The 57,045-nt window shown below is 71.8% G+C and carries 49 protein-coding genes (1 of these 49 only partly in view); 25 read left to right on the forward strand and 24 right to left on the reverse strand.

What is annotated here, in order from left to right; translation table 11 throughout:
* The 3 genes from ACWEEU_RS15965 to glgB all read left to right on the forward strand — a co-directional run.
* A partial coding sequence (locus tag ACWEEU_RS15965) for an alpha-glucosidase C-terminal domain-containing protein (RefSeq protein WP_451732747.1) occupies nt 1-300 on the forward strand: 300 nt, incomplete at its 5' end.
* Nucleotides 301-395: 95 nt separating this feature from the next.
* Nucleotides 396-1,814, forward strand: a complete 1,419-nt coding sequence (locus ACWEEU_RS15970) for a maltokinase N-terminal cap-like domain-containing protein (RefSeq protein WP_451732750.1) — start codon at nt 396-398, stop codon at nt 1,812-1,814.
* Between the two features lie 42 nt (nt 1,815-1,856).
* A complete protein-coding gene (gene glgB / locus ACWEEU_RS15975; RefSeq protein ID WP_385747220.1) occupies nt 1,857-4,274 on the forward strand; it encodes a 1,4-alpha-glucan branching enzyme in 2,418 nt (805 codons plus the stop codon).
* A gap of 64 nt (nt 4,275-4,338) precedes the next feature.
* On the opposite strand, the gene ACWEEU_RS15980 is transcribed toward glgB, so the two are convergent.
* The 3 genes from ACWEEU_RS15980 to ACWEEU_RS15990 form a co-directional block, all read right to left on the reverse strand.
* Nucleotides 4,339-6,621, reverse strand: a complete 2,283-nt coding sequence (locus tag ACWEEU_RS15980) for a HelD family protein (RefSeq protein ID WP_451732753.1) — start codon at nt 6,619-6,621, stop codon at nt 4,339-4,341.
* 141 nt (nt 6,622-6,762) lie between these two features.
* Nucleotides 6,763-7,095 (reverse strand): thioredoxin family protein, encoded by a 333-nt coding sequence (locus ACWEEU_RS15985; protein WP_385747224.1) that lies wholly within the window; start codon nt 7,093-7,095, stop codon nt 6,763-6,765.
* Nucleotides 7,092-7,517 carry a MerR family transcriptional regulator gene (locus ACWEEU_RS15990; protein ID WP_385747226.1) on the reverse strand — a complete coding sequence of 142 codons (426 nt, stop codon included), beginning with the start codon at nt 7,515-7,517 and terminating at the stop codon, nt 7,092-7,094. Before ACWEEU_RS15990 ends, ACWEEU_RS15985 begins: the two co-directional genes overlap by 4 nt.
* Nucleotides 7,518-7,735: 218 nt before the next feature.
* On the opposite strand from ACWEEU_RS15990, the gene ACWEEU_RS15995 reads away from it, so the two are divergent.
* Both ACWEEU_RS15995 and ACWEEU_RS16000 read left to right on the forward strand, forming a co-directional pair.
* Nucleotides 7,736-10,327, forward strand: a complete 2,592-nt coding sequence (locus tag ACWEEU_RS15995; protein ID WP_451732757.1) for a hypothetical protein — start codon at nt 7,736-7,738, stop codon at nt 10,325-10,327.
* An 8-nt stretch (nt 10,328-10,335) separates the two neighbouring features.
* Nucleotides 10,336-11,250 (forward strand): phosphotransferase family protein, encoded by a 915-nt coding sequence (locus tag ACWEEU_RS16000; RefSeq protein ID WP_451732760.1) that lies wholly within the window; start codon nt 10,336-10,338, stop codon nt 11,248-11,250.
* A gap of 15 nt (nt 11,251-11,265) precedes the next feature.
* Here the strand turns inward: ACWEEU_RS16000 and ACWEEU_RS16005 are convergent, their stop codons facing one another.
* Nucleotides 11,266-12,024 carry a DUF2127 domain-containing protein gene (locus ACWEEU_RS16005; protein WP_451732763.1) on the reverse strand — a complete coding sequence of 253 codons (759 nt, stop codon included), beginning with the start codon at nt 12,022-12,024 and terminating at the stop codon, nt 11,266-11,268.
* Between the two features lie 103 nt (nt 12,025-12,127).
* On the reverse strand, nt 12,128-13,936 hold the full coding sequence (locus ACWEEU_RS16010) for an MFS transporter (RefSeq protein WP_451732766.1): 1,809 nt from the start codon (nt 13,934-13,936) through the stop codon (nt 12,128-12,130).
* A gap of 147 nt (nt 13,937-14,083) precedes the next feature.
* On the opposite strand from ACWEEU_RS16010, the gene ACWEEU_RS16015 reads away from it, so the two are divergent.
* Nucleotides 14,084-14,698, forward strand: coding sequence for a TetR/AcrR family transcriptional regulator (locus ACWEEU_RS16015; protein ID WP_451732769.1), 615 nt, complete (start codon nt 14,084-14,086; stop codon nt 14,696-14,698).
* 203 nt (nt 14,699-14,901) lie between these two features.
* Here ACWEEU_RS16015 and ACWEEU_RS16020 read toward each other — a convergent pair whose 3' ends face one another.
* Nucleotides 14,902-16,293, reverse strand: a complete 1,392-nt coding sequence (locus ACWEEU_RS16020; protein WP_385747238.1) for a cation:dicarboxylate symporter family transporter — start codon at nt 16,291-16,293, stop codon at nt 14,902-14,904.
* Nucleotides 16,294-16,445: 152 nt separating this feature from the next.
* Here ACWEEU_RS16020 and ACWEEU_RS16025 point away from each other — a divergent pair, with 152 nt between their 5' ends.
* A complete protein-coding gene (locus tag ACWEEU_RS16025; protein WP_451732772.1) occupies nt 16,446-18,077 on the forward strand; it encodes a sensor histidine kinase in 1,632 nt (543 codons plus the stop codon).
* Nucleotides 18,074-18,772: a response regulator gene (locus tag ACWEEU_RS16030; RefSeq protein ID WP_451732775.1), complete on the forward strand. Its 699-nt coding sequence runs from the start codon at nt 18,074-18,076 to the stop codon at nt 18,770-18,772. The genes ACWEEU_RS16025 and ACWEEU_RS16030 overlap by 4 nt, the downstream gene beginning before the upstream one ends.
* 42 nt (nt 18,773-18,814) lie before the next feature.
* On the opposite strand, the gene ACWEEU_RS16035 is transcribed toward ACWEEU_RS16030, so the two are convergent.
* The gene (locus ACWEEU_RS16035) at nt 18,815-19,840 is read right to left on the reverse strand and encodes an ATP-dependent 6-phosphofructokinase (protein WP_385747244.1); all 1,026 of its coding nucleotides are present in this window, start codon (nt 19,838-19,840) and stop codon (nt 18,815-18,817) included.
* Between the two features lie 288 nt (nt 19,841-20,128).
* Here ACWEEU_RS16035 and pta point away from each other — a divergent pair, with 288 nt between their 5' ends.
* The 3 genes from pta to pyk all read left to right on the forward strand — a co-directional run bounded on the left by pta (nt 20,129) and on the right by pyk (nt 24,957).
* On the forward strand, nt 20,129-22,225 hold the full coding sequence (gene pta / locus ACWEEU_RS16040) for a phosphate acetyltransferase (RefSeq protein ID WP_451732778.1): 2,097 nt from the start codon (nt 20,129-20,131) through the stop codon (nt 22,223-22,225).
* Entirely contained in the window at nt 22,222-23,430 is a 1,209-nt protein-coding gene (locus tag ACWEEU_RS16045; RefSeq protein ID WP_451732781.1) for an acetate kinase, read from the forward strand. Before pta ends, ACWEEU_RS16045 begins: the two co-directional genes overlap by 4 nt.
* A 99-nt stretch (nt 23,431-23,529) precedes the next feature.
* Nucleotides 23,530-24,957 (forward strand): pyruvate kinase, encoded by a 1,428-nt coding sequence (pyk, locus tag ACWEEU_RS16050; protein WP_385747250.1) that lies wholly within the window; start codon nt 23,530-23,532, stop codon nt 24,955-24,957.
* Between the two features lie 91 nt (nt 24,958-25,048).
* On the opposite strand, the gene ACWEEU_RS16055 is transcribed toward pyk, so the two are convergent.
* The 4 genes from ACWEEU_RS16055 to ACWEEU_RS16070 form a co-directional block, all read right to left on the reverse strand.
* Nucleotides 25,049-26,407: a hypothetical protein gene (locus ACWEEU_RS16055; RefSeq protein ID WP_451732784.1), complete on the reverse strand. Its 1,359-nt coding sequence runs from the start codon at nt 26,405-26,407 to the stop codon at nt 25,049-25,051.
* Nucleotides 26,397-26,984 (reverse strand): DUF6114 domain-containing protein, encoded by a 588-nt coding sequence (locus ACWEEU_RS16060; protein ID WP_451732787.1) that lies wholly within the window; start codon nt 26,982-26,984, stop codon nt 26,397-26,399. The genes ACWEEU_RS16055 and ACWEEU_RS16060 overlap by 11 nt, the downstream gene beginning before the upstream one ends.
* Before the next feature lie 116 nt (nt 26,985-27,100).
* Entirely contained in the window at nt 27,101-27,733 is a 633-nt protein-coding gene (locus tag ACWEEU_RS16065; RefSeq protein WP_385747256.1) for a DUF6230 family protein, read from the reverse strand.
* 610 nt (nt 27,734-28,343) lie between these two features.
* On the reverse strand, nt 28,344-29,312 hold the full coding sequence (locus ACWEEU_RS16070) for a tetratricopeptide repeat protein (protein WP_451732790.1): 969 nt from the start codon (nt 29,310-29,312) through the stop codon (nt 28,344-28,346).
* A 213-nt stretch (nt 29,313-29,525) separates the two neighbouring features.
* On the opposite strand from ACWEEU_RS16070, the gene ACWEEU_RS16075 reads away from it, so the two are divergent.
* Nucleotides 29,526-30,146, forward strand: coding sequence for a TetR/AcrR family transcriptional regulator (locus ACWEEU_RS16075; RefSeq protein WP_385747260.1), 621 nt, complete (start codon nt 29,526-29,528; stop codon nt 30,144-30,146).
* Between the two features lie 191 nt (nt 30,147-30,337).
* Complete coding sequence (locus ACWEEU_RS16080; RefSeq protein ID WP_451732793.1) at nt 30,338-31,507, forward strand: DUF3103 family protein; 1,170 nt, start codon at nt 30,338-30,340, stop codon at nt 31,505-31,507.
* Nucleotides 31,508-31,599: 92 nt separating this feature from the next.
* On the opposite strand, the gene ACWEEU_RS16085 is transcribed toward ACWEEU_RS16080, so the two are convergent.
* The 4 genes from ACWEEU_RS16085 to ACWEEU_RS16100 all read right to left on the reverse strand — a co-directional run bounded on the left by ACWEEU_RS16085 (nt 31,600) and on the right by ACWEEU_RS16100 (nt 35,583).
* A complete protein-coding gene (locus ACWEEU_RS16085; RefSeq protein WP_385747827.1) occupies nt 31,600-33,300 on the reverse strand; it encodes an acyl-CoA mutase large subunit family protein in 1,701 nt (566 codons plus the stop codon).
* Nucleotides 33,301-33,375: 75 nt separating this feature from the next.
* Nucleotides 33,376-33,714, reverse strand: coding sequence for a DUF3817 domain-containing protein (locus tag ACWEEU_RS16090; protein WP_451732796.1), 339 nt, complete (start codon nt 33,712-33,714; stop codon nt 33,376-33,378).
* Between the two features lie 88 nt (nt 33,715-33,802).
* Nucleotides 33,803-34,312, reverse strand: coding sequence for a MarR family winged helix-turn-helix transcriptional regulator (locus ACWEEU_RS16095; RefSeq protein WP_018544555.1), 510 nt, complete (start codon nt 34,310-34,312; stop codon nt 33,803-33,805).
* 11 nt (nt 34,313-34,323) lie between these two features.
* A complete protein-coding gene (locus ACWEEU_RS16100) occupies nt 34,324-35,583 on the reverse strand; it encodes an MFS transporter (RefSeq protein WP_451732799.1) in 1,260 nt (419 codons plus the stop codon).
* Nucleotides 35,584-35,683: 100 nt separating this feature from the next.
* On the opposite strand from ACWEEU_RS16100, the gene ACWEEU_RS16105 reads away from it, so the two are divergent.
* Nucleotides 35,684-36,664, forward strand: coding sequence for a DUF5937 family protein (locus tag ACWEEU_RS16105; protein WP_451732802.1), 981 nt, complete (start codon nt 35,684-35,686; stop codon nt 36,662-36,664).
* Nucleotide 36,665: 1 nt separating this feature from the next.
* Here ACWEEU_RS16105 and ACWEEU_RS16110 read toward each other — a convergent pair whose 3' ends face one another.
* From ACWEEU_RS16110 to ACWEEU_RS16120, 3 genes are all read right to left on the reverse strand, one after another.
* The gene (locus tag ACWEEU_RS16110; protein WP_385747835.1) at nt 36,666-37,427 is read right to left on the reverse strand and encodes a hypothetical protein; all 762 of its coding nucleotides are present in this window, start codon (nt 37,425-37,427) and stop codon (nt 36,666-36,668) included.
* Nucleotides 37,428-37,579: 152 nt separating this feature from the next.
* Nucleotides 37,580-37,873 (reverse strand): MTH1187 family thiamine-binding protein, encoded by a 294-nt coding sequence (locus ACWEEU_RS16115; RefSeq protein WP_385747837.1) that lies wholly within the window; start codon nt 37,871-37,873, stop codon nt 37,580-37,582.
* The gene (locus ACWEEU_RS16120; protein WP_451732806.1) at nt 37,870-38,214 is read right to left on the reverse strand and encodes a DUF3817 domain-containing protein; all 345 of its coding nucleotides are present in this window, start codon (nt 38,212-38,214) and stop codon (nt 37,870-37,872) included. The genes ACWEEU_RS16115 and ACWEEU_RS16120 overlap by 4 nt, the downstream gene beginning before the upstream one ends.
* A gap of 189 nt (nt 38,215-38,403) precedes the next feature.
* Here ACWEEU_RS16120 and ACWEEU_RS16125 point away from each other — a divergent pair, with 189 nt between their 5' ends.
* The 4 genes from ACWEEU_RS16125 (at nt 38,404) to ACWEEU_RS16140 (ending at nt 41,066) form a co-directional block, all read left to right on the forward strand.
* The gene (locus ACWEEU_RS16125) at nt 38,404-39,042 is read left to right on the forward strand and encodes an AIM24 family protein (protein WP_385747841.1); all 639 of its coding nucleotides are present in this window, start codon (nt 38,404-38,406) and stop codon (nt 39,040-39,042) included.
* A gap of 1 nt (nt 39,043) precedes the next feature.
* Nucleotides 39,044-39,694, forward strand: a complete 651-nt coding sequence (locus tag ACWEEU_RS16130) for an AIM24 family protein (RefSeq protein ID WP_385747843.1) — start codon at nt 39,044-39,046, stop codon at nt 39,692-39,694.
* Nucleotides 39,691-40,497 carry an AIM24 family protein gene (locus ACWEEU_RS16135; protein ID WP_385747845.1) on the forward strand — a complete coding sequence of 269 codons (807 nt, stop codon included), beginning with the start codon at nt 39,691-39,693 and terminating at the stop codon, nt 40,495-40,497. The genes ACWEEU_RS16130 and ACWEEU_RS16135 overlap by 4 nt, the downstream gene beginning before the upstream one ends.
* Before the next feature lie 92 nt (nt 40,498-40,589).
* Entirely contained in the window at nt 40,590-41,066 is a 477-nt protein-coding gene (locus tag ACWEEU_RS16140; protein ID WP_385747847.1) for a MarR family winged helix-turn-helix transcriptional regulator, read from the forward strand.
* Nucleotides 41,067-41,138: 72 nt separating this feature from the next.
* Here the strand turns inward: ACWEEU_RS16140 and ACWEEU_RS16145 are convergent, their stop codons facing one another.
* From ACWEEU_RS16145 to ACWEEU_RS16155, 3 genes are all read right to left on the reverse strand, one after another.
* The gene (locus ACWEEU_RS16145) at nt 41,139-42,422 is read right to left on the reverse strand and encodes an MFS transporter (protein WP_385747849.1); all 1,284 of its coding nucleotides are present in this window, start codon (nt 42,420-42,422) and stop codon (nt 41,139-41,141) included.
* A gap of 233 nt (nt 42,423-42,655) precedes the next feature.
* Complete coding sequence (gene meaB, locus ACWEEU_RS16150) at nt 42,656-43,624, reverse strand: methylmalonyl Co-A mutase-associated GTPase MeaB (RefSeq protein WP_385747851.1); 969 nt, start codon at nt 43,622-43,624, stop codon at nt 42,656-42,658.
* A gap of 56 nt (nt 43,625-43,680) precedes the next feature.
* Nucleotides 43,681-44,880 carry an acetyl-CoA C-acetyltransferase gene (locus ACWEEU_RS16155; RefSeq protein ID WP_451732812.1) on the reverse strand — a complete coding sequence of 400 codons (1,200 nt, stop codon included), beginning with the start codon at nt 44,878-44,880 and terminating at the stop codon, nt 43,681-43,683.
* Nucleotides 44,881-45,029: 149 nt separating this feature from the next.
* Here ACWEEU_RS16155 and mce point away from each other — a divergent pair, with 149 nt between their 5' ends.
* The 5 genes from mce to ACWEEU_RS16180 all read left to right on the forward strand — a co-directional run bounded on the left by mce (nt 45,030) and on the right by ACWEEU_RS16180 (nt 53,024).
* The gene (mce, locus tag ACWEEU_RS16160) at nt 45,030-45,470 is read left to right on the forward strand and encodes a methylmalonyl-CoA epimerase (protein ID WP_018544542.1); all 441 of its coding nucleotides are present in this window, start codon (nt 45,030-45,032) and stop codon (nt 45,468-45,470) included.
* A gap of 205 nt (nt 45,471-45,675) precedes the next feature.
* The gene (scy, locus tag ACWEEU_RS16165; RefSeq protein ID WP_451732815.1) at nt 45,676-49,521 is read left to right on the forward strand and encodes a polarized growth protein Scy; all 3,846 of its coding nucleotides are present in this window, start codon (nt 45,676-45,678) and stop codon (nt 49,519-49,521) included.
* Nucleotides 49,522-49,704: 183 nt separating this feature from the next.
* Nucleotides 49,705-50,640 (forward strand): coiled-coil domain-containing protein, encoded by a 936-nt coding sequence (locus ACWEEU_RS16170; protein WP_199587303.1) that lies wholly within the window; start codon nt 49,705-49,707, stop codon nt 50,638-50,640.
* Between the two features lie 255 nt (nt 50,641-50,895).
* Nucleotides 50,896-52,164 carry an ABC transporter ATP-binding protein gene (locus ACWEEU_RS16175; RefSeq protein ID WP_451732819.1) on the forward strand — a complete coding sequence of 423 codons (1,269 nt, stop codon included), beginning with the start codon at nt 50,896-50,898 and terminating at the stop codon, nt 52,162-52,164.
* Nucleotides 52,161-53,024 (forward strand): ABC transporter permease subunit, encoded by an 864-nt coding sequence (locus tag ACWEEU_RS16180; RefSeq protein WP_385747860.1) that lies wholly within the window; start codon nt 52,161-52,163, stop codon nt 53,022-53,024. The genes ACWEEU_RS16175 and ACWEEU_RS16180 overlap by 4 nt, the downstream gene beginning before the upstream one ends.
* A 34-nt stretch (nt 53,025-53,058) precedes the next feature.
* Here ACWEEU_RS16180 and ACWEEU_RS16185 read toward each other — a convergent pair whose 3' ends face one another.
* Entirely contained in the window at nt 53,059-53,391 is a 333-nt protein-coding gene (locus ACWEEU_RS16185; RefSeq protein ID WP_385747862.1) for an ATP/GTP-binding protein, read from the reverse strand.
* Between the two features lie 244 nt (nt 53,392-53,635).
* Between ACWEEU_RS16185 and ACWEEU_RS16190 the strand changes: the two genes are divergently transcribed.
* The gene (locus ACWEEU_RS16190; RefSeq protein ID WP_451732823.1) at nt 53,636-54,664 is read left to right on the forward strand and encodes an LLM class flavin-dependent oxidoreductase; all 1,029 of its coding nucleotides are present in this window, start codon (nt 53,636-53,638) and stop codon (nt 54,662-54,664) included.
* 85 nt (nt 54,665-54,749) lie between these two features.
* On the opposite strand, the gene ACWEEU_RS16195 is transcribed toward ACWEEU_RS16190, so the two are convergent.
* Nucleotides 54,750-55,142, reverse strand: coding sequence for an SCO5389 family protein (locus ACWEEU_RS16195; protein WP_199587308.1), 393 nt, complete (start codon nt 55,140-55,142; stop codon nt 54,750-54,752).
* 297 nt (nt 55,143-55,439) lie between these two features.
* On the opposite strand from ACWEEU_RS16195, the gene nucS reads away from it, so the two are divergent.
* Entirely contained in the window at nt 55,440-56,111 is a 672-nt protein-coding gene (gene nucS, locus ACWEEU_RS16200; protein ID WP_018544534.1) for an endonuclease NucS, read from the forward strand.
* 30 nt (nt 56,112-56,141) lie between these two features.
* Here nucS and ACWEEU_RS16205 read toward each other — a convergent pair whose 3' ends face one another.
* A protein-coding gene (locus ACWEEU_RS16205; protein ID WP_451732827.1) for an ATP-binding protein crosses the window boundary here: on the reverse strand, nt 56,142-57,045 show its final stretch. 1,583 nt of this gene lie beyond the right edge of the window; only the last 904 of its 2,487 coding nucleotides appear in the window; the start codon falls outside the window, past its right edge; its stop codon occupies nt 56,142-56,144.

The raw sequence follows: 57,045 nt of genomic DNA on the forward strand, positions 1-57,045 counted from the left end.
ATGATCGAGATCCGCAAGCAGAACCCCGCCTTCGGACTCGGCACCTACACCGAACTGCAGTCCTCCAACCCTGCGGTCCTCGCCTTCCTGCGGGAGTACGAGGACGACATCGTGGTCTGCGTGCACAACTTCTCGCGGTTCGCGCAGCCCACGGAGCTGGATCTGCGCCGGTTCACCGGGCGGCATCCGGTCGAGCTGTTCGGCGGGGTGCGCTTCCCGGCCGTGGGCGAACTGCCGTATCTGCTCACGCTGGCGGGCCACGGCTTCTACTGGTTCCGGCTCCGCGAGGACGCCGCGTAGTCCGGCCGGAGTGGGGCGGCGGGCGGTTTCCGCCGCCCCACCCGGGGCACGGTTGAGTAACACCCCCGACGATCCGGGGAAAGGACGTGACGCCCATGGCGGAAACGGTCACCCCCTCCGGCACCACCCCGTCCGGCACCACCACCCCCACCGGCACCACAGCTCCACTCCTCGCCTCCCTCGACCCCCTGCTGCGCGAATGGCTGCCCCGGCAGCGCTGGTTCGCCGGGAAGGGGCGCGCGGTCACCGGGTTCACTCTTGTCGCCTCGACCGAACTGCTGCCTCCCGAAGGCAGGTTGGGGCTCTATCACCTGCTGCTGCGCGTGCATCAGCCCGCCGCGCCCGGCGCCCCGCCGCAGCCCGACGACTGCTACCAGCTCCTGATAGGCGTGCGCGAGGCGCTGCCGCCCCGGCTGGCGCCCGCGCTGATCGGCCACGTGCCCTCGGGTCCGCTCGCCGGGCGCACGGTGTACGAGGCACTGCACGACCCCCGGCCCGCCGAAGTGCTCCTGGAGGCCCTGCGCACCCGGGCCCGTATCGGCGGCCTCGCGTTCGAGCGCGCGGAGGGGCAGGAGATCCGGGACGGTCTGGTGGCCCGGCTGCTGACCTCCGAGCAGTCCAACTCCTCGGTGGTGTACGGCGATACGTTCATCCTGAAGCTGCTGCGCCGGGTCACCCCGGGGGTCAACCCCGATCTGGAACTCCCCCTCGCCCTGGCCCGCGAGGGCTGCGCCCGGGTACCCGCGCCGGTGGCCTGGCTGCACACCGAGCTGGACGCCGAGCCGTACGTCCTGGCCGTCCTCCAGCCGTACGTCAGCGGCGCGGCCGACGGCTGGGAGCTGGCGCTGCGCGAGCTGGCCAAGGGCGAGGACTTCGCCGCCGAGGCGCGGGCGCTGGGCCGGGCCACCGCCGAGGTGCACACCGCGCTCGCCCGCGCGCTGCCCACGGTCACCCTCGGCCAGGCGCAGCTCAGGCAGCTGGTGGACGGCATGACCGAGCGGCTGACGGCGGCCGTACGGGCGGTGCCCGCGCTGCGTCCGTACGAGCCGGGGCTGCGCGCGGCCTACGCGGCGCTGGCCGACCTGGCCGCCGAGGGCCGTACCTGGACCGCGCAGCGGGTGCACGGCGATCTGCATCTGGGCCAGTGCCTGCGCTCGCCGTCCGGCGCCTGGTCGCTGATCGACTTCGAGGGCGAGCCGTCCCGGCCGCTGGCCGAGCGGCGGCTGCCGCAGCCCGTGGTGCGCGATGTCGCCGGGATGCTGCGCTCCTTCGACTACGCCGCCCACTCGGCGGGCCCGCCCGCGCCCGAGTGGGCGCACACCTGCCGGTCCGCCTACTGCTCCGGCTACGCCGAGGTCGCGGGCCGTGATCCGCGCACCGATCCGGTGCTGCTGCGCGCCTACGAGACCGACAAGGCGGTCTACGAGGTCGTCTACGAGGCCCGGCACCGCCCCGAGTGGCTGCCGGTCCCGCTCTCGGCCGTACGCCGCCTGGCCACCCCCGACCCGGCTTGACCCCGACCTCCCCCTCACCCGACCCGCCCGGGAGAACCGTCCGTGACGCCCAAGAAGCGAGCCACGTCGAAGAACAAGTCCGCCAAGAACCAGACCGGCGGGGCGGCGAAGGCCGCCAAGCCGGCCAAGCCGAAGCCCTTGAGGACCCCGCAGGTCCCGGAGGTCGCGGAGGCCGCCAAGGGCCCGGCGATCCCCCAGGCCCGCGCGCCGCGGGACGCCCCGCGGCTGCCCTCCCCGCGCACCGAGTCCGCTCCGCCGACCGCCCCGCCCGCCGTCTCCCCCGCCCTCGACGCGGACGACCGCGCGCGGCTGCTGCTCGGCACCCACCACGACCCGCACGCCGTCCTCGGCGCCCACGCGGTCCCGGGCGGCGTCGCCTTCCGTGTCTTCCGCCCGTACGCCCAGGCGGTCACCGTGGCCATCGGGGAGGTCCGGGCGCCGCTGCACGACGACGGCGACGGCTTCTTCTCCGGCCTGCTGCCCCTGACCGACGCGCCGGTCTACCACCTGCTGGTCACCTACGACGGCACCGTGCACGAGACCGAGGACCCCTACCGCTTCTGGCCCACCCTCGGCGATCTGGACCTGCATCTGATCGGGGAGGGCCGCCACGAGGAGCTGTGGAAGGCGCTCGGCGCGCGGGTCATGACCCACCAGGGCGTGATGGGCACCCGCTTCTCGGTGTGGGCGCCGAACGCGCGGGGCGTGCGGGTCGCGGGCGGCTTCGACTTCTGGGACGCGACCGGGTATCCGATGCGCTCGCTGGGCTCCAGCGGGGTGTGGGAGCTCTTCGTGCCCGGGGTCGGGGAGGGCGAGCTGTACAAGTTCGAGATCACCCGGCCGGACGGCTCGCACACCCTGCGCGCCGACCCGATGGCCCGGCGCACCGAGGTCCCGCCCGCGACCTCCTCGGTGGTGGAGGTCTCCCGTCACGAGTGGGACGACGCGGAGTGGATGGCGCGACGCGGCGAACAGGCGGTGCACGAAGCGCCGTTCTCGGTGTACGAGGTCCATCTGCCGTCCTGGCGTCCCGGGTTGACCTATCGGCAACTGGCCGACCAGCTCACCGCGTACGTGAAGGACCTCGGCTTCACCCATGTGGAGCTGATGCCGGTCGCGGAGCATCCCTTCGGCGGTTCCTGGGGCTATCAGGTCACCGGTTTCTACGCCCCCACGGCGCGTCTTGGCACCCCGGACGACTTCAAGTACCTGGTGGACCGGCTGCATCAGGCGGGCATCGGGGTGCTGATGGACTGGGTGCCCGCGCACTTCCCGCGCGACGAGTGGGCGCTGGCGGAGTTCGACGGGCGCCCGCTGTACGAGCACCACGATCCGCTGCGGGCGGCTCATCCCGACTGGGGCACGCTGGAGTTCGACTTCGGGCGCCGTGAGGTGCGCAACTTCCTCGTGGCGAACGCGGTGTACTGGTGCGAGGAGTTCCACATCGACGGGCTGCGCGTGGACGCGGTCGCCTCGATGCTCTACCTCGACTACTCGCGCGAGCCCGGCCAGTGGACGCCGAACGAGCGGGGCGGCCGGGAGAACCTGGACGCGGTGGCGTTCCTCCAGGAGATGAACGCCACGGTCTACCGGCGCTGCCCGGGCGTGGTCACCATCGCCGAGGAGTCCACCGCCTGGGACGGCGTGACCCGCCCCACCCACCACCGGGGCCCGAGCGGCTTCGGCGGTCTGGGGTTCGGGCTGAAGTGGAACATGGGCTGGATGCACGACTCGCTGGAGTACATGAGCCACGACCCCGTGCACCGCAAGTACCACCACCACGAGATGACCTTCTCGATGGTGTACGCGTACAGCGAGAACTACGTCCTGCCGATCTCGCACGACGAAGTGGTCCACGGCAAGCGGTCGTTGGTCTCGAAGATGCCGGGCGACTGGTGGCAGCAGCGGGCCGGCCTGCGCGCCTACCTGGCCTTCATGTGGGCCCACCCGGGCAAGCAGCTGCTCTTCATGGGGCAGGAGTTCGCCCAGGGCGCGGAGTGGTCCGAGGCGCACGGCCCCGACTGGTGGCTGCTCGACCCGTCGTACGGCGCCGCCCCCGACCACCGGGGCGTACGCGACCTGGTGCGCGACCTCAACACCCGGTACCGCGCCACCCCGGCCCTGTGGCAACGGGACACCGACCCCTCGGGCTTCGCCTGGGTCGTGGGCGACGCGGCCGACGACAACGTCCTCGCCTTCCTGCGCCGCGACGCCGAAGGCACCCCCCTCCTCGCCGTCTCCCACTTCGCCCCGGTGGTCCGCCACGACTACCGTCTCGGCGTCCCCGACGACATCCCCGCCTGGCACGAGACGCTGAACACCGACAGCGCCGCCTACGGCGGCAGCGACGTCACCAACCCGGACGTGATCAAACCGGAGCCCCAGCCGTGGCACGGCTTCCCGGCGAGCGTCCGGCTGACGCTGCCGCCGCTGTCGACGGTGTGGCTGCGGCCGGCCTGAACCGGGCGCGCCCCGGACCGACCTGTGCCCGGTCCGGGAGACGGGTGCTCCCGGACCGGTGCCGTCACGCCGCGGCCGGGGCCAGCCCCGCCGGCAGTTTCTCGCTGTGCAGGATGCCCAGGCGCTGGGTCGCGCGGGTCAGCGCCACGTAGAGGTCGCTCGTGCCGTAGTCGCCGGGTTCCACCACCAGGACGGAGTCGAATTCGAGGCCCTTGGCCTGGCGGGGGTCCAGGAGGACGACGCGCCGGGTCAGGTCGGGTTCGGCGCCGGCGGTGACGCCGTCGAGGCGGGCGGCGAGGGCCGGGTGGAGGTGGCGTGGGGCGATGATCGCCAGGCGGCCTTCGTCCGGGGTGAGTTCGGCGGTCGCTTCGGCGACGGCGCCGGGGAGGTCGTCGGTCACCTCGCGCACCCAGGGCCGTACACCCGTCGAGCGGACGGAGGCGGGCGGCTCGAAGTCGGGGTCGGTGGCGCGGACCACGCCCGCGGCGAGGTCCATGATCTCGGACGGGGTGCGGTAGTTGACCCCGAGGCGGGTGTGCTCCCAGCGGTCCTCGACGTAGGGCGCGAGGATGTCCGACCAGGAGCCGACGCCCGCCGCCTCGGCGGTCTGCGCGGGATCACCGACCAGCGTCATGGAGCGGGTCGGGCTGCGCCGCATCAGCAACCGCCAGGCCATCGGGGAGAGTTCCTGCGCCTCGTCCACGATGATGTGCCCGAACGCCCAGGTGCGGTCGGCGGCCGCGCGCTCGGCGGCGCTGCGGTGGTCGGCCTCCTCGTGGCGCTCCGCGAAGCGCTCGGCGTCGATGATGTCGTGCGCCGAGAGCACCTCGGAGGCGTCGGCGTCCTGCTCCTCCTTGTCGTCGAACTCGTAGGTGCGCGAGGCGTACGACACGTCCAGCACGCCCTGCGCGAAGGCGATCTGGGTCTCCCGCTCGCGTTCCGCGCGGGCGCGGGCCATCCGGTCGTCCTCGCCGAGGAGTTCGGCGGCCTCGTCCAGCAACGGCACGTCCGCGACGGTCCATTCGCGCGTCTCGGGACGGCGGATGGCGTCGGCGTCAGCCGCCGGGAGGTGACCGTCGGGCTCCGCGAGGAAGTCCGAGATCAGCCGGCGCGGGGTCACCCGGGGCCACAACTGGTCGATGGCCGCCCAGACTTCGGGGTTCTCCGCCAGCTCGTCGCGGATCTGGGTGATGTCCGAGGGGTCGAGCAGGCTGGTGCCGTCGTAGGGGTCGGTGCCCACGCGCTCGGCGTACAGCTCGGTGAGCGCGTTGAGGATGTGCCCCTCGAAGTGCTCGCGGGCGACGTTGTGCGGCAGGCCGGTGGCGCGGGTGCGCTCGCGGGCGACGCTCACCAGGCCCTGGTCGAGCATGAGGATCTCCCGGTCGTGCTCGACGGCGATCACCGGATCGGGCAGCGCCTGCCGGTCGCGTACGACGGCGGCGATCACGTCGGCCATCTCCGCGCGGCCCTTCACGGCGGCCGCCTCCGGGGTGTCCGTGGCGGTGGCCCGCACCCCGGGGAACAGCTCCCCGACGGTGGCCAGCAGCACCCCGGTCTCGCCGAGCGAGGGCAGCACCTCGCCGATGTAGCCGAGGAACGCCGGGTTGGGGCCGACGATCAGCACGGCGCGGCGGGCCAGCAGCTCGCGGTGCTCGTAGAGGAGGTAGGCGGCGCGGTGCAGCGCGACCGCGGTCTTGCCGGTGCCGGGGCCGCCCTCGACCACGAGCACGCCCCGGTGCGGGGCCCGGATGATCTCGTCCTGCTCGGCCTGGATGGTGCGCACGATGTCGCCCATGCGTCCGGTGCGCGCCGAGTTCAGCGCTGCCAGCAGCACGGCGTCGCCCGTGGGGTCCTCGTGTCCGGTGCGCTCCCGGTCCCCGAGGTCGAGGATCTCGTCGTGCAGGGAGGTGACGCTGCGGCCCTCGGTGGTGATGTGCCGGCGGCGGCGCAGCCCCATCGGGGTGTGCCCGGTGGCGACGTAGAAGGGGCGGGCGACGTCGGCGCGCCAGTCGATGAGGACCGGGGTGCGCTCGGTGTCCTCCTCGCGCAGTCCGATGCGCCCGATGTGGTGGGTGGTGCCGTCGGACATGTCGATCCGGCCGAAGCAGAGGGAGCCGTCGACGGAGTTCAGCGCGGCGAGCAGCCCGGAGCGCTCGGCCACCAGGATGTCCCGCTCCAGCCGGGCCTGCTGGGGCTTGTCGCCCTGCGCGAGGGCGTCCTTGACCGAGGTCTCGGCCTCGCCGCGGAGCACGTCCACGCGCTCGTACAGTCCGTCGATGAATTCCTGCTCGTGCCGCAATTCATCGTCCGGAAATCCCGTGTTTGACAATTCCACTCCCGCCCGCATATACTGTGCTCACTGAACTTCTCCGCGATCTCCTTTTCGGAAGTCGCGAATCAACAAATATACATAAGGAAATCCCCCGAGCGCAATTGCTCGGGGGATTTCCTTGTGTCCGTGCGGTCGCGAAGGGCGCCACGGGGGCTCTCACAGCACGTCGGCCAGCTCCTGAAGCAGCCGCCGCCTGGAACGCGCTCCCACCATCGACTTCACCGGCTCACCGTCGCGGTAGACGACCAGCGTCGGCGCGGAGAGCACACCGTGCGCCAGCGCCGTCGCCGGATTGCGGTCCACGTCCACCTGGACCACCTTGAGCCGGTCGCCCTCACTGAAGGCGATCTCCTTCAGCACCGGCGCCATCTGACGGCACGGCCCGCACCAGTCGGCGGTGAACTCCACCAGCACGGGCAGCTCGGAGCCGATCACCTCCGCCGCGAAATCCGCGTCCGTCACCTCGTCCACTCCGCTCGCCACGCTCATCGCGGCCCTCCCAGCTCGCACGAAGGCTCCGGACCTCCCGGAACCAGCGACTCGGCGGCCAGCTCCGCACGCGCCTCCTCGGCCCGCCGCAACTGCCCCGCGACCGTCTCCCGCACCGCCGCGAGCTGCCCGATCAACTCGTCCAGCTCGCCGAGCTTGCGCCGGTAGACCACCAGCGAGGCGGGACAGGAGTCGCCCTCGGGATGCCCCGCCCGCAGACACTCCACGAACGGCCGCGTCTCCTCCAGCTCGAACCCGAAGTCCCTCAGCGTCCGGATCTGCCGCAACACCCGCAGATCCCCCTCGTCGTACTCCCGGTACCCCTGCGCGTCCCGCCGCGCGGGCAGCAACCCCCGCGCCTCGTAATACCGCAGCGCCCGGGTCGTCGTCCCGGCCCGCGCGGCCAGCTCGCCGATTCGCATGTCAGGGACGGTAGGGGTTGACGCGGGGGTCAAGGCAACCGGTGACCCCGTAGTGGCCGTGGCCTGAGACATGTCGTGGTCGGGCCAACTCGGCGATCTCACCCCGAAACCCTGCGCACACATGCTGTCATTGCCCTGTGGATATTGATCGGTTTTTCGCCCTGGGCCCGGCTGCGCCTTTCGAGGTGCACGAGGTGTTCACTGATCGTCAAGTCCCCTTGGCAGCCTTCCGGGAACGCTGCCTCGCCCAAGCCTCTCGAAGCTGGACGCCCACCGAACTGATGGACTTCCAGCGCCCGGCGGAGAACCTCCTCACGTTCATCGGCCTCGGCGGAGTGGGTAAGAGCACCCTGCTCCGGCAGGCCGCACAGCTGGCAGCCACCGGCCAAGCAGCCGGTCTCCCCTCCCGCAGCGCCACGGCACACATCAACTTCGCCGACCCTGACGCACTCGGCTTCGAGGCGGTGCTCCTGCGCATCCGGGCTGCCGTCGGATCACTGGGCCGCAGCTGGCCCGCCTTCGATCTGGCGCTCGCCCTGTACTGGGAACGCAAGCACCCGGGCGAGAATCTCGTGACCTTCCTGCGTCGGCATGACGCGGCAGGTGCGGCGTCCGCGCGCGTCGCCGACCAGGTCGCGAACACCGTGGACCAGATGGCCGGCGGTTTCGGTCTCGTCGGTCTGGGCTACCAGTTGCTGAAGCTGGTCGGGCAGAAGGCCGCGCAGAACAACCGCGTGAAGCATCTGATCCGGGAGTTCCCGCCCTTCGAGGCGCTGATCAACGAGGTCGACCCCGACCGGATGCTCGGGTACCTGCCCGTCCTTCTGGCACGCGACCTGGAAGCCCATCGGCGCGGGGAGCCGACCCTGGTGCTCTGCCTGCTCGACACCTTCGAGCACGTCCAGGTCCTCCCGCCCGAGCGGGGCGGCCTGGAGGACCTGGTCTCACGCCTCGTCTATCTCATGCCCAACGTCCTCTTCCTCGCCTCGTCCCGGCGCCATCTGACCTGGCACGACCCGGTCCGTGCGACAGCACTCGTCTACGGCGGGCCGCAGCGCTGGCCGGGCCTGCGGGCACCGGACCAGGCCGAGGATTCCGCTCCCGGCGGCGACCAGGTCGCGCTGGAAGGCTTCGACGATCCCCAAGCGGACGAATACCTTCGATCTCGTCTTACACGCGACGGCCGACCGGCGATTCCGCAGCAACTGCGCCGCCGCATCATCGAAGGCTCCGTCGGCTCACCCCACTACCTCGAACTCTCGGCCTCGCTCTACGAGCAGATCGCCGCCCGTGGCCAGACTCCGGAGGAAGAGCTCTTCGGTCTTCCCTTCCCCGAGCTCGTCGTCCGTCTCATGCGGGATCTCGACGTGGTGGACCGGGACTTGCTGCGTGCCGCCGCCCTGCTGCAGGCCTTCGACCCGGAGACCCTCGCCGCCGCCCTCCCGGGAGTGCGCAGGCGTCGCATCGAGGACTTCCTGCAACGCGCACTGGTGCTCTCGGACGACACGACCTGGCCCGTCTCTCGCCTGCACGAAAGCCTCAGGCAGGCTGTCAACACGTGCGACGACCATACGCCGGACGGGTGGACTCCCGAGGAGCGTCGGCAAGCGGCGATCCGTGCCGTGGGACACCTCGCCGGGTCCGCGCTGACGGAGCACCGAGGACAAGGCACCGCTTGGGGCCGTCGTGCCACCGCCGCGACCTACCTCCCCCGAGCCGTGTCCGCGTTCCTGCTCAGCTTCCAAGCCGCCGTCGAGCACCGGATCCTGCCTCCCGACCTTGGTCAACTCGCCTATGTGCTCTATGAACTCGGACAGTGGCAGGTGCTCTTGGGGCTACCGGAAATCCCGGGTGACACGGCGGGGGAACTGATCCGCCTGCGGGAGACAGCCCGGATCTCGGCCGACACGAACCTCGAAGCCCGTGTGCGCCTCGCCCAGCTCCAAGCGCTGCCGCGCAGGGAAGGCGACCCGTACGCCGCGTACGGAGAGGTCGTGCGGGGAAACCTCGCCTTCTCCTGCGGGGAACTCGACGAAGCCGAGCGAGCCTTCACCGGCGTCGTCAACGAAGCCGAACCCCTCGGCAGCGAGGCACAGCTCGGACTGATCGGCCTGGCGCTCCGCACCAGCCGGTTCACCGCCCCCTTGCTCGCGGTGAGCCCGGCGCTGGAACCGCGGATCGCCCAGAGCGGTTCCGCCGACGCACTGGGCCACCTGGAGCTGCACAACGCGAGGTTCCAGCGTGCGACAGAGCACTTCGGCCGAGCGCTTCGGCACGCCCGCGAGGCCAGATCCGTCCTATGGACCGCCCGCGCCACACGGCATCTCGCGCTGACTCACATGTGGCTCGACCCCGACACGGCGGCCGCCTTCCTCACCGAGGCCCGGGACCTCAACAGCAGACTGGGCGACACCATCGGTCTCGCCCAGTGCGACGTGGCGGACGCCCTCGTCCACGCGCACCGCGGCCGTTGGTACCGAGCCGAGCAACTCCTCGACCGGGCCAGGGCAGGCCACGCCGTCGCGGGAGTTACCTTCGATCTCCTCCCGATCGAGGCCGTCGAAACGCTCATACTTCTCGGGCAGGGCAAGCTGCCCGACGCCCGGCACACGGCGCGAAGCCTCGCCACGGCGGCACATGCGGATCGCCCTCTCGGACCACCTGTCTGGACGGCGATCACCGAACTCTGGACGGCACCCGACAACCACGTCGCATTCGCTTCCATCGACTGGATCGAGGCGGAGACCGCGCGTCAGCGCTGGCAAGCACCCCTGGACAGGCTGCTTGCCCGTCACCGGCGAGGGGAATGACTCAACCCGTGCCACGACGCCTCACCCGCTGCGGCCCCCTCGACCTCGGCGACACCCGCGCCCTGTTCCCCACCGACCGCGTGCCCGAGTGCCAGGTTCAGGCGGCCCTGGCCGCGGCCACCAGGCGGCCGGCCTATGACGGTCCGCCCCTCGGACGTGACTACAACGGCCCAGTCGCCTTTGGCACCGCGACCATCGCCAAAGCCCAACACCGACTTCACGAACTCCTCGGCACCGCGCTCTGGTTCGCGGCGATCAGACCGGTCACCGGCATACCGGTTCCCGCACTTCTGGATTACGGCGTCACCTCGGAACGAGACGGCAACCGCTGGTGGCTGGTCCTGGAACGGATCCACGGAAGCGTCGTTCGCCACCCCACCCCGGCACAACAGCACAGCCTCGGCGAGGCACTTCGCAGTTGGCACGAACAAGTGCCCCTCGCCGGCCTCGCTCTCGACGACCCCGGAGGTCTCGGCGTCATGCTGGGCAGCGCGCGGAAGTTCCACCCCCAGGTCTACCCCGCCTTCGCCGAGCTTCTGGCCGCAACCAGCCGCGGCCTGGAGATGACCGCTGTTCACAGCGACATCGCCGTGTCCCACAACACGCTCACCACCGAGAGCGGACGCCTCGCCGGAATCCTCGATCCCGGAGCGATTCACATTGCGCCACCCGAGTTCGATCTGGCTTGGGCTCTCGCTGTCGACCTGCCCCGCGGCGCACCCATGGCGCCGCTCCTGGACGCCTATGGCCGGGACGGATTCGACCAGTCCGCTCTCGACGCGCTGTTGCCGCTCTTCCAGTTCCGGCGGCTCCTCGACTGCTACCTCGTCGACGAAGTGGAGGACGCCCGTTGGCTCCATGACCACCTCAGCCACCGCGCGCCACACTTGCTGAGCCTTCCCGGAGTTCCCGCTCCGTTCTGAGCCCGCCGGGACTGATCACAACCCCGCCGACTCCTCCACCTCCAGCAAAGACGCGCTGCGGCGTTCCTCGTCGAATTTCCTGCGCCCGCCCCGCAGCCCGAACAGCCGCTTGGTCAGGAGGATGTAGAGGACGGCGAGGATGTTGAGGGTGAGGGTGGCGATCTTGACCCAACTGATGTGTTCGGTGAGTTCGTAGATCTCCAGGGGGAGGAAGGCGGCCGTGGCGACGACGGTGAGGTACTCCGCCCAGCGCTTGGCGTACCAGAGGCCGACCGCTTCGATCAGTTCGATCAGGGCGTAGGCGAGGAGGACGCCCGCCACCACCAGGAGGGTGGAGTGGCGGTAGCCGAACGCCTTCTGGATGGAGCCGACGACCGGGGAGTGGTCCAGGTCGTAGTGGAAGTGGCGGAAGACCGGGCGGAAGACATCGAGGTACTCGTCGAACAGGCGACGCACCGCGTCCTGGCTGTTGCTGAACTTCCAGACCGCGACCGCCACCAGGACGATGAACACCCCGCGCAGCGCCCGTTCCACGGCGAGGAAGCGCAGGACGAACAGGTCCCGCAGCACCTTTCCGCGCGGCACCAGCGGAGCCTCCGACGCCGGACCGGAACCGTGCGGCTCGCCCGGGGTGAAGTCGCCGCAGCGCAGGCAGCGCCAGATGTCGCCCAGTTCGGTGCGGGCGTGCAGGCGTATGCGGAGCCTGGGGTCGTCCGGCGCGTAGGTCACATGGCCCTTGCGGGCGCAGGTCCGCCGGTTCCAGTCGATCTTCATCCCCCGTACCTCCGTATGACGTGCCGTGCCGTGCCGGTCCCGCGGAATCGCGGTTCCGGCACGGCACGTTAGTGGATCGTGGTGCGTCAGTCGGCCGGGGCGGTCACTTGGCCGCGGTTTCGGCCGGTTCGGCAGCGGGGTCGGGGGCGGATTCGGGCGCCGGTTCCGATTCCGGTGCCGGTCCCGGTGCGGGCTTCGGCTCCGCCGCTACGGCATCCTTCGCGTCGTTGGCAGCCTCGGCAGACTCACCAACCCCGGCAACCTCGGCAACCTCAGCCGTCTCGACCGCCCCCGTCTTCTCCCGCCCCGGCAGCAGCACCGTCACCATCACCGTGCCCACCGCCAGGATCACCGCCCCGATCAGGCTCGTGTGCGCCACCGCGTCGGAGAACGACGCGCCGACCGCCTCGGCCATCCGGTGCGCACCGGTGGCGAGCTGGGTCGCCTGCTGCTTGAGCTGGGCCGCCTGCTGGGGGTCGGTCGCGGCGGCGGCCTTCGCGGCGAGGGAGTGCGCCTTGTCGCCGATGCCCTGCGCGACGGCGTAGCCCGCGCCGACGGAGTCCCGCGCGGTGTCCAGCGCGTTCGCCGGGAGCCCGCTCCCCTTCGTCGCGGACGTGAGGTGGTCGCCGTAGGAGGTGGCGAGGAGGGAGCCGAGGATCGCGATGCCGAGCGAGCCGCCCAGCTCAAGCGAGGTGTCGTTGACCGCGCCGCCCACGCCCAGCTCGGACTCCGGGAAGGAGCCCATGATCGCGTCGGTGCAGGGCGAGAGGGCGAGGCCGATGGCGAGACCCAGGACGACGAGGGGCGCCACGAAGTCGCCGTACGTCGAGCCCGCGTCCACGCGGGTCAGCAGTGCGAGCGCCACCGTGCCGCCGACCATGCCCGCGCCGACCGTCCAGCGCATCCCGACACGCGGGGTGAGCCAGCCGGTGAGCGCCGAGCCGACGAAGACCGCGCCGGCCAGCGGCAACATGCGGACGCCGGTCTCCAGGGCGTCGTAGCCGAGGACGAACTGGAGGTGCTGGGTCAGGTAGTAGAAGGCGCCGAAGACTGCCAGGAAGAACAGGGCGACGGCGAGGTTGGAGCCCGCGAAGCGGCGGTCGGCGAAGCGGCGTACGTCCAGCACCGGGCGGGGGTGCCGCAGCTCCCAGCCGACGAAGGCGATCAGGCCGAGGCCCGCGACGACCGCGGCGGTGACGGCCTTGGTACCCCACCCGAAGTGCGGCCCTTCGATGATCATGTAGACGAGCGCACCGACCCAGACCACGGACAGCAGACCGCCGACGTAGTCGATCCGTTCGGCGTGCCCCGCCTTGGACGGCGGCACGAGGACCAGGGCGGCGACGATCGCCACGGCCGCGATCGGCACGTTGATCAGGAAGGTGGAGGACCAGCCGTGGTCGCGCAGCAGCGCACCCGCGACGACCGGTCCGGCCGCGATGGCGAGGCCCGCCGTGGCGGTCCACAGGGTGATGGCCTTGGCGCGCTCGGCGCGCGGGAAGGTCGCCGCGAGCAGCGAGAGCGTGGCCGGCATGATCAGCGCGGCGCCGAAGCCCATCACGGCACGCGCCGCGATGACGGTGGTGGAGCTGTCGGCGAAGTACCCGAAGACCGCGCCCCCGCCGAACACGGTGAGACCGAGGATCAACGCCCCGCGGCGGCTGTACTTGTCGCCGATCGCGCCGAGCAGCAGCATCAGCGCGGCGTACGGAACGGTGTAGCCGTCGATCACCCACTGGAGGTCTGCGCTGGACAGCCCCAGGTCGCGGGTCATGTCGGGAGCGGCGACCGTGAGGGCGGTGTTCGCCATCACGATGATCAGCAGGCTGAGGCACAGCACGAGCAGTGCCCACCAGCGCCGGGGGTAGGGACGCCCCGTCCTCTCGACCGGTTCGTTCATGACGAGTCGCATGACAGGGGTGACCTTCCTCGACGGCGTGCGCGACGGGACAACCTGCGCGGCATGGACTTGCACAGGGGCGTGCAATTGCACAACCATGTGCAATGTACGTCGTTGCACAACGCTGTGCAAGTCGAGAGGGTGTGCACAATGACTGCCATGACCACGGGTAACCCAAGCCGCGCCGACGCCAACCGGCGCCGCATCCTCGACGTCGCGCTCGCCGAACTGCTGCGTGACCCCGAGGCCTCGATGGACCAGATCGCGCGCGCGGCGGGCGTCGTACGGCGCACGGTGTACGGGCACTTCCCGAGCCGGGAGGCGCTGATCGGCACGCTCGTGGACGAGGCGGTGCAGGTGCTGACGGAGACCGACGCGTTCGCCCGCGCGGACGTGACCGACCCGGCGGAGGCGGTGGCCCGCTCGGTGCTCACGGTCTGGGAGATCGCCGACCGCTACCGGCTGCTGGTGGCGCTCGCCCAGCGCACGGTCACCGTGCAGGGCATCCGCGACCGGCTCGGACCGCTGCGCACGGAGAAGACCCGGCTGCTGCAACGCGGCCTGGAGGACGGCACGTTCGTCTCCCCGCTGCAGCCCGCGGCGCTCGCGCTCGTCCACGAGCAGTTGCTGTTCGCGGTGATGGAAGCCGTGAACGAGGGCGCGCTCCCGGCCGAGGAGGCGGGGAGCGCGGCGGCGGTGACGATGCTCACGGCGGCGGGGGTGCCGGCGGAGCGGGCGGTGGAGCTGGTGGAGCGGGCGCGGGGCGACGTGTAGCCCCCCCTTGTGAACCCTGCGGCAGTGACGTGCGACTGTGAACCCCGCAGCCTCGACGGCCGGACGCCCGGCCCCGGTTCAGGCGGGTCCGGGCGTCCGGAGTTCACGAAGCGCTTGCTGGTTGACCGAGTTCACAGACGGACGGCCCGTGTCGGAAAGTCACGGGACGGCCGGCCCGTGAAGTCGGCCAACCGGCGGAGCCGTTACGCCGAGGCCAGCTCCTTCTCCCCGCCCCCGGGCTTCTGCGGCTCCCGCGCCGCCCCCTCACCGTCGCCGTCGTCGAGCAGCGTCGTCTCGTCGAAGGGCAGTTCACCGGAGAGCACCCGCTTGACCCGCTCCGCGTCGATCTCCTTGGTCCAGGTGCCGATCAGCACCGTCGCGACCGAGTTGCCCGCGAAGTTGGTCAACGCACGCGCCTCGCTCATGAAGCGGTCGATACCGACGACCAGCCCGATGCCGTCCACCAGCGCGGGCTTGTGCGACTGGAGCCCGCCGGCCAGCGTGGCGAGTCCGGCGCCGCTGACGCCCGCGGCGCCCTTGGAGGCGAGCAGCAGGAAGAGCAGCAGCGGGATCTGCTCGCCCACCGACATGGGCGTACCGAGGGCGTCGGCGATGTAGAGGGACGCCATGGTCATGTAGATCATGGTACCGTCGAGGTTGAAGGAGTACCCGGTCGGCACGGTGATGCCGACGACCGCCTTGCTGACGCCGAGGTGCTCCAGCTTGGCGATGAGCCGGGGCAGCGCGGACTCCGAGGACGAGGTCGACAAGATCAGCAGGAACTCGCGGGCGAGGTACTTCATCAGCAGGAAGATGTTCAGCCCGGAGACGATCCGCAGCAGCGCGCCGAGCACCACGAAGACGAACAGCACGCAGGTGACGTAGAAGCCGAACATCAGCACGGCGAGACTCTTGAGCGCGTCGAGCCCCGCGGAGCCGACGACGGCCGCGATGGCGCCGAACGCGCCGACGGGCGCGGCCCACATGACCATCGCGAGGATGCGGAAGACCAGCCGCTGGATGTGCTCGATGCCGCGCAGCACCGGCTGCCCGGCCGCGCCCATCGCCTGGAGCGCGAACCCGGCGAGCAGCGCGATCAGCAGGGTCTGGAGGACCTGGCCCTCGGTGAAGGCGGACACGAACGTGACCGGGATGATCGACAGCACGAAGTCCACCGGGGGCAGCGCGTCGGCGGACACCTGCGCGTGGCCGCTCTGACGGAGCGCCTCGGTCAGGTGCAGCCCCTCGCCCGGGTGCAGGACGTTGCCGACGACCAGGCCGATGGCGAGCGCCACCAGCGACATCACGGTGAAGTAGCCGAGTGCTATGCCGCCGACCGCGCCGACCTTGGCGGCCTTCCGCACGGAGCCGATGCCGAGCACGATCGTGCAGAAGATGATGGGCGAGATCATCATCTTGATGAGGTTCACGAAGCCGGTGCCCAGCGGCTTCAGCTCGACACCGGCGTCGGGCCAGATGAGGCCCACGGCGATGCCGAGTGCGACCGCCACGATGACGGCGATGTACAGGTAATGGGTGCGGTCCCGCTTCACGGCGGGTGCGGCAGGTGCCGTATCGGGGGTGCTGGCGGCCACGGCTGCCCTCCTTGACGTCTTCGTCGGCACCTTTCGGCGTGCGGCTCACGTCCGGGCGGTGCGGGGGATCGCCGTACTATCTCCCGCCATGTGACGGCGGTCACCCTTGCGTTCATTTAGTTCACGCCGGGATCGGCAGGCACACTGCTGGGATGCGTTCGCCCGCCCTCCCCCTGCCCCGCAGCCTCGCGGGCCAGCTCTTCGCCATGCAGGCCGTGCTGATAGCGGTCGTGGTGGCGGGGTACGCGCTCTTCACCTACGTCAGCGACCGGCGGCAGGCCGAGGACGCGGCCGTACGTCAGGTGCGGGCGGTGGCGCGGACCATCGCGGACGCGCCCTCGGTGCGGGCGGCGATCCGCACCCCGGACCCCACGGCCGACCTGGAGCCGTACGCCCTCCGGGTCACCCGGGACGCCGACGTCGACTTCGTGACGATCATGAACCCGGACGGCATCCGCTGGACCCACCCGCACACCGGGGAGATCGGCAAGCGGTTCCTGGGCCGGATCGCGCCCGCGCGACAGGGCCGGACGTTCACCGAGACGTACACCGGCACGCTCGGTCCTTCGGTGCGCGCGGTGACTCCGGTGCGGGACGACGGTCGGATCGTCGGGCTGGTCAGCGCGGGCATCAAGGTGGAGGCGATCAGCGCGCGGGTCCAGGACCAGGTGACGGCGCTGCTCGCGGTGGCGGGCGCGGCGCTGCTGCTCGGCGCGGTGGGCACGTACGTCGTCAACGCCCGGCTGCGCCGCCACACCCACGGCATGAACGCGGCCGAGCTGAGCCGGATGCACGACTACCACCAGGCCGCGCTGCACGCGGTGCGCGAGGGACTGCTGATGCTGGACGGGCTGGGGCGGGTGGCGCTGGCCAACGACGGCGGACGCGAGCTGCTGGACCTGGGCGAGGACGCGGTGGGCCGGTCGGTGGCGGAGCTGGGCCTGCCGGGTCCGCTGACCGGGGCGCTGCTCTCCGGGTCGTCCCGCGTGGACGAGGTCCACCTGACCGCCTCCCGCGTCCTGGTGCTCAACACCTCGCCGGTGTCGGGCGGGGAGCGCAGGGGCACGGTGGTGACGCTCCGGGACGTGACCGAACTCCAGTCTCTGATGGGCGAGCTGGACTCCGAGCGCGGCTTCAGTCAGGCGCTGCGCGCGCAGGCGCACGAGGCGGCGAACCGGCTGCACACGGTGGTCTCGCTGATCGAACTCGGCCGGGCGGAGGAGGCGGTGGAGTTCGCCACGGCCGAACTGGAGCTGGCGCAGGCGCTGACCGACCGGGTGGTGGCGGCGCTGGGCGAACCGGTCCTCGCGGCCCTCCTGCTCGGCAAGACCGCTCAGGCGAACGAGCGGGGCGTGGAGCTGGTCGTCTCCCCCGACAGCCGCCTGGACGACGGGGTCCTGCCGCCCGGCCTCACCGCCCGGGACCTGGTGACCGTCCTCGGCAACCTCATCGACAACGCGGTGGACGCGGCCCAGGGCGGTCCGGGCGCACGGGTGACGGTGACGGCCTACGCGTCCACCGACGCGCCCTCCCTGGTCCTGCGGGTGTCGGACACCGGGCCGGGCGTCGACCCGGCCCACGCGGGCCTGGTCTTCCAGCACGGCTGGTCCACCAAACCGGCCGGCCCCGGCGGAGGCGGCCGCGGTCTCGGCCTGGCCCTGGTCCGCCAGGCGGTGACCCGGCTCGGCGGCACCCTGACGGTGACGGATGCCGAGGAGGGCGGCGCGGTCTTCGAGGCCCGGCTGCCGCTGCACACCGGGGTCCCGGCGGGAGGCGAGGCATGACGCGCGCCGGAGAGCCGATCCGCGTCCTGGTCGTGGAGGACGACCCGGTCGCCGCCGACGCCCACGTCCTCTACGTCGACCGCGTCCCCGGCTTCACGGCGGTCGGCAGCGCCCCCACCGGCGCGCAGGCCCTCCGCCTGCTGGACCGCACCCCGGTCGACCTGCTGCTCCTGGACCTCCACCTCCCCGACGTCCACGGCCTCCAGTTGGCCCGTTCCCTGCGCGCGGCGGGCCACCAGGCCGACGTCATAGCGGTCACCTCGGCCCGCGACCTGGCCGTGGTCCGCGAAGGCGTCTCGCTCGGCGTCGTCCAGTACGTCCTGAAGCCGTTCACCTTCGCCACCCTGCGCGACCGCCTCCTCCGCTACGCCGACTACCACGCCTCGGCGGGCGAGGCGACGGGCCAGGAGGACGTCGACAGAGCCCTGGCCGCCCTGCGCGCCCCGACCCCGGCAGCCCTGCCGAAGGGCCTGAGCGCACCGACGCTGGAGCGGGTCACGGCCGTACTGCGGGGCGGTGCGGACGGTCTGACGGCGGCCGGGGTCGCCGAGGAGGTCGGCATCTCCCGCATCACGGCGCGCCGTTATCTGGAGTATCTGGTGGAGTCGGCCCGGGCGGTCAGACGGCCGCAGTACGGCCAGGTGGGCCGCCCGGAGCTGATGTACCACTGGCTGCCGGAGGGAAAGAGGCGCTGACGCCCCCTGCCTTCCGGCGGCACCGGCGAGAAGCCGGACCGGCTAGAAGACCGACTCCGCCTCGTCCATCCGCGACACCGGCACCGTCTTCAGCTCGGTGACCGCCTCCGCGAGCGGCACGAGGGCGATGTCGGTGCCGCGCAGGGCGGTCATGCCGCCGAAGTCGCCTCGGTGGGCGGCTTCCACGGCGTGCCAGCCGAAGCGGGTGGCGAGGACGCGGTCGTAGGCGGTGGGGGTGCCGCCGCGCTGGATGTGGCCGAGGATGACCGGGCGGGCCTCCTTGCCGAGGCGGCGCTCCAGCTCGTAGGCCAGCGCGGTGCCGATGCCCTGGAAGCGCTCGTGGCCGAACTGGTCGATGTCGCCCTTGCCGTAGTCCATGGTGCCGTCGATGGGGTGGGCGCCCTCGGCCACGCAGATCACGGCGAACTTCTTGCCGCGCGCGAACCGCTCCTCGACCATCTTCATCAGGTCGGCCGGGTCGAAGGGGCGCTCGGGCAGGCAGATCGCGTGGGCGCCGGCGGCCATGCCGGACTCCAGGGCGATCCAGCCCGCGTGGCGGCCCATGACCTCGACGACCATCACGCGCTGGTGGGACTCGGCCGTGGTCTTCAGGCGGTCCATGGCCTCGGTGGCCACGCCGACGGCGGTGTCGAAGCCGAAGGTGCGGTCGGTGCCGGAGATGTCGTTGTCGATGGTCTTCGGCACGCCGACGACCGGCAGGCCCGCGTCCGACAGCATCCGGGCCGCGGTCAGCGTGCCCTCGCCGCCGATCGGGATCAGCGCGTCGATGCCGAACTCCTCGGCCATGTCGGTCGCCCGCTCGCACGCCTCGCGCAGCCGGTCCCGCTCCAGGCGGGAGGAGCCGAGGATGGTGCCGCCGAGGGCGAGGATGCCGCTGACCGCGTCCAGGTCGAGGGAGCGGTAGTGGCCGTCGAGCAGACCGCGGTAGCCGTCCTCGAAGCCGATGACCTCGTCGCCGTAGTGGGCCACCGCGCGGTGCACGACCGACCGGATCACGGCGTTCAGGCCCGGGCAGTCGCCGCCTGCGGTGAGAACTCCGATGCGCATCGTGCTGTGTCTCCTGCTCGCTGTGGGTACCGGTGAGCCGCTTCGATTCTTTCATGGCCGTCGAAGAGCCGACGACCACCACCCTCCCGGGCACCCCCGCCGCCCCTGTTCCAGCACCGCGGCAGGAGGCGAAGCACACCCTGCGTGACCCCCGGGCTGACACGCGCCTTATCGACGGCCCAGAGTATTGTCAAGAGGGTTGTGCTCACCTCGGTGGGCGATTTTTGTGCCGGCGTACGGCGAGACCCCCAGGTGGCGGCCCGTACGAGCAAGGATCGGAGAGCACGCGTGACGCGCAGCGTGTACGTGACCGGGGTCGACCGGAGCGACGGCCGTCAGGTCGTCGAGCTGGGAGTGATGGAGCTGCTGACCCGGCAGGTCGACCGGGTCGGGGTGTTCCGCCCCCTGGTGCACGACGGGCCGGACCGGATGTTCGAGCTGCTGCGCTCGCGCTATCGCCTCACCCAGGACCCCACGACGGTCTACGGCATGGACTACGAGGAGGCGTCCACCCTCCAGGCCGAGCGCGGCACCGACGAGCTGGTCTCCGTCCTGGTCGACCGCTTCCACCGGGTCGCCCGCGGCTACGACGTCGTCCTGGTCCTCGGCACCGACTTCGCCGCCACCCAGCTCCCCGACGAACTGGCGCTCAACGCCCGCCTGGCGAACGAGTTCGGCGCCTCCGTGATCCCGGTCGTCGGCGGCCGCAAGCAGACCTCCGCCTCCGTGCTCGCCGAGACCCGCAACGCGTACCGCGCCTACGCCGGCCTCGGCTGCGACGTGCTCGCCATGGTCGCCAACCGGGTCGCCCGCGAGGACCGCGACGAGATCGCCGAGCGGCTGGCCGACCGCCTGCCCGTGCCCTGCTACGTGCTCCCCGACGAGCCCGCCCTCTCCGCGCCGACCGTCTCCCAGATCGCGCACGCGCTGGGCGCCAAGGTGCTCCTCGGAGACGACGCCGGGATGTCCCGGGACGCGCTGGACTTCGTCTTCGGCGGCGCCATGCTGCCCAACTTCCTCGCCGCCCTGACCCCCGGCTGTCTGGTCGTGACCCCGGGCGACCGCGCCGACCTGGTCGTCGGCTCGCTCGCCGCGCACAGCGCGGGCACCCCGCCCATCGCCGGTGTGCTGCTCACCATCAACGAGGTGCCGAGCAAGGAGATCCTCACCCTCGCCGCCCGCCTCGCCCCCGGTACGCCGGTGCTCTCGGTGCCCGGGACCAGCTTCCCCACCGCCGAGCAGCTCTTCTCGCTGGAGGGCCGCATGACGGCCGCCACCCCGCGCAAGGCGGAGACCGCTCTCGGACTGTTCGAGCGGTACGCCGACACCGCCGGCCTCGCGAGCCGGGTCTCGGCGCCGAGCGGCGACCGCGTCACTCCGATGATGTTCGAGCACAAGCTCCTGGAGCGCGCCCGCGCCGACAAGCGCCGGGTCGTGTTGCCCGAGGGCACCGAGGAGCGGGTGCTGCACGCGGCGGAGGTGCTGCTGCGCCGAGACGTCTGCGACCTCACCCTGCTCGGCCCCGAGGACCAGATCCGCAAGAAGGCCGCCGACCTCGGCATCGACCTGGGCGAGAGCCAGTTGATCGACCCGGCCACCTCCGCGCTGCGCGACTCCTTCGCGGAGAAGTACGCCGCGCTGCGCGCCCACAAGGGCGTCACGGTGGAGCTGGCGTACGACGTGGTCACCGATGTGAACTACTTCGGCACCCTGATGGTGCAGGAGGGTCTGGCCGACGGCATGGTCTCCGGCTCGGTGCACTCCACCGCCGCGACGATCCGCCCCGCCTTCGAGATCATCAAGACCAGGCCGGAGACCTCGATCGTCTCGTCCGTCTTCTTCATGTGCCTGGCCGACAAGGTGCTGGTCTACGGCGACTGCGCGGTCAACCCCGACCCGGACGCCGAGCAGCTCGCGGACATCGCCGTGCAGTCGGCGGCGACGGCGGCGCAGTTCGGCGTGGAGCCGAGGATCGCGATGCTGTCGTACTCCACCGGGACCTCCGGCTCGGGCGCCGACGTGGAGAAGGTCCGCACGGCCACCGAGCTGGCCCACTCGCGGCGGCCCGACCTGAAGATCGAGGGCCCGATCCAGTACGACGCGGCCGTGGACGCCTCCGTGGCCGCGACCAAGCTGCCCGGCTCCGAGGTGGCCGGCCAGGCCAGCGTGCTGATCTTCCCGGACCTGAACACCGGCAACAACACCTACAAGGCCGTGCAGCGCTCCGCGAACGCCATCGCGGTCGGCCCGGTCCTCCAGGGCCTGCGCAAGCCGGTCAACGACCTGTCGCGGGGCGCGCTCGTGCAGGACATCGTCAACACCGTGGCCATCACGGCGATCCAGGCACAGCAGCCGACCGCACCCGAAAGGTCTCCCGAGCAGTGACCCCCACCCGTGTCCTCGTCCTCAACTCCGGCTCGTCCTCGCTGAAGTACCAGCTCCTGGACATGCGGGACAGCAGCAGGCTCGCGGGGGGTCTGGTCGAGCGGATCGGCGAGCAGACCTCGCGCCTGGTGCACACCCTGGCCGCCACCGGCGAGAGCCGCGAGCAGAACGGCCCGATCGCGGACCACGACACCGCCCTGAAGGCGGTCGCCGAGGAGCTGGCCCGCGACGGGCTCGGCCTCGACTCGACGGCACTGGCCGCGATCGGGCACCGCGTGGTGCACGGCGGCATGTTCTTCACCGAGCCCACCGTCATCGACGACTCGGTGCTCACCGAGATCGAGCGGCTGATCCCGGTCGCGCCGCTGCACAACCCGGCCAACCTCACCGGCATCCGCACGGCCCAGGCGCTGCGCCCGGACCTGCCCCAGGTCGCCGTGTTCGACACCGCCTTCCACACGACGATGCCGGAGTCGGCGGCGCGCTACGCGATCGACCCGAAGATCGCCGACCGGCACCGCATCCGCCGCTACGGCTTCCACGGCACCTCGCACGCCTTCGTGTCCCGCGAGACGGCCCGCCTGCTGGGCAAGGACCCCTCCGAGGTCAACGTGATCGTGCTGCACCTGGGCAACGGCGCGTCGGCGTCGGCGGTGGAGCGCGGGCGGTGCGTGGAGACCTCGATGGGGCTGACGCCGCTGGAGGGTCTGGTCATGGGTACGCGCTCGGGTGATCTGGACCCGGCGGTCATCTTCCATTTGGCCCGTGTCGGCGGAATGTCCATGGACGAGATCGACACTCTTCTGAACAAGAGGAGCGGCCTGTTCGGACTGTGCGGGGACAATGACATGCGGGAGATCCGCCGCCGCATCGAGGAGGGCGACGAAGAGGCGTCGCTCGCCTTCGGCATTTACATTCACCGCATCAAGAAGTACATCGGCGCCTATTACGCCGTACTCGGGCAGGTGGACGCGGTGGCGTTCACCGCCGGGGTCGGGGAGAACGCGGCGGCCGTGCGGTCCGCGGCGGTCGCGGGCCTTGAGGGGCTTGGCCTGGCGGTGGACGAGGAGCTGAACGCCGTACGGTCCGACGGGGCCCGGCTGATCTCGCCCGCGTCCGCGCGGGTGGCCGTCGCCGTCGTGCCGACCGACGAGGAACTGGAGATCGCGACGCAGACCTATGCGCTGGTCGGAAAGAAGAGCTGAGCATTACACCGCAGTAACACGCCTGAGCGCATGTCCGCCCATTTGTATCTTCCACCGGCCGGAATATTCCGCAGTGAAACAAACCGATAGGATCGCCTCATGCGCCGTTCGAAAATCGTCTGTACTCTCGGCCCCGCGGTCGACTCCCACGAGATGCTCGTCTCCATGATCGAGGCGGGCATGAATGTGGCCCGCTTCAACTTCAGCCACGGCACCCACACCGAGCACCAGGCGCGGTACGACCGCGTCCGTGCCGCCTCCAAGGAGACCGGCCGCCCCATCGGCGTGCTGGCCGACCTCCAGGGCCCGAAGATCCGCCTGGAGACCTTCGCCGAGGGTCCGGTGGAGCTGGAGCGCGGTGACGAGTTCGTCATCACGACCGAGGACGTGCCGGGCGACAAGCAGATCTGCGGCACGACGTACAAGGGCCTGCCGGGTGACGTCTCGCGCGGCGACCAGATCCTCATCAACGACGGCAACGTCGAACTGAAGGTCATCGACGTCGAGGGCCCGCGGGTGCGGACGATCGTCATCGAGGGCGGTGTGGTCTCCGACCACAAGGGCATCAACCTGCCCGGCGCGGCCGTGAACGTGCCCGCGCTGTCCGAGAAGGACGTCGAGGACCTGCGCTTCGCGCTCCGCATGGGCTGCGACATGGTCGCCCTGTCCTTCGTCCGCGACGCCAAGGACGTGGCCGACGTCCACAAGGTGATGGACGAGGAGGGCCGCCGCGTCCCCGTGATCGCCAAGGTGGAGAAGCCGCAGGCGGTCGAGAACATGGAGGACGTCGTGCTGGCGTTCGACGGTGTGATGGTCGCCCGTGGTGACCTCGCCGTCGAGTACCCGCTCGAGAAGGTCCCGATGGTGCAGAAGCGCCTGATCGAGCTGTGCCGCCGCAACGCCAAGCCGGTGATCGTCGCGACCCAGATGATGGAGTCGATGATCACCAACTCGCGGCCGACCCGCGCCGAGGCATCCGACGTGGCCAACGCGATCCTGGACGGCGCCGACGCGGTCATGCTGTCCGCCGAGTCGAGCGTGGGCGCGTACCCGGTCGAGACCGTGAAGACGATGTCGAAGATCGTCCGCGCGGCCGAGGAGGAGCTGCTCTCCAAGGGTCTCCAGCCGCTGGTGCCGGGCAAGAAGCCGCGCACGCAGGGTGGTTCGGTCGCCCGCGCGGCCGCCGAGATCGCCGACTTCCTCGGCGCGAAGGGCCTGATCGCCTTCACCAAGTCCGGCGACACCGCCCGCCGTCTGTCGCGCTACCGCGCCGCCCAGCCGATCCTCGCCTTCACCACCGACGAGGGCACCCGCAACCAGCTCACCCTGAGCTGGGGCGTCGAGTCGCACGTCGTCCCGTTCGTGAACACCACGGACGAGATGGTCGACATGGTCGACCAGGAGCTGGCCGGCCTCAACCGCTTCAGCGCGGGTGACACCGTCATCATCACCGCCGGCTCGCCCCCCGGCGTCCCCGGCACGACCAACATGGTCCGGGTGCACCACGTGGGCGGCGACGCCAACTGAGGTACCCCTCAGGACAATTGACAGTGGCCCGGTTCCCCACGCGGTGTGGGGGACCGGGCCACTGCCGTGCGGCTCCCGGAAGGGCTCGGGGTCAGTCCGTCGTGTAGACGTGCATACCGGGAACGTGGAGGGTGCCGCCGAACTGGCCCGCCTGGGTCACCTTGGCGTCGGTGAAGTAGATCAGGGGGATGTTCAGCGGGGGCGGGCTGTCGGGGCTGAAGGTCACCGGGATCAGGCCGAAGAGGTTGCCGGAGATGCTCTCGGTGTACATCACGGTGTCGCCGTCGGTGATGGTGGACTTCGACCCCTTGGCGGCCTGGACGTGGTACGTCTTGCCCGCCTGCTTGTCCTTCACCGTCTGGTGCAGGTCCCCGATCTCGGTGCCGCCGGAGATGACGTACTTCAGCACCTTCTTGGTGGTGCCGTTCGCCGTGCGCACCTCGACGACGCCCTTGTAGTCGGCGCCCTTGAGCAGCAGGGAGCTGGCGTTGAGGTACCAGGGGTCGTCCGCCACCGGCACCTTGTTGTCCACGCCGCCCTGATCGTCGGTGGCCGTCGGACAGTCGTCCGGCGCGGCCGACTCGCTCGCGGAGGGGTCGGCGGACGGGCTCTGCGTGGCGGACGGAGTGGCCGTGGCACCGGCGACCTTCTCCAGGGTGTCCTGGACCGTGCGCGGCGCCTTCTTCGTGCTCGCGGCGCCACCGCTCGTACCGCCCTTGTCCCCGCCGCTCTTGTCCGTACCGGCCGCCGGAGCGGACGACGTGGCGGAGGGGGCGGGGGCGGGCGTGGAGGACGCGGCGGGTGCCGGGGTCGTCGCCCCGTCGGACGTCTTGCCGCCGGTCAGGACGTCGCCGATCGCGTCCCCGAGGGAGCCGAGCAGCCCGCCGTCGGCGGTCTTGGACGGGGCCGGGGTGGTGACCGCCGTACCGGAGCCGGACGCGGCACCGGAGGTACCGGAACCCGAGGCGCCCGACGTGCCCGAACCCGCCCCGGACGAACCGGAGCCCGTGGAGCCGCCCGTGCCGGTCTCGGCCTTGCCGTCGGAACCTGAATCCGGCGAAGAGGCGTTGCCCGATCCGTCCTGCGCCCCGGAGGTGGCCGAGGGGGACGGCGCGGTGGTGGCGGACGGCGCGGTGGAAGCGCTCGTGGAGGGCGTGGCGCTCGGGGACGCGGAGTCCTGGCCGCCGTCCAGCGCGTCGACGCAGTCCTTGTAGTCCGCCGCCTTCTGGCTGTTGGACGCGGGGCTGCTGCCGGTGCTGTCGGCGATGGCGAGCGTGGACGTGAAGCCCATGCCCATGATGACGGCCGTGGGCATCGCCACGGAGGCTATAGCCTTGCCGGCCGGCATGTGGAACCTGGTGAACAGCGGCTTCTTGGGGGCCGCGTGGCGGGGTCCGGTTCTCGCCCGGAACTCCTCCACACCGGTCCCGCGGGCCTCGTCAGCCGGCACTGTGCCTCCCGTTCGCCTCGTTGGCCGGGCTCGTTCCTGACAGGTCGTTCGACTCGATCCCCGCGTCCGCGGCCCGGGGCGGCGGTACGGCTCCGGCGACACCCTCGCCGGGCACGCCCTCGGCCGGTACGGTCCCCGCCTCGGACGCCTGGGCCGGCACCCCCGGTGCCTGCTTGGCCGCGGAAGCGGGCGCCCAGGAGACGGCCATCGCGCCGCCGACGAGGGCGAGCAGGAAGCCGACGATGAAGCCGCCGAAGTTGGAGACGGGCAGGGACACCAGCGCCAGCAGGATCGCCGCCACACCCGCGAAGGTGCGGACGTGCTTCTGGAACCAGAGGCTGATGCCGAGGACGATGAGGAGCACGCCGATGATCAAGGACCCCGACCCCGCCGTGGTCGCCATGGCCAGCGTCAGATGGCCGAGCTGCAGGTGGTAGTACGGGAAGTAGATGATCGGAAAGCCGCTGAGCAGCACGTAAAGACCGGCCCAGAAGGGGCGGTCGCCTCGCCAGGCGCGGAACTGCTGCCTCCGGCGGGTGAACTGGCCGGAATCGGCGACAGGGGTCTCGGCGCTCATGGAAAACAGCTCCCTGGTGCGGCGTTGCTGTGGTGGTGATGTGGGCCGCGTGTGAAGCGCGGCCGGAGAGGGGACGGGCGGGGGCGCCATCGGCTCCCCCGCCCGTCAGAGAGTGCTTAGTAGCACTCCTCGCCGTCCGTGGACAGCGACATCTTCAGCCCGCTCAGCTCGAACGTGCCGGCGGTGGTCGCCCACGCCGTCTGACGCACGTTGACCAGCGTGGCCGAGTCGGCCTGCTGGGCGAAGCCGTAGGGGTTGGCCTGCTCGCCGCCCCCCTTCATGCCCGGACCCTTCGAGGCGTCCTTCGCGGCCACACCGATGTCGATGTTGTGGAACGTCGCGTCGGCGCCCAGATCGGCGACATCGATGTAGATCCGGTCGGCCGAGACCGGCTTCTTGCCGCCGCCGGCCCGCAGGATCAGGCTGATCTTGCCGAGACCCGGAACCGGGGTGACGACCGACTGGCACAGGTTGGTGATGTCGGCGTGGTTGAACGCCGAGACCGCCACCGGGTGGGCGGTCTTCTTGCCGTCCAGCGTGTAGCCGTCGTCGATCGCGCCGTACTGGGCGAAGCCCTTGCCGTCGAGCCGGTCGGCGCTCACCTTGAACGACTGCCCCGACACGCTGAACGAAGCGGCCAGAGCGCCCTGCGCGAGGGCGACACCTATCGCTGCCGTAGCGGCGACGCTGGGCACCATGACCACAGCGAACCGCTTCCATCTGGTCCCGCCACGCACCTGGGACTCCATATTTCCTCCTTCTCGGACGTACATCTCCTGGCCCGGACCGCCCCAGGGGGGTTGCGACCGGACAGGGATGGGAGAAGTGCTACGTCCTCGGAAAGGAGAGCGCCTGCGCCCGACGGCGCGACCCGCGCCCGAACAACCGGCGTTCACCCCCGAGCGACAACCACTGGTCGCGCCTGACACACATCACGCACAACCTTCCGGACAGGCTTCGCCGCAGCGGCGAAGACCCCCCTGTCCCAGAGCCGGCGCCACTGCCGCCGACTCTGCTCGGTGGGGACACATTCACCGTGACCCGGCCGGGTGCCGGGGTTACGGAAATGGACCGAGCGTGGCCGATCGTGGTGCATTCTCGCCGCCCGCACAAGGGGCTTCGTTACTGCCTAGTAACGGCGGGATAACCGAAAGACGACTCAGTGGTCTCAAAGGGCGACGCACGGTGCCAACAATGGGCAGAACAAAGCCGCTGATCCTCGGGCGAAGCCGGACAGACCAACGACCTTGATTTACTCGGAGTAACAGCGGAGCCGATTACCAAGATTTGGCAAAGCGCGGCGGCTCCCATGCCACATCGGCCAATCCTTCACCGCCGCGCCACACGACCGACGACCCGTCAGAACAGCGCCCGGGCAAGTGCCCGGCGGGCCGCCACCACTCTCGGGTCCTCCGCACCCACGACCTCGAACAGCTCCAGCAGCCGGCGCCGCGCCGCGTCCCGGTCGTCACCGGCGGTGCGGGCGACGGTCTCGATGAGCCGCCCGAGGGCGTCCTCCACATGACCGCCCACCAGATCCAGGTCGGCGGCCGCGATCTGCGCCTCGACGTCACCCGGCTTCTCGGCGGCGTCCTTGCGCACCTTCAGCGGATCCATACCCTGCACCCGCTGAAGCAACTCGGCCTGACCCAGACCGAGTTTCGCCTCTGTGTTCGCCGGGTCGTCGGCGAGTACGTTCTTGTACGCCTGCACGGCACCGGCCAGGTCGCCCTCGTCCAGCGCCCGCACGGCCGCCTCCAGGAGCGCGTCGTACGGCCCCTCCAGCTCCTCGGCCGGGGCGGCGCCCGGCTGCGCGTCCGGGTCCACGGCCAGACCGGTCAGCCCGAAGCGCTGCTCGGCGACCTGGATCAACTGGTCCAGCGTCTCGCGGATCTGCTGCTCGCCGGCGGCCCCCTGGAAGAGGGGCAGCGCCTGGCCCGCGACCACGGCGAAGACCGCCGGGATCCCCTGGACGCCGAACTGCTGCATCAGCATCTGGTTGGCGTCAACGTCGATCTTGGCCAGCAGGAAGCGGCCGCCGTACTCGACGGCCAGCCGCTCCAGGACCGGGCTCAACTGCTTGCAGGGCTGACACCACTCGGCCCAGAAGTCGATGACGACCGGGACTTCGGCGGAGCGCTGGAGGACTTCACGCTCGAAGTCCGCCTCGTTGACGTCGACGACCAGATCGGCCGGGGAGATCGCCCCCGTGCCGCCGCGCCGGGCGGACTCGGCGCGCGCCTGCTCCGCCTTGGCCTTGGCCTCTTGGGCCGCCTTCACCGCGGCGAGGTCGACGACGCCGCTCATGGACATGTTCCGTGGCTGCATGGGTCTATCCTCCCCCGTTCCCGCGCATGAAGGAAAAAAGCGATGTCGGTCGGCGCCGGGGTCCCCACCCCGCGCCGGTGGCCGTCGCCCGCGTACGTCCGTCGCGAGCTTTCGCTACGAGTCGTAGCGTAATGGCAGAAGGGGTTCCGGCGACACCCCTTCCCGGTGATCTCCCTCACGACGGTCCGGAGGTGGCCGGTTATGGTCGGGGACATGCAGAGCCGCACCCCAGCAGGACGTACGGGCCGCCCGCGCAGCGCCGCCGCGGACGCCGCGATCCTGGCCGCCACCCGTGAGGCCCTGGTGGAACTGGGTTGGTCCCGGCTCACCCTGGGAGACGTGGCGACGCGCGCCGGGGTTGCGAAGACGACCCTCTACCGCCGCTGGTCCGGCAAGAACGAGCTGGTGGTCGACGCGATCGCCGAGCTGTTCAACGAGCTGGAGGTGCCCGACCGCGGCAGCCTCGGCGCCGACATCGAGGGCGTGGTACTCCAGTTCGCGGCCATCCTGGCCCGCCCGGAGGCCAGGAACGGCCTGATCGCCGTGGTCGCGGAGGCCACCCGGGACGACGCGCTGCGCGAGCGCATCCGCCATTCGATCGTCGGGCGCCAGAAACACCTGGTCGTCACGGGGCGCGAGCGGGCGCGCGAACGCGGCGAACTCCCGCCGGAGTCCGACCCGGAGGCGGCCTGCCGCGCCATCGACCTCATCTTCGACATCGTCGCGGGCACGGTGGTGCACCGGATGCTGGTGAGCGCGGAACCGGCGGACACCGAGTGGGTACGGCGTTTCATCGCGGTACTGCTCACGGGTATCACGGCGGCCGAGGGCTGAACTCCCCACTGCACGCGGGACGTTGGGGTGTGAAGGTCTTGCGGGCATGACATGTTCAGGTCACCATGTCCTGCGAGCTCTACTCGCATAGAACGTCACCCGGCTTCACGTCCGGCCGTCGCCCCCGCACCACCTCCCTGACAGTGCGTCACTCCCCCACCTGGCCAGTCGCATCCGGAGGGATCGATCCCGTGAGACCCCGTCAGTCACCCCGCCGCGCCGCCCAGGCCGTCACCGCGGCCACCCTGCTCGCCCTCGCCGCCACCCAGGCCCTCATCGCCGCCCCCTCGGCCACCGCCGCGCCGGCGACCTCCACCCACGCCCACTCCGCCACCGCGCGGCAGGTCACCGGCGCCCAGGACCGCGCCGCCCGGGCCATCGCCCGGTCCCTGGGCGACCGGAGCTGGCGCACCCGCCTGCGCACGGCCGTCCTCACCTCCCCGGACGTGGCCGTCACCCCGCTCGCCGCCAAGGCCGACCCCGCCCTGCAGTCCGACCTCACCGCCGCCGACCACGCCATCGCCGACGCCAAGGGTCTTGGCGGCAAGGTCGGCTCCCTGCTGCGACTCCGGCTCGGCGCCCGCACCATGCGCGCCGCTTTGGCCGACGGCACCGCCCCCTGGGTCGCGGCGGCCGCCTCCGACGACGACACCACGACGGTCACCGCCTACGACAGCCGGGGCCGTGCCCACACCCTGGACGCCCGCAAGGCCCCCGAGCACCCGGTGTACGTCGTCGACGTCGACGGCAGCAGGGCGCTCGCGGCCGGACTCGACGTCCTGCGCGACGAGCTGGCGAAGAAGGGCGTGAGCTCGGCCGCCCCCGCCGCGGTGAACACCGCGACCGCGGGCCGGTCCGCGGCGGCTTCCGGCGGCTTCTGGACCACCAAGATCGACGCGGTCGAGCTGTCCGACGACGAGGAGCCCTGGGTCAAGGGCGCCGCCGAGATCTACACCCTGGTCTCCGGCTTCGGCCAGGACGGCAAGGTCCGCGTCGACCCCGTCGACATGCCCTACCTGGACTACGACGGCACGGTCTACCGGCCCAACCAGATCCTCGTGAACTGGTCGAACTACAAGTACGACCTCGCCGACGCCGTGATGATGGAGGACGACGGCGACACCAACTACCACGACCTCGCGGTCGCCATCGCCGACGCCCTGCTCACCATCACCGACCAGGGCGCCTACGTCCCGCTGGTGGACGCGATACTCAACGCCATCCCGACCTCCTGGTGGACCGACGACCCCGACTACGTCGACTCCTGGTACACCCTGGCGCAGAACTACAACGGCACCTACTACGGCGCCCGGGGCAACGGCTGGATGACCGTCGAGCCGTACTTCGTGCAGGAGTTCTGAGGGACGCAAGTTCCGAGAACGGCGCGGAACGACGGCGGGGCCCGCCGGGACGGCTGTCCGTCCCGGCGGGCCCCGTCGTACGCCGAGGGGGCTCAGAACCCGGCGGGCTCCGTGTAGATGCCCCACTCCTCGCGCAGCACCCCGCAGATCTCGCCCAGGGTCGCCTCCGCGCGCACCGCGTCCAGCATCGGGGCGATCATGTTGGAGCCGTCGCGCGCGGCGGCCAGCATGGCGTCCAGGGAGGTCTTCACGCGGGCCTCGTCGCGCCCGGCCTTCCGCTCGGCCAGCATCCTGACCTGCTCGCGCTCCACCTCGTGGCTGACCCGCAGGATCTCCAGGTCCCCGGTGACCGAACCGGTGTGGGCGTTGACGCCGACGACCCGCTTCTCCCCCTTCTCCAGCGCCTGCTGGTAGCGGAAGGCGGACTCGGCGATCTCGCCGGTGAACCAGCCGTCCTCGATCCCGCGCAGGATGCCGGAGGTGATCGGACCGATGGGGTGCCGCCCGTCGGGGTGCGCCCTGAGGCCCCGCTCCTTGATCTGCTCGAAGATCTTCTCCGCGTCCGCCTCGATCCGGTCGGTGAGCTGCTCGACGAACCACGAACCGCCCAGCGGGTCGGCCACGTTGGCGACGCCGGTCTCCTCCATCAGCACCTGCTGGGTGCGCAGCGCGATCTCGGCGGCCTGCTCGCTCGGCAGCGCGAGGGTCTCGTCCAGGGCGTTGGTGTGCAGCGAGTTGGTCCCGCCGAGCACCGCCGCGAGCGCCTCCACGGCCGTGCGCACCACGTTGTTGTACGGCTGCTGCGCGGTCAGCGAGACCCCGGCGGTCTGGGTGTGGAAGCGCAGCCACTGCGCCTTCTCGCTCTTCGCGCCGTACACGTCCCGCATCCACCGGGCCCAGATGCGGCGCGCGGCGCGGAACTTGGCGATCTCCTCGAAGAAGTCGACGTGCGCGTCGAAGAAGAAGCTGAGGCCGGGCGCGAACACGTCCACGTCGAGGCCGCGCGAGAGGCCCAGCTCCACGTATCCGAAGCCGTCCGCGAGGGTGTACGCCAGCTCCTGCGCGGCCGTCGCCCCGGCCTCGCGGATGTGGTAGCCGGAGACCGACAGCGGCTTGTAGGCGGGGATGCCCGCCGCGCAGTGCTCCATCAGGTCGCCGATCAGGCGCAGATGGGGCTCGGGCTGGAAGAGCCACTCCTTCTGCGCGATGTACTCCTTGAATATGTCGGTCTGGAGCGTGCCGTTGAGGATCGCGGGGTCCACTCCCTGCCGCTCGGCGGCGACCAGGTACATGCAGAAGACGGGCACGGCGGGGCCGCTGATCGTCATCGAGGTGGTGACGTCGCCGAGCGGGATGTCCTGGAACAGGACCTCCATGTCGGCGGCCGAGTCGATGGCCACACCGCAGTGGCCGACCTCGCCGAGCGAGCGGGGGTCGTCGGAGTCGCGGCCCATCAGCGTCGGCATGTCGAAGGCGACGGAGAGGCCGCCGCCGCCCGCGGCCAGGATCATCTTGTACCGCTCGTTGGTCTGCTCGGCGTTTCCGAAGCCGGCGAACTGGCGGATCGTCCAGGTGCGGCCCCGGTAGCCGGTCGGATGGAGCCCGCGCGTGAAGGGGTACTCGCCGGGCCAGCCGATCCGCTCGAAGCCGTCGTACACATCCCCGGGGCGGGGGCCGTACACCGGCTCGACCGGATCACCGGAGAGCGTGGTGAAGTCTGCGTCGCGCTTGCGCGCGGCGTCGTACCGGGCCTGCCAGCGGCGGCGGCCTTCGTCGATCGCGTGAGCGTCCATACCCTCGAATTTACTTGGACGTCCTAGTAAATGTCGATGGGGGACCGCCGTACGACACCCGTACGGCGGTACGAATCAGACCTTGACCGGGGCGGGAGCGGCGCCGTGGACCTTGGACTCCAGCTCGCGGCTGATCTTCCGCTCGACGAAGAAGGCGGCGGTCGGGATGGTCCCGGCCAGGAGCACCCACAGCTGCTTGCCGACCGGCCACTTCGCCTTGGAGCCCAGGTCGAAGGCGAAGACCAGGTAGACGACGTACAGCCAGCCGTGCGCGATGGCGACGACACGGGTGAAGTCCTGGGCGCCGTCCAGGTGGAACGCGTACTTCGCGATCATGCCCAGGCACAGGAGCACGAGGAGCACGCCGGTGATGTAGGCGAGGGCTCGGTAGCGGGTCAGCACGCTCTTTTTCATGCCGTCGAGCGTAACCACCCGTTCCGGGAGATCTTGCCCCGGGGCCGCTCTGCCGCATCGGCCCAGGTCACTCCCCCGCCCCCGCTGGTCAGTCCTCTTCGAAGTCGTGCGCGGAGACCCTCAGGGGGCGCAGCAGCGCGAAGATCTCCCCGCACTCCTCCGCGTCGTACGCGCCGAGCCCGAAGTCCATCGCCATCAGGTCGCGGGTGGCCGCGTCGACCACCTCACGGCCCTTGTCGGTGATGACGGCGAGGGTGCCGCGGCCGTCGTTGGGGTTGGGGCGCTTGGCCACCAGACCCGACCTGACCAGGCGGTCCACCGTGTTCGTCACGGACGTGGGGTGCACCATGAGCCGCTCGCCGATCTTGGACATCGGCAGCTCGCCCGCCTTGGAGAAGGTGAGCAGCACCAGCGCCTCGTACCGCGCGAAGGTCAGTCCGTACGGCTTGACCACCGCGTCGACCTCGCCGAGCAGGATCTGCTGGGCCCGCATGATCGAGGTGATCGCGGCCATGGAGGGCACGCTTCCCCAGCGCTGCTTCCAGAGTTCGTCGGCGCGGGCGATGGGGTCGAAGGGGAGACCGAGAGGCTTGGGCACGTCATCAGACACTACCGGCCGGTCATATGCCGGTCAGCCCCGTCTCGCTCTTCGGTCGCCCGGCAGGCCGCCGCGAGCCCGGCGCAGCACAGCGCGCCCAGCACCCCGGCCCCCGCGACGGCCGTCCGCACGCCCGTGACCTCGGCGACGACGCCCGCCAGCGCCATTCCGGCGCCCTGCACGGTCATCAGCCCGGCGCTGAGCACCGTCATGGCCGTGCCCCGCAGCTCCTCGGGCACCGCCCGCACGAACCACTGGTCGAGCCCCAGGGTGTACGCCGAGCCCGCGCCCGAGACCGCCAGGAGCAGCAGCGAGAGCCCCAGGCCGGGGCGCACGGCGTAGGCGACGTAGGGCAGCAGGGTGAGGCAGAGCAGCGGCAGGACGATGCGTTCGCGGGTGGCCGTGCCGAGCCGGGCACCCGCGTACAGCTCGCCGGCCACGGTGCCCACCGGCAGCGCGCACATCAGCAGGCCGAGGCCCGGGGAGCCCGCGCCGAGGTCGTGGGCGTAGGGCGCGGCCAGGGCCTCGGGGACGACGCAGAACAGCGCGGGCACCCAGAAGACGAGGAGCAGCACGCGCACGCGCGGGTGCGCGAAGAGGGCGCGCATCCCGCTTCGGCTGCCCTCTCGCCGGTCCCGGGCCCGGGCCGGGCGGTGCCGGGTGCCCAGGCGCAGCAGCAGGGCGGAGGCGAGGAACGTGGTCACCGTGACGAGCAGGGCGTGGCGGGGTGCGGTGACGGTCAGCAGGAGGCCGCCGAGGCCGTAGCCGGCCAGGAGCGCGCTCTGGGAGACGATCCGCAGCAGGGAGCGGCCGAGCACGAACGGTTCGCCGTCTCCGAGCACGTCCGCGAGGGTCGCCATCCGGGTGCCGCTGAAGACGGGTGCCACGACGGCGAGGCAGCAGCGCAGCACGAGCAGCACGCCGACGCCCGCGCCCGGCACGACCATGGCGGCCACGCACGCGGCGCACACCAGGTCGCAGGTGACCAGGACGCGCCGGGCCGGGAAGCGGTCGGCGAGCGGGGCGAGCAGGGCGCCGCCGACGGCGTAGGGCAGGAAGCCGAGCGCGAAGACGAGGGCGCTCATCAGCGGGGAGCCCGTGAGGTCGTAGACGAGGACGGAGAGGGCGATCTCGCTGACGATCACGCCGAGCAGGGAGAGGACGTGCGCGGCGAAGACGGCGCGGAACTCGGGGACGGCGAGGACGCCGCGGTATCCGGTGCGGGCGGGTTCGGCGGCGGGAAGCGTGGCGTTGCGGGGTGGTGCGGACATGACGGGCAGGGTGCCGGGGCGAGGACCGGGCGCCGTAGAGTTTCGGCTCCAGCCGAATCGCGCTCCAGGAACGCGCGCCGGTCACAGTGACGGAGGTGTCGTGCCCTCGCGGCTCCGCTTCGGCGAGGAGGACTTCCTGCGCTGCCGGTTCGCGATCTCGCCGTTGTGGGAGGCGCAGGACGCGGTGCGGACGCTGCGGAGGCCGGACCGGCACGGGTATCACGGGCCCTGGCTGCGGCGGGTGCGCGCGGCCGCGGCCGGGCTCGACCTGGCGCCGCTGTGGCTGCTGATGCCGCGCCGGGGCAGTTCGCCGGACTGGCTCTGTCCCCCGCCGCTCGGGCCGCTGACCTCCTTCGAGGACGAGATCGCGGCGGTGCGGGCGGCCGATCCCGAGGCGGCGCGGGCGGAGACGGCGCGTTCGCTGGCCTGTACGCCGGGCGCCCTGGACTCGGCGCGCGGCCGGGCCTGGCTCGCGGACCCCGCGCGGATGGTGCGGGAGCTGGCGGACCTCCTGGAGGCGGCCTGGCGGGTGCTGGTGGCGCCGGAGTGGCCCCGGCTGCGGGCGCTTCTGGAGGCGGACGTGGCCTTCCATTCGCGCAGGCTGGCCGAGGTGGGTCTGGGCGCGCTGCTGCCGGAGCTGGACGCGCGGCTGACCTGGGACGGGCGGACGCTGACGCTGCCCGAGGGGCGGTACGCGCGCGATCTCGGCGGCCGGGGCCTGCTGCTGATGCCGAGCGTGTTCTGCTGGCCGGACGTGATCACCGGTTTCGAGGCGCCCTGGCAGCCGATGCTGGTCTACCCGGCGCGGGGCATCGGCGATCTGTGGTCCGAGCCCGCCGGGCGGACACCGCAGGCGCTGGTGCGGCTCCTGGGCCGCAACCGCGCGGCCGTCCTGACCGCCCTGGGCGAGCCCGCGACGACCACGGCCCTGGCCCACCGGCTCCGTCTCGCGCCCTCCTCGGTCTCCGGCCATCTGACGGTCCTGAGGGCGGCGGGCCTGCTGACCGCGGCCCGGCACGGCCACCAGGTGCTGTACGCCCGCACACCGCTGGGTACGGCGCTGGCCGCCGGAGCGGCCTGAGTCAGCTCCCCTGCCGCTCCAGGGTCCGAAGGACGCCCGGGGTGCGCGGCCGGGTCACGGGCGAGCGCAGACAGCGGCGGGCGGCCGGGGTGCCGGAGAACGGCGCCTTGAACAGCGCGACGGAGATGACGAGCACCAGCAGCAGCGGGCACAGGAAGGCGAGTACGGGCGCGAGGGGCCCGAGCAGCGGCAGCATGGGCTCCAGACCGAGCCCGGCCACGCAGACGGTCAGCACGAGGGCGCGCGCGGCGAGTTCGGCCAGCCAGTTGGCGAGGGCGCGCTCGGGGGTGATGCCCCGCTCCAGCCACAGGCGCAGCCGGTCGAAGGACCAGGCGGTGGCCCAGACCGTGAGCGGGCGCAGCAGCAGCCGGTCGGCGAGGGCGCCCGGCGTGCCGCCTCTGGGGCGGTAGTCGTAGCCGGTCAGGAAGCGGACGCCGGGGGCGTCGGGGACGTAGCGCCAGTACCCGCTGCCCTCGGCCAGCGGGGAGAGGGGATGCGCGGAGGCGAAGCGCAGGGCGGAGGTGCGGGTGCCGTCGGGGCGTTCGCGCTCTCCGGCGGCGACGCCGGTGCCGTGGAGGGTGAGGAACGGCAGCAGGCGCCGGGTGCAGCGGAAGGGGCGCGGGGCGGTGTCCGGTGCGGGGTGGGGGAGGTACTCGATCTCGGTGAGCCTGAGGTCCCAGCGCCGGCGGTGGGCGGGGTCCTGGGTGCGGGTCCAGAGCTCGTCCAGGTCGGTGCGGATGTGCGTCTCTATGTAGAGACCCATGTGGTGTTCCCCCACGTCGGAGCGGATTTCACGCTCAAACTACCGGGAAGATCTTGGTGTCCCCGCCGCCGTGGCGACCGGACCGGGCGGGGGACGAACGAACCCCGGCCGCGGGAGGGGGCCGGGGTTCGGGTGGGGTGCGTCGCGGGGTGTCACCCGGCCAGGTGACGCTCCACGGTCTCGACCTTCGAGGTGAGGCCGTCGGTGACACCGGGGCGGATGTCGGCCTTGAGCACGAGCGAGACGCGCGGTGCGCGGGCCTCGACGGCGGCGACGGCGCGCCGGACGACGTCCATGACCTCGTCCCAGTCGCCCTCGATCGAGGTGAACATGGCGTCGGTGCGGTTCGGCAGGCCCGATTCGCGGACCACGCGGACGGCGTCGGCGACGTACTCCCCCACGTCCTCGCCGACGCCGAGGGGCGTCACGGAGAAGGCGACGATCATGCGTTCACGACTCCCTCACGGCGGGCGCGGGCGGCCATGACGGCGGCCTCGGACTCGCGGCGCAGCTTGCGCTCGGCGAAGAAGCCGCCGGTGGGCAGGACGGAGAGGACGAAGTAGAGCGCGGCGGTGCCGAAGCTCCACTTGGCACGGTTCCAGGCGTCGAGCCAGAAGAGCACGTAGAGGATGAACAGCACGCCGTGGACCGCGCCCATCACGGGGACGGCGTTGAAGTCCGTGGTTCGCTTCAGCACCGAGCACAGGAGCAGGACCAGGAAGGACACGGCCTCGGGCGCCGAGACCAGTCGCAGGCGGCGGATGGCGGATGCTGTCTTGAGGTCCACGGGTCACCTTCGGTGGGGAGGGCGCTGGGGGCGCGGTCGTGATCGCTCGGTGAGCGGCTCATGATCCTTTGTGAACGGAAGCACAAGCGTCGCCCATTGTGGCAAACAGTGCCCCTAGGGGTGCGCTCAGGGTCGTTCTCCACCCGGGGGCCCTGTTCTCTCCACCCGGCCGGGGGCTACTTTCGCGGTGTGGCGACGTTCCGACTACAGGGCAGCAAGGTGCTCGCCGTCGACATGACCGGGGATGCCGTGAAGGCGAAGAACGGCTCCATGGTCGCGTACGACGGGCAGATGGCCTTCAAGAAGCTGAGCGGCGGAGGCGAGGGTCTGCGCGGCATGGTGACCCGGCGGCTGACCGGCGAGCAGATGACGGTGATGGAGGTGAAGGGGCAGGGGACCTGCTGGTTCGCGGACCGGGCGTCCGAGATCAACCTCGTGGCGCTGCGGGGCGACAAGCTCTGGGTGGAGTCGAGCAATCTGCTGGCGACGGAGGCGGGGCTGCGCACGGGCACGGCGTTCACGGGCCTGCGCGGCGCCTCGCAGGGCAACGGCCTGTTCACCACGACCGTCGAGGGCCACGGCCAGGCGGCGGTGCTGTCCGACGGCCCGGCGGTGGTGCTCCGGGTCTCCCCGCAGTACCCGCTGACGGTCGACCCGGGGGCCTACATCGCCCACCAGGGGGACGTCCGGCAGTCCTTCCAGTCGGGCGTGACGTTCCGCACGCTCTTCGGGGAGGGCGGCGGCGAGGCGTTCCAGATCCGTTTCGAGGGCGACGGGCTGGTGTACGTCCAGCCGAGCGAGCGGAACACGATCGCGGGGGATCTGTGAGATGGGCTTCCGGGAGATCAACTCGAAGATGATCGAGGCGACGGTTTCGCCGGGCGTGCGGCTGTTCAGCCAGCGCGGGGCGATGCTCGCCTACCGGGGGGACGTGTCGTTCACGCCCAGCGTGCAGAGCGGGCAGGGCGGCATCATGTCGATGCTCGGGCGCCGGGTGGCGGGCGAGGCGGCCCCGCTGATGTCGGTCGAGGGCAGCGGCACGGTGTTCTTCGGGCACGGCGGTCACCATGTGCAGGTGATCAACCTGACCGGCGACACGCTCTATGTGGAGGCGGACCGGCTGCTGGCCTTCGAGGGCTCGCTGCGGCAGGGCACGATGTTCATGGGCTCGCAGGGCGGCGTCATGGGCATCGTGCGGGGCCAGGCGACCGGGCAGGGGCTGTTCACCACCACGCTCCAGGGTCACGGCGCGGTCGCCGTGATGGCGCACGGCGGCGTCTTCGGGATACCGATCACCCCGCAGCGCCCGGTCCACGTGGACCCCCAGGCGTACGTCGCCCATCACGGCGAGGTCCGCAACCGGCTCTCCAGCGCGCTCGGCTGGCGCGACATGGTGGGCCGGGGCTCCGGCGAGGCGTTCCAGCTGGAGCTGAGCGGCGACGGCACGGTCTACGTCCAGGCATCGGAGGAGAAGCTGTGAGCGCGTACGCGGGCACGGGCGGGCCGGTGGTGTTCGACCCCGTGACCCTGCCGGCCGACGACAACGTGAACCCCTACACGTTCTGCGTGGAGCTCAAGGGCAGTCAGTGGTTCCTGCAGAAGGGGAAGATGATCGCCTACTACGGGGCGATCGAGTTCAACGGCATCGGGCACGGGCGACTGGACCGGCTGGTGCGTTCCTCGTTCCATTCGCCATTGCACGCGAGCGACTGGGTCGTGGCGGAGGGCTCGGGCAAGATGCTGCTCGCCGACCGGGCGTTCGACGTGAATTCGTACGACCTGGACGAGGGCAATCTGACCGTTCGCGCAGGCAACTTGATCGCTTTCCAGCCAAGTCTGGCACTCAAACAGTCGATCGTGCCCGGCTTTCTGACACTGATCGGCACGGGAAAGTTCGTGGCCGCGTCCAACGGGCCGGTGGTGTTCATGGAACCCCCGATCCGGGTCGACCCCCAGGCGCTGGTCGGCTGGGCCGACTGCCCCTCGCCCTGCCATCACTACGACCACGGCTACCTGACCGGCGTGCTGGGCGGTCTACGTGCGATGACGGGCCTGGGCGGGGCTTCCGGGGAGGAGCACCAGTTCGAGTTCGTCGGCGCCGGGACGGTGCTGCTGCAGTCCACCGAGACGCTGATGGCGGAGCGGGAGACGGGTGCGGTTCCGTCGGAACCGGGGGTACCCGGAGGGGGTGGAGCCGCGTCCGGCGGCCTCGCCACAGGGGCCTCAGGGGTACCGCGTCTTCCCGGACAGCTGGGAGACCTCCAGCGTCGCTTCGGGCTGTGAGCGGTAGTCTGCGGAGTGTGACGTCGAACGCGTGCGCACAGTCACATCACCCAGAGTAGTTCGCCATTCAACATCTTAGGTAGACTTCATTCATGGAGACCGAGACGGCCACGCACTGGCTGACCGATGCGGAGCAGTGCGCCTGGCGCACCCACCTGGAGGTCAACAGGCTGTTGACGTACCAGCTCGAAAAGGATCTGCAACCGTTCGGACTGACGATGAACGACTACGAGATCCTCGTCAATCTGTCCGAGTCCGAGGACATGCGGATGCGGATGAGTGATCTCGCCACCGCCACCCTCCAGTCCAAGAGCCGGCTCTCGCACCAGATCACCCGCATGGAGAACGCGGACCTGGTGCGCCGGGAGAACTGCGAGTCGGACCGCCGCGGCCTCTACGCCGTGCTGACCGACCACGGTCTGGAGGCGATGAAGAAGGTCGCGCCCCACCACGTGTCCTCGGTGCGCCGCCACTTCATCGACCTGCTCTCCCCCGACGCCCTCCAGGACCTGAACAAGGCCCTCAAGCCCGTCGCGGAACACCTGCGCACCCAACGCGGCCGCCTCTGACACCCACCGGAGCAGCCGGGCGAGGCGCGGCTCCAGGCCAACAGCCGAACCGCGCCTTTGCCCCGGGCCGCCTCAGCCGCCCACGCCCGCCGGGCACACGGCGGGCACCTCCGACGCCCCGGCCTCGGCGGCGGACACCCCGCCCGGCCGGGCGAGGAGGGTGACGGCCGCCGCGCCCAGCGACGCCGCACCGGCCAGCGCGAAGCACAGGGGCAGCGGCAGCCGGCCGATCAGCGTCCCGGCGATCAGCGATCCGCTCGAGACGCCGCCGTTCACCGCCATGTTGACCCAGGCTCCGGCCTGGGTGCGGGCGCCCTCCGGCGCCGTCTCGTCGGCCAGCAGATAGGCGGTCGTCAGCGTCGGGGCGATGAAGACGCCCGTGAGGACCATGGCCGCGGTGAGGGTCCACAGGTCGGGCGCGAGACCCGCCGCCGCGATCATCAGGCCGAGCCCCGTCGTGAACCGGGCCAGACGAGCCCGCGCGGACAGCCGCCAGTCGATCGCGCCGTTCACGAGACCGCCCAGCGCGCTGCCGACCGAGAGCGCGCCCAGCACCCACGGGACCAGCGCGGTGTCGTGGGAGCCCCGCTCGGCGTAGGCGGCCACCAGCAGTTCCACCCCGCTCAGCGCGAGCCCGGCTCCCGCCGCCACGACGACCGGGACCAGCAGCCCCGGCACCCCGCCCGAGCGGGGGCGGCGGGACGTGGTGCGTCGCCCCGTACGCGACCCCGCACCCGGTCCGGTCATCGCCGGAGACGTCACGAACGCGGCCGTCCCGCCGACGACCAGCAGCGCACCCAGCAGGATGCCGGAGGCCGGGGGCGCCCAGGTGATCAGCACGCCCACCAGGACCGGCCCGGAGACGAACAGCAGCTCCTCGGCGACCCCGTCGAGGCTGAAGGCGCGGCGTTGCAGATGCCGGTCGGCGACGAGCGCGGACCACAGCGCGCGCATGACCGGCCCCAGCGGGGGCACACACGCACCCGCGAGCGCGGCGGCCGCGCCGATGAGCGGCGCCGGGACACCCGGGCGCCAGACGAGCGCGGAGAGGACGCAGAGCAGGGCGGCGTACAGCGCGGCCATGGGCAGCAGGGCGCGGCGCGCTCCGTACCGGTCGACCAACGACGCCCGCACCGGCATCAGGAAGACCGCCGCGCCGCCGAAGAGGGACATCACGGCCCCGGAGACGGCGTAGGAACCGGTGACGCGGTTGACGGACAGCAGGACGGCGAGGGGGATGACGCCGTTGGAGAAGCGGCCGGTGAGCGCGGCGGCGAAGGTGCGGCGCGCGTGCGGGACGCGCAGGACGGCGGCGTACGAGGGCGCGGCGGGGCGCGCGGGAGCGGGCGCGGACATGCGCGGGGTTCCTCACGGGAGGCGGTACAGGGGCGCGACGGTGCGCCGCACGGAGCGCCGGCCGTGTGCCGGGCACCCGCGCGGGCAGGGGCGCGCGCTATGCCAAGAGGAGGAACATGTGGATCAAGCTAACAGCGGGGGGCCGGGGGCGGTACCGGTTTTTGGCCGGGAGCGGCGCCCCGGTCCCCGGCTCACCGGGAGCGAACCGGGCCCGGCCGCGGCCCGTACCCACGTCAGCCCTCCCCCGGCTCCCGGGTCAGCCCGGCGAGCAGGCGGTCCGCCGCCGCGTACGGGTCCAGTTCGCCCGCGGCGACGCGGCCCGCGAGGCTCGGCAGGTCGTGGGCGCCGTGCAGGTCCCCGATGCGTTCGCGCAGGGCCGTGACCGCGATCGTTTCCACCTCCCGGGCCGCGCGGGCGCGGCGGCGTTCGGTGAGGACGTCGCTCTCCTCCATCCAGGCCCGGTGTTTCTCCAGGGCCTCCACGACCTCGTCGACGCCCTCGGAGCGCGCGGCGACCGTCTTGACGATGGGCGGACGCCAGTCGCCGGGCCCGCGGGACTCGCCGAGGCCGAGCATGTGGTTCAGCTCGCGGGCGGTGGCGTCGGCGCCGTCGCGGTCGGCCTTGTTGACGACGTACACGTCGCCGATCTCCAGGATCCCGGCCTTGGCGGCCTGGATGCCGTCGCCCATGCCGGGGGCGAGGAGGACGACGGAGGTGTCGGCCTGGGAGGCGATCTCGACCTCCGACTGGCCCACGCCCACGGTCTCCACGAGGATCACGTCGCAGCCCGCCGCGTCCAGGACGCGGATCGCCTGCGGGGCGGCCCAGGCGAGGCCGCCGAGGTGGCCGCGGGTGGCCATGGAGCGGATGTAGACGCCGGGGTCGGAGGCGTGGTCGGACATCCGCACCCGGTCCCCGAGGAGCGCGCCCCCGGAGAACGGGGAGGACGGGTCGACGGCGAGGACGCCGACCCGCCTGCCCTGCTTGCGGTAGGCGGTCACGAGCGCGGAGGTGGTGGTCGACTTGCCGACGCCCGGCGAGCCGGTCAGACCGACGACGTACGCGTTGCCGGTCAGTGGGGCCAGCGCCGCCATGACCTCCCTGAGCTGCGGGGACGCCCCCTCCACCAGGGAGATCAGCCGGGCCACGGCCCGGGGCCGCCCTTCGCGCGCCTCGGCCACCAGAGAGGAGACGTCCCGCATCGATACAGCTCCGTTCACTTGCGTCGCCGGCCGCTCACACCGCCGGGAAGATGTCCTCAGGCCTTCGGTACCCGCACGATCAGCGCGTCACCCTGTCCGCCGCCACCGCACAGCGCGGCCGCGCCGAGACCGCCGCCCCGGCGCTTGAGCTCCAGCGCCAGGTGGAGGACGAGACGGGCGCCGGACATGCCGATCGGGTGGCCGAGGGCGATGGCGCCGCCGTTGACGTTCACCTTTTCCGTGGACACGCCGAGGTCGTTCATTGACTGCACGGCGACGGCCGCGAACGCCTCGTTGATCTCGATGAGATCGAGGTCCGAGACTTCCAGGCCCTCCTTCTTCAGCGCGTGCTGAATGGCGTTGGACGGCTGCGACTGGAGCGAGTTGTCCGGTCCGGCCACGTTGCCGTGCGCGCCGATCTCCGCGAGCCACTCCAGGCCCAGCTCCTCGGCCTTGGCCTTGCTCATCACGACCACGGCGGCGGCGCCGTCCGAGATCTGCGAGGCGGACCCGGCGGTGATGGTGCCGTCCTTGGTGAAGGCGGGGCGCAGCTTGCCGAGCGACTCGGCGGTGGTGTCGCCCCGGATGCCCTCGTCCTTGCTGAAGAGCACCGGCTCGCCCTTGCGCTGCGGGATCTCCACGGGGGTGATCTCCGCGTCGAACAGGCCGTTCTTCTGCGCGGCGGCGGCCCGCTGGTGGGACAGCGCGGCGATCTCGTCCTGCTCGGGACGGCCGATGCCGAGCCGCGTGTTGTGCTTCTCGGTGGACTCGCCCATGGCGATGCCCTCGAAGGAGTCGGTCAGCCCGTCGTGCGCCATGGAGTCGAGCATCTCGATGGCGCCGTACTTGAAGCCCTCACGGGACTTCGGCAGCACGTGCGGGGCGTTGGTCATGGACTCCTGGCCGCCCGCGACCACGATGTCGAACTCACCCGCGCGGATCAACTGGTCCGCGAGCGCGATGGCGTCGAGCCCGGAGAGGCACACCTTGTTGACGGTGAGCGCCGGGACGCTCATCGGGATGCCCGCCTTGACGGCCGCCTGGCGCGCCGGGATCTGGCCGGCGCCCGCCTGGAGCACCTGGCCCATGATCACGTACTGCACCTGGTCGCCGCCGATGCCGGCGCGGTCGAGGGCGGCCTTGATGGCGAAGCCGCCCAGGTCGGCACCCGAGAAGGACTTCAGCGAACCCAGCAACCGTCCCATGGGCGTCCGCGCGCCCGCGACGATCACAGAGGTGGTCGTTCCAGAAGACATGAGCTGCGATCCCCTTACCGGCCTGCACAGCCGAGGAGTGAACGAGGGTTTACTTCGAATGTACTGACCGGTACCGGAACCCGTCACCCGGCGTACGGTGTGATCGCGCGCACGTTGCGTAACCACCTCGCACGCGCTGCACTGAAAACATGCTGACGCGAATCGACCACATCGGGATCGCCTGCCACGACCTCGACGCCACCGTCGAGTTCTACCGGACCACCTACGGCTTCGAGGTGTTCCACACCGAGGTGAACGAAGAGCAGGGCGTGCGCGAGGCCATGCTCAAGATCAACGAGACGTCCGACGGCGGCGCCTCCTACCTCCAGCTCCTGGAGCCGACCCGGGAGGACTCCGCGGTCGGCAAATGGCTCGCCAAGAACGGGGAGGGCGTCCACCACATCGCTTTCGGTACGGCGGATGTGGACGCGGACTCCGAGGAGATCCGCGGCAAGGGCGTACGCGTTCTGTACGACGAGCCCCGACGTGGGTCCATGGGGTCGAGGATCACCTTCCTGCACCCGAAGGATTGCCACGGAGTCCTGACAGAACTGGTCACTTCGGCCTCTGTTGAGTCACCTGACCACTGACCTTCGTACATAAGGGCCGGTAGGGTTGGGGGCGGTCGTCTCCGAACACGGGGGACGACCGATGCCGGGGTCCGGGTTGGGGGACGAGCGTCGGGGCAGCAGCCCGTGCTCCGCCGTTGATCTGACACCATTCCCCGGGGGCCCCGTTCGGCGGACGGACGGAGCTCGTTGGAGAAGCTGACCAGGGGACGGATGGGACCGCGCAGTGCGGGGCTACGAGAGCCAGGAGCGAGAGCCGGCGGCTGACGTCGACCACCTCTCTCGGTTCGAGGCCGAGATGAAGCGGCTGAAGACCGAGCGGGAAAAGGCGATCCAGCACGCCGAGGACCTCGGCTACCAGGTCGAGGTGCTGCGCGCCAAGCTGCACGAGGCGCGCCGCACTCTGATGACCAGGCCCGCCTACGACGGCGGTGACATCGGCTATCAGGCCGAGCAGTTGCTGCGCAACGCCCAGGTGCAGGCCGAGCAGTTGCGGCAGGACGCCGAGCGGGAGCTGAGTCAGGCCCGCGCGCAGACCCAGCGCATCCTGCAGGAGCACGCCGAACAGGCGGCCCGGCTCCAGGCGGAGCTGCACCAGGAGGCGGTCACCCGTCGCCAGCAGCTCGACCAGGAGCTGGCGGAGCGCCGGCAGACCGTCGAGTCGCACGTCAACGAGAACGTGGCGTGGGCCGAGCAGCTGCGCGCCCGGACCGAGCAGCAGGCCCGCCGGCTGCTCGACGAGTCGCGTGCCGAGGCCGAGCAGGCGATGGCCGCCGCCCGCGCGGAGGCCGAGCGGCTGACGCGTGAGGCCCGCGACCGGCTGCGCACCGACGCCGAGGCGGCCCGGTCCGAGGCCGAGCAGATCCTGCGCCGCGCCCGCACCGACGCCGAGCGGCTGCTGAACGCCGCCTCCGCGCAGGCTCAGGAGGCCACCGACCACGCCGAGCAGGTGCGGTCGTCCACGGTCAGCGAGTCGGACGCCGCGCGCCGCCAGGCCGCCGAGCTGAGCCGGACCGCCGAGGAGCGCATGGCGGAGGCGGAGCGGGCGCTGCGCAGCGCCCGCTCGGAGGCCGACAAGCTGGTCGCGGAGGCCGAGGAGCGCGCCGCCAAGGCCCTCGCGAGCGCCGAGGCGGCCAACGAGACACGCACGCGCACCGCCAAGGAGCAGGTCGCCCGGCTCGTCGGCGAGGCCACCAAGGAGGCGGAGACCACCAAGGCCGACGCCGAGCAGCTCGTCGCCGACGCCCGCGCCGAGGCCGAGAAGATCCTGGCGGAGGCCGGGGAGAAGGCCCGCAGCGCGACCGCCGAGGAGACGGCCAGTCAGCTCTCGAAGGCCGCCCGGACCGCCGAGGACGTCCTCAACAAGGCGTCGGAGGACGCCCGTCGGACCACGAAGGCCGCCGCCGAGGAGGCCGAGCGCATCCGCTCGGAGGCCGAGGCCGAGGCGGACCGGCTGCGCGCCGAGGCGCACGACCTGGCCGAGCAGCTCAAGGGCGCGGCCAAGGACGACACCAAGGAGTACCGGGCCAAGACGGTCGAGCTGCAGGAGGAGGCCCGGCGCCTGCGTGGCGAGGCCGAGCAGCTCCGCGCCGACGCGGTCGAAGAGGGCGAGTCCATTCGCGCCGAGGCCCGCCGCGAGGCGGTGGCGCAGATCGAGGAGGCGGCCAAGTCCGCCGAGGAACTGCTCTCCAAGGCCAAGGCGGACGCCGACGAGCTGCGCAAGACGGCCACCACGGACAGCGAGAAGGTCCGCACCGAGGCGATCGAGCGCGCCACCGCGCTGCGCCGCCAGGCCGAGGAGACCCTGGAGCGCACCCGCAAGGAGGCCGAACGGCTCAAGGCCGAGGCCGAGGAGCGCGCCGAGTCGGTCAGGGAGGACGCCGAGCGGGTCGCGCGCGAGCTGCGCGAGGAGGCCGAGCGGGCCGCCGAGGCGCGCCGCGAGGAGGCCGCCGCCGAGCTGACGCGGCTCCAGACGGAGGCGCAGGACCGCCTGGAGTCGGCGGAGCAGGCGCTGACCGAGGCCCGCGAGGAGGCGTCCCGCATCCGCCGGGAGGCGGGCGAGGAGGCCGAGCGGCTGCGGTCGGAGGCCGCCGAGCGCATCCGTACCCTCCAGCAGCAGGCCGCGGCCGAGGCCGAGCGGCTGCGTGACGAGGCCGCGGCCGACGCGTCCGCCTCGCGCGCCGAGGGCGAGTCCGTGGCCGTACGGCTGCGCTCCGAGGCCGCGGCGGAGGCCGAGCGGCTCAAGGTCGAGGCGCAGGACACCGCGGACCGGGTGCGCGCGGAGGCGCAGGCCGCCGCGGAGCGGCTGGCCACCGAGGCGTCCGAGACGCTGGCCGCCGCCCAGGAGGAGGCCGCGCGCCGCCGCCGGGAGGCGGAGGAACTGCTCGGCTCGGCCCGCGAGGAGGCCGACCAGGAGCGCGAGCGGGCCCGTGAGCAGAGCGAGGAGCTGCTGGCCTCGGCGCGCAAGCGCGTGGAGGAGGCCCAGACCGAGGCGACCCGGCTGGTCGAGGAGGCCGACCGGCGGGCCACCGAGATGGTGTCCGCCGCCGAGCAGCACGCCCAGCAGGTGCGCGAGTCGGTCTCCGGGCTGCACGAGCAGGCGCAGGAGGAGATCGCCGGGCTGCGCTCGGCCGCCGAGCACGCGGCGGAGCGTACGCGCCGGGAGGCGGAGGAGGAGGCGGACCGCGTCCGCACCGACGCCTACGCCGAGCGGGAGCGCGCGGGCGAGGACGCGGCGCGGCTGCGCCGGGAGGCGAACGAGGAGGCCGAGGAGGCCAAGTCGCTCGCGGAGCGCACGGTCGCGGAGGCGATCGCGGAGTCCGAGCGGCTGCGCGCGGAGTCGTCGGAGTACGCGCAGCGGGTGCGCACCGAGGCGTCCGACGCGCTGGCCGAGGCGGACCAGGCGGCCTCGCGCACCCGGGCGGACGCCCGGGAGGACGCCAACCGCATCCGATCGGACGCGGCGACGCAGGCGGACACCCTCATCACCGAGGCGGCTTCGGAGGCGGAGCGGCTCCAGACGGAGACGGCCGCCGAGGCCGAGCGGGTGCGCGCGGAGGCGGTCGCGGGCGCGGAGCGGCTGATCGCGGACGCCACCGACGACGCGGAGCGGCTGCGTGCCGAGGCCGCCGAGACGGTGGGTACGGCCCAGCGGCACGCGGAGCGGATGCGCGCGGAGGCCGAACGGGTGCGCACCGACGCGGAGTCGACGGCCCAGCGGCTGGTCGGCTCGGCGCGCGAGGAGGCCGAGCGGACGCTGGACGAGGCGCGCCAGGAGGCCAACAAGCGGCGTTCGGAAGCGGCCGAACAGGTCGACACGCTCATCACGGAGACGGCGGCCGAGGCGGACAAGCTGCTCGCCGAGGCGCGTCAGCAGGCGCAGCAGACCACCGCGGACGCGGAGGCGCAGGCCGACACGATGGTGGGCGCGGCCCGCTCCGAGGCGGAGCGGATCGTCTCCGAGGCGACGGTCGAGGGCAACTCCCGGGTGGAGAAGTCCCGTACGGACGCCGACGAGTTGCTGGTCGGGGCGCGCCGGGACGCGACCGCGATCCGGGAGCGCGCCGAGGAGCTGCGCGACCGGATCACCACGGAGATCGAGGAGCTGCACGAGCGGGCCCGCCGTGAGGCGGCCGAGACGATGAAGTCGACCGGCGACCGCTGCGACCATCTCATCAAGCAGGCCGAGGAGCAGTTGGCCAAGGCGCAGGCGAAGGCCAAGGAGCTGGTGTCGGAGGCCAGTTCGGAGGCGAGCAAGGTGCGCATCGCCGCGGTCAAGAAGGCGGAGGGGCTGCTCAAGGAGGCCGAGCAGAAGAAGGCGAAGCTGGTCAAGGAGGCCGAGGAGCTGAAGGCCGAGGCCATCCGCGAGGCGCGTCAGACGGTCGAAGAGGGCAAGCGCGAGCTGGAGTTGCTGGTGCGCCGGCGCGAGGACATCAACACGGAGATCTCGCGGGTCCAGGACGTGCTCGAGGCGCTGGAGTCCTTCGAGGGTCCGGGCGGCAAGGACGGCGGGGTCAAGGCGGGCGCCACGGTGGGGGCACCCCGATCGGGTGGCAAATCCCAGGAGAACTAACGGCCGGAGCGCTGTGCCGGGTGGGGCGGGGTGTGCGGCCGGGTCTTTGGCAAGTTGTCAGGGGTCCGGCCACCCGAAAGAGGTGTCATTCTATTGATCAAACACGTATCCGCTCGATGACACACCGCTTCGGCGCCTAGGATTCCACCTATCACCTCACCGGTCTCATTCGACAGGAACCCCATGAGCGACACTTCCCCCTACGGCTTCGAGCTTGTGCGGCGTGGATACGACCGCGCTCAGGTGGACGAACGCATCTCCAAGCTCGTCTCCGACCGTGACAGCGCGCTCTCCCGGATCACCGCTCTGGAGAAGCGCATCGAGGAGCTCCACCTCGAGACGCAGAACGCCCAGGCCCAGATCACCGACGCCGAGCCGTCGTACGCGGGTCTCGGCGCGCGGGTCGAGAAGATCCTTCGGCTCGCCGAGGAAGAGGCGAAGGACCTGCGCGAGGAGGCCAGGCGCGCGGCCGAACAGCACCGCGAGCTGGCCGAGTCGGCCGCCCAGCAGGTCCGTAACGACGCCGAGTCCTTCGCCGCCGAGCGCAAGGCGAAGGCGGAGGACGAGGGCGTCCGGATCGTCGAGAAGGCGAAGGGCGACGCCGCCCAGCTCCGCTCCGACGCGCAGAAGGACGCGCAGTCCAAGCGCGAGGAGGCGGACGCCCTCTTCGAGGAGACCCGCGCCAAGGCCGCGCAGGCCGCCGCCGACTTCGAGACGAACCTCGCCAAGCGCCGCGAGCAGTCCGAGCGCGACCTGGCCTCCCGTCAGCAGAAGGCGGAGAAGCGGCTGGCCGAGATCGAGCACCGCGCCGAGCAGCTCCGTCTGGAGGCGGAGAAGCTGCGCACCGACGCCGACCGCCGGGCCCGTCAGACGGTGGAGACGGCGCAGCGTCAGGCCGAGGACATCGTGGCCGACGCCAACGCCAAGGCCGACCGCATCCGTTCGGAGTCCGAGCGCGAGCTGGCCGCCCTGACCAACCGTCGCGACAGCATCAACGCGCAGCTCACCAACGTCCGCGAGATGCTGGCGACGCTGACCGGTGCCGCGGTGGCCGCCGCCGGTGCGCCGGTGGAGGACGAGCCGGTCTCGCGCGGCGTCCCGGCGCAGCAGACGCGCTAGTACCCGCGCGATACCCGTTTCGTACGGTCGCCAGGACCGGGCGGAGCCCCCTTCCGTTGCAGTCGGCAGGGGGCTTCGCCCGGTTCTGGCATGATCGCCACGGTGTCCGGTCGGGCCTCCCGGACCCTTTCGGACACGCCGGGTGAAGCTCTGGCTTTACTTTCTCTTGAGCGGAACCGTCAGCGCCCGGATATCCTCCTAACCCTTACGGGGGCGTGCGCCCCGCTGTCCTGAACCTTCCGATGGGTGCGGAGCATGATCGAGGCGGCTGGCCTGACCAAGCGCTACGGTGACAAGACCGCGGTGCACAACCTCTCCTTCCAGGTGCGTCCGGGTGCGGTGACCGGCTTCCTGGGACCCAACGGCTCGGGCAAGTCCACGACCATGCGGATGATCCTCGGGCTGGACAACCCCACCGCCGGGACGGTGACCATCGGCGGCTATCCCTACGGCAAGCTGCCCAACGCCCCCCGCCAGGTCGGCGCGCTCCTGGACGCCAAGGCGGTGCACGGCGGCCGCTCGGCCCGCCAGCATCTGCTGAGCCTGGCCCAGTTGTCCGGCATCCCGGCCCGCCGGGTGGACGAGGTCCTCGGGGTCGTCGGCCTCCAGGACGTGGCGAAGAGGCGTTCCAAGGGCTTCTCGCTCGGCATGGGCCAGCGGCTCGGCATCGCCGCGGCACTGCTCGGCGACCCCCAGGTGCTGCTCTTCGACGAGCCGGTCAACGGCCTCGACCCCGAGGGCATCCTCTGGGTCCGCAATCTGATGAAGGCGCTCGCCGCCGAGGGCCGTACGGTCTTCGTCTCCTCGCATCTGATGAGCGAGATGGCGCTGACCGCCGACCACCTCATCGTGATCGGGCGCGGCCAGTTGATGGCCGACATGAGCGTGACGGAGTTCATCTCCGCCAACTCCGCCGACTTCGCGCGGGTGCGCACCCCCGAGACCGAGCCGCAGCAGCGGGAGAAGCTGACGGCCGCGCTCACCGAGGCGGGCGGCCATGTGCTGCCCGAGCCGGACGGCGCGCTGCGGGTGACCGGGCTTCCGCTGCCCCGCATCAGCGACCTCGCGCACGGCGCGGACGTACGGCTGTGGGAGCTGTCCCCGCACCAGGCGTCGCTGGAGGAGGCGTACATGCGGATGACGCAGGGCGTGGTCGACTACCGCTCGACCGCCGACCAGCGCTCGGGCCTCCAGCAGCCGCTGCCGCCGGGGGTCCAGCCCCCGATGCCGGTGCCGGGACAGGGCCAGCCGGGCTGGTACGCCCCGCCGCCGCCCCAGCCGGGCACGCCGTACGCCCCGCAGACCCCGGCTCCGGGCCCGTACGGCGGCGGGTACGGCGCGCCGGGCGCCGGGGCCCCCAATCCGTACGCGGCGCCCGTGCAGGCTCCGCAGCCGCAGCCGGCGCCCGTCGTCGCTCCCCCGGCCCCGCAGCAGGCTCCGGGCGCCGGGCCCGCGCAGTCCGCCGCGGACGCCGACAAGGCCGCCGCATCCGCCGAACCGACCCAGCCCGAGGACGCCCGATGAGCACGCACCAGCCCCCGCTGCCCCCGGCACCCGCGGCCGCCGTGAGCGGCGGTCCGTACCCCGGCTACAGCTCGCCCATCCCGGTCGTGCGCACCCACCTCGGGCACGCGCTGGCCTCGGAGTGGACGAAGATCAAGTCGGTGCGGTCGACGGTGTGGACGCTCGGCGTGTTCGCGCTGCTCGTGTTCGGCATCGGTCTGATGGTCGCGCTCGCGGTGCGCGGCACGTCCGCCGAGCTGTCCGGCGCGACCGCTCTGACCCTGGGATTCTTCGGGCTGCTGCTCGGCATGGTCTGCGTGATCACGCTGGGCGTGCTGACGACGGCCTCGGAGTACGGCACGGGCATGATCCGTACGACGATGACGGCGTGCCCGACCCGCGGCCGGGTCCTGGCCGCCAAGTCCATCGTGTTCTTCGTCCTCGCGTTCGTGGTGACGCTGGTGACCGTGACCGTGACGGGCCTGGTGCAGACCGGACTGCTGGAGGGCCAGGGCGTGGACTCGCCGACCGCGCAGGACTGGCTGAAGGCCACGGTCGGCATCAGCCTCTTCATCGCGCTGATCGGCCTGATCTCCCTGCTGGTCGGCTCCATGATCCGGCACTCGGCGGGCGCCATCACCGTCATGATCGGCGTGGTGCTCGCCCCGCTGGTGATCGCCCTGTTCATGAACACGTCCTCGCTGGAGAAGGTCCAGGAGGCGCTGCTCGAGTACTCGATCCCGAGCCAGATGGGCGTCTTCTACGACAACACCCTCAGCCATTCCGGGCCCTCGGGCTGGGAGCCGCTGTGGATCATGCTGGGCGTGACGGCCGCGGCCTACGCGGCGGCGTACGCGCTGCTGCGGACCAGGGACGTGTAGCCCGCGCCCCTCGCACGGAGCGGTCCGCGCCGGGTCAGAACCTCGGCGCGCCACCGGGCCGCCGCACCCTCGTGGTGCGGCGGTCCTTCGCGTTCCAGCAGGCCTTGTGCCAGTGTCTGCGGTCGTCGACGCCCGCGTACTGGGGCCAGGCCACCACGTGCGGGACGCCGGAGGGGATCAGCTGGTCACAGCCGGGGCAGCGGTAGGTCTTGCCCTCGGCGCTCGCCCCCGCGACATGGCGCACGCTCCAGTCCTCGCCCTGCCAGCTCTCGCTGGACTGCCAGCCGCCGTACCGGCCGGCCCCGTCGTCCTCGGCGCTGCGGCCGGACTCACCGGCTGCCTTCGGTCGGTTGCGACGCGGGGACACGGGACACCTCTCGGGGCTATACAGGAAGCACGGGCCGCGTCCAGCCTACGCGGCGCCCCCGCGGGCACGCGGGAAAGAACCAACCCGCACAAGTCCCCCTCAGGGGCGATCCATTCCAGCAGAGAACCGACCATTCTGCAGACAATCCGCAAATCCCCCTGCCGAGCCGTGTCCTGGGCACGTGTCATGTGGTTATGCCGAGAGCGGGGGAGCTCCGGTCGGAGCCGAGAAAGCGGGAAGTGCGATGCGTGTAGGAAGTTTTGTCCTGGCGGCCCGGTTCCCGGGCCAGGGGCCCGGAGAGGCCCTCCACCGGGCGGTCCGCTCGGCGGAGGTGGCCGACGAGGTGGGTCTGGACGCCGTGTGGCTGGCCGAGCACCACTTCGTGCCGTACGGGACCTGCCCGTCGGCGATCACCCTGGCCGCCCTGCTGCTCGGCCGCACCCGCCGGGTCAGGGTCGGCACCGCCGTCAGCGTCCTGCCCACCGCCCACCCGGTAGCCGTCGGCGAGCAGGCGGCCCTGCTGCACGTGACCAGCGGCGGACGCTTCACGCTCGGCGTCGGACGCGGCGGCCCGTGGGTCGACCTGGAGGTCTTCGGCACCGGTCTCGGCGCGTACGAACGCGGCTTCCCCGAGTCGCTGGACCTGCTGCTGCGCTGGCTGCGGGAGCCGTCGGTGGGGGCCTCGGGCGAGCGGTACCGGTTCCGCGAGGTGCCCGTCGTGCCGCGCCCCTCGGAGTCGCTGACCGAGGCGCCGGGGCCCGAGGTGGTCGTCGCGTGCACCTCGCCCGCGAGCGTGCGGCTGGCCGCCGAGCGCGGGCTGCCGATGCTGCTCGGGATGCACATCGGGGACGAGGAGAAGGCGGAGATGGTCGCGCTGTGGCGGCGGCATGCGCGGGCGGCGGGCCGGTCCGGCGAGGAGATCACCGGGGCCGGGCACGTCTCGGCCGGGGTCTGCCAGCTCGCGGACCGGCGCACGGACGCGGTGGAGACGCTGCTGAAGGCGATGCCCGGCTGGCTGAAACAGGGTCTCGACGCGCACGTGACCGTGGACGGCCGGGCGCGCGCGATGCGCGATCCGCACGCCTACACCGAGTTGCTCTGCGGGCTGCACCCGGTGGGCACGCCCCGGCTCGCCGCCGACCGGCTCGCGGCGACGGCCGAGCGCACCGGCATCTCCCGGTTCGCCCTGCTCACCGAGGGGTCGGGCGATCTGAACGCGACGGAGGAGAATCTGCGGCGTCTGGGCGCCGAGGTGCTGCCCCAACTGCGCTGACGCCCCCGACGTCCGCCGCCGGGGTGCCTGCCGCTCCGGCGCCGCGCGGGCTGCGCGGGACCGGAACGACAGGCCGGCCGGGCCGTCAGCAGTCCCGGAGTTCCGGCGACTGATTGAGCAACTGGCTGCGCACCGAGGTGAATCGGGCCAGCGTCTCGTCGGCCGAGGGGTCGAGCGGGAACACCGCCACCCGGTGGCAGTTCTGGAAGGCGAGCCGCACTCCGAAGTGCCGCTGCAACGCGCCGCGCATGGCGTCGCTCGCGAGCACACGCAGCAGCTCACCGCGCGCGTGCTCGTCCGGCGGGGGCGTCTGGTTGTCGGCGAAGGGTCCGCCGTCCACCTTCAGCCGCGCCACCAGGGTGCTGATCATCTCCCACGCAAAAGGCAGGGAGGTCCGGACGCAGTCGACGAATTCTGCATCGTCGACCTCGCCTCGCTCGGCCTTTTCGAGTAGGGCCGGTGAGACGTCGAGCGACATGGGTTCTCCTCTCGCACCCCCGAGGGACAGGGGTTGCCGGACAGATGTGGGAGTGCGCGACATCCGGACGATCGGTGCACCCACCGCGCCCCCCGATTCCTACGGTAGGCAACCGTCGGTGACCACACCAGCAGAATGCGTATATGGAACGGTCGCACTGCGGTCACAATCGGCCAGGGATGAACAAGAGTTTCCAGGGACAAATAGGGTGACCCACTGGACGGTTGGGGCGGGCGGTACGGAACGGACTCCGGGCGAATCGCGTGCACCGGGGCGCGTCGAGTAGCGTTGCCGACCATGCGTCTCGTCATTGCCCGGTGCTCGGTCGACTACGCCGGCCGGCTCACCGCCCACCTGCCCTCGGCTCCCCGCCTGATCCTGGTCAAGGCGGACGGCAGCGTCTCCATCCACGCGGACGACCGGGCCTACAAGCCCCTCAACTGGATGTCGCCGCCCTGCACCCTCAAGGAGGGCACGGGGGACGACAGCGGGGTGTGGACCGTCATCAACAAGGCGGGCGAAAAACTGATCATCACGATGGAGGAGATCCTGCACGACTCCTCCCACGAACTCGGGGTGGACCCCGGTCTGATCAAGGACGGCGTGGAAGCGCACCTCCAGGAGCTGCTCGCCGACCGCATCGAGACGCTCGGCGAGGGCTACACGCTCATCCGCCGCGAGTACATGACCGCCATCGGCCCGGTGGACATCCTGTGCCGGGACGCCGACGGCGGCACCGTCGCGGTCGAGATCAAGCGGCGCGGCGAGATCGACGGCGTGGAGCAGCTCACCCGCTATCTGGAGCTGCTCAACCGCGACCCGCACCTCGCCCCGGTGCGCGGTGTCTTCGCCGCCCAGGAGATCAAGCCCCAGGCCCGCGTGCTCGCCACGGACCGGGGCATCAACTGCCAGATCCTCGACTACGACGCGATGCGCGGCATCGAGGACGACAAGCTGCGGCTGTTCTGACCCGCTCGCCCTGCCGGGCGGCCGCCCCGGTCAGATGACCTCGCCGGGGCCGCTGCTCGACGGATCGGCGGACCGCTCGACGGGCGAGGCGCTCGCCGAGGCGGGACCGCTGGCAGAGGTGGAGGTCTGCGGGTCGGAGCCGGTCGCCGTCGTGGTCGGTGACGGGGTGGTGGTCGTCGGGGTCGGGGTCGTCGGCGACGGCTTGGGCGACCCCGTGGGCTTCGAAGTCGGCTTCGAGGTCGGCTTGGCCGTCGTCCCGCTCGGCTTCGGCTCGGGCTTCTCCGACTGCTTTCCCCCGCCCGTCCCCTTCGTCTCCCCCGAGCCGGCGGCCGCCGTGGTCGCCGTGGCGGACGGGGTGGGGTCGTCGGCGGTGCCGAGGGTGCCGTCGGGGCCCGGGTCGGTCGGCCCGGCGCTCGGGGCGGACTTGTGGCGGGCCTTGGCGTCGTCCTTCTTCGGCACCGCGCCCAGGTTCCCGTCGTCCAGGCCCTGCGTCGCGGACGGGTCGATCTCCACGCTGCCCGCCGGGTCGCGGTCGGCGTTCTGCTGTGAGGTCATGCCGAGCGTGACGACCGTGCCGAGCACGGCGACGAGCAGCGCGCCGGACCCGGCGGCCACCAGATTGCGCCGGGCCGCGCTGCGGAACCCGCTCCTGCCCTCCTCGGCCGCCGGGCTCATCGTGGCCGTGCCCGCCCCCGAGGCGCCGTAGAGCGCGACGGGCGCCGGGCGGGTCTGGTCGGCCCGGGCCTCGGACGCCTCGGCGGCCGTCAGCGCGGCCAGCGCGGGCAGGTCGCCCGCGCGGTCGGCGACCAGCGCGAGCGCGCGGCGGCCCGCGACGGTGCCCCGCTTGTCCGCGAGCGCGGCCCGCAGTCCCTGGGAGGTCTCCAGTTCGCTGCGGGCCCGGTCCAACTGGCCCTCGCACAGCGCGAGCACGCCC

The organism is Streptomyces sp. NPDC005004 (assembly GCF_053600675.1).

What these genes read in the sequence shown, in the direction of transcription:
- mce (WP_018544542.1), top strand. Translation starts at nt 45,030, where the DNA reads ATGCTGACGCGAATCGACCACATCGGGATCGCCTGCCACGACCTCGAC.
- ACWEEU_RS15990 (WP_385747226.1), bottom strand. Translation starts at nt 7,517, where the DNA reads ATGCGAATCGGCGAGCTGGCCGCGCGGGCCGGGACGACGACCCGGGCG.
- ACWEEU_RS15980 (WP_451732753.1), bottom strand. Translation starts at nt 6,621, where the DNA reads ATGCGGGCGGGAGTGGAATTGTCAAACACGGGATTTCCGGACGATGAA.
- ACWEEU_RS16110 (WP_385747835.1), bottom strand. Translation starts at nt 37,427, where the DNA reads ATGGGTCTCTACATAGAGACGCACATCCGCACCGACCTGGACGAGCTC.
- ACWEEU_RS16155 (WP_451732812.1), bottom strand. Translation starts at nt 44,880, where the DNA reads ATGTCTTCTGGAACGACCACCTCTGTGATCGTCGCGGGCGCGCGGACG.
- ACWEEU_RS16065 (WP_385747256.1), bottom strand. Translation starts at nt 27,733, where the DNA reads ATGGAGTCCCAGGTGCGTGGCGGGACCAGATGGAAGCGGTTCGCTGTG.
- ACWEEU_RS16115 (WP_385747837.1), bottom strand. Translation starts at nt 37,873, where the DNA reads ATGATCGTCGCCTTCTCCGTGACGCCCCTCGGCGTCGGCGAGGACGTG.
- ACWEEU_RS16005 (WP_451732763.1), bottom strand. Translation starts at nt 12,024, where the DNA reads ATGAAGATCGACTGGAACCGGCGGACCTGCGCCCGCAAGGGCCATGTG.
- ACWEEU_RS16100 (WP_451732799.1), bottom strand. Translation starts at nt 35,583, where the DNA reads ATGTCCGCACCACCCCGCAACGCCACGCTTCCCGCCGCCGAACCCGCC.
- ACWEEU_RS16195 (WP_199587308.1), bottom strand. Translation starts at nt 55,142, where the DNA reads ATGTCGCTCGACGTCTCACCGGCCCTACTCGAAAAGGCCGAGCGAGGC.
- ACWEEU_RS16030 (WP_451732775.1), top strand. Translation starts at nt 18,074, where the DNA reads ATGACGCGCGCCGGAGAGCCGATCCGCGTCCTGGTCGTGGAGGACGAC.
- ACWEEU_RS16130 (WP_385747843.1), top strand. Translation starts at nt 39,044, where the DNA reads ATGGGCTTCCGGGAGATCAACTCGAAGATGATCGAGGCGACGGTTTCG.
- ACWEEU_RS15985 (WP_385747224.1), bottom strand. Translation starts at nt 7,095, where the DNA reads ATGAGCGTGGCGAGCGGAGTGGACGAGGTGACGGACGCGGATTTCGCG.
- pyk (WP_385747250.1), top strand. Translation starts at nt 23,530, where the DNA reads ATGCGCCGTTCGAAAATCGTCTGTACTCTCGGCCCCGCGGTCGACTCC.
- nucS (WP_018544534.1), top strand. Translation starts at nt 55,440, where the DNA reads ATGCGTCTCGTCATTGCCCGGTGCTCGGTCGACTACGCCGGCCGGCTC.
- ACWEEU_RS15970 (WP_451732750.1), top strand. Translation starts at nt 396, where the DNA reads ATGGCGGAAACGGTCACCCCCTCCGGCACCACCCCGTCCGGCACCACC.
- ACWEEU_RS16025 (WP_451732772.1), top strand. Translation starts at nt 16,446, where the DNA reads ATGCGTTCGCCCGCCCTCCCCCTGCCCCGCAGCCTCGCGGGCCAGCTC.
- ACWEEU_RS16085 (WP_385747827.1), bottom strand. Translation starts at nt 33,300, where the DNA reads ATGGACGCTCACGCGATCGACGAAGGCCGCCGCCGCTGGCAGGCCCGG.
- ACWEEU_RS16010 (WP_451732766.1), bottom strand. Translation starts at nt 13,936, where the DNA reads ATGCGACTCGTCATGAACGAACCGGTCGAGAGGACGGGGCGTCCCTAC.
- ACWEEU_RS16190 (WP_451732823.1), top strand. Translation starts at nt 53,636, where the DNA reads ATGCGTGTAGGAAGTTTTGTCCTGGCGGCCCGGTTCCCGGGCCAGGGG.
- ACWEEU_RS16015 (WP_451732769.1), top strand. Translation starts at nt 14,084, where the DNA reads ATGACCACGGGTAACCCAAGCCGCGCCGACGCCAACCGGCGCCGCATC.
- ACWEEU_RS16060 (WP_451732787.1), bottom strand. Translation starts at nt 26,984, where the DNA reads ATGAGCGCCGAGACCCCTGTCGCCGATTCCGGCCAGTTCACCCGCCGG.
- ACWEEU_RS16180 (WP_385747860.1), top strand. Translation starts at nt 52,161, where the DNA reads ATGAGCACGCACCAGCCCCCGCTGCCCCCGGCACCCGCGGCCGCCGTG.
- ACWEEU_RS16035 (WP_385747244.1), bottom strand. Translation starts at nt 19,840, where the DNA reads ATGCGCATCGGAGTTCTCACCGCAGGCGGCGACTGCCCGGGCCTGAAC.
- ACWEEU_RS16075 (WP_385747260.1), top strand. Translation starts at nt 29,526, where the DNA reads ATGCAGAGCCGCACCCCAGCAGGACGTACGGGCCGCCCGCGCAGCGCC.
- ACWEEU_RS16090 (WP_451732796.1), bottom strand. Translation starts at nt 33,714, where the DNA reads ATGAAAAAGAGCGTGCTGACCCGCTACCGAGCCCTCGCCTACATCACC.
- ACWEEU_RS16145 (WP_385747849.1), bottom strand. Translation starts at nt 42,422, where the DNA reads ATGTCCGCGCCCGCTCCCGCGCGCCCCGCCGCGCCCTCGTACGCCGCC.
- meaB (WP_385747851.1), bottom strand. Translation starts at nt 43,624, where the DNA reads ATGCGGGACGTCTCCTCTCTGGTGGCCGAGGCGCGCGAAGGGCGGCCC.
- ACWEEU_RS16070 (WP_451732790.1), bottom strand. Translation starts at nt 29,312, where the DNA reads ATGCAGCCACGGAACATGTCCATGAGCGGCGTCGTCGACCTCGCCGCG.
- ACWEEU_RS16170 (WP_199587303.1), top strand. Translation starts at nt 49,705, where the DNA reads ATGAGCGACACTTCCCCCTACGGCTTCGAGCTTGTGCGGCGTGGATAC.
- ACWEEU_RS16175 (WP_451732819.1), top strand. Translation starts at nt 50,896, where the DNA reads ATGATCGAGGCGGCTGGCCTGACCAAGCGCTACGGTGACAAGACCGCG.
- ACWEEU_RS16140 (WP_385747847.1), top strand. Translation starts at nt 40,590, where the DNA reads ATGGAGACCGAGACGGCCACGCACTGGCTGACCGATGCGGAGCAGTGC.